Genomic DNA, 54,895 nt, shown 5'->3' on the forward strand with positions numbered 1-54,895 from the left:
CGGCGTGCTGCGCGGCCACGAGGGCTCCCCGCTCGTCGTCGGCAACATGATGTACGTCCACACCCCCTTCCCGAACATCGTCTACGCCCTCGACCTCGACAAGGAAGGCGTGATCGTCTGGAAGTACGAGCCGAAGCAGGACCCGTCGGTCATCCCGGTCATGTGCTGTGACACGGTCAACCGTGGTCTCGCCTACGCCGATGGCAACATCATCCTGCACCAGGCCGACACCACCGTCGTCTCGCTCGACGCCAAGTCCGGCAAGGTGAACTGGTCCGTCGTCAACGGCGACCCCAAGAAGGGTGAGACCAACACCGCCACCGTTCTGCCCGTGAAGGACAAGATCATCGTCGGCATCTCCGGCGGCGAGTTCGGCGTGCAGTGCCACGTCACGGCCTACGATGCCAAGACCGGCAAGAAGGCCTGGCGCGGTTACTCCGTCGGTCCCGACGACCAGCTGATCGTCGATCCCGAGAAGACCACCTCGCTCGGCAAGCCGGTCGGCAAGGATTCCTCGCTGAAGAGCTGGGAAGGCGACCAGTGGAAGACCGGCGGCGGCTGCACCTGGGGCTGGTTCTCCTACGATCCGAAGCTGGACCTCGTTTACTACGGCTCGGGCAACCCCTCGACCTGGAACCCCAAGCAGCGTCCGGGCGACAACAAGTGGTCCATGACCATCTGGGCACGTAACCCGGATACCGGCATGACCAAGTGGGTCTACCAGATGACCCCGCACGACGAGTGGGACTACGACGGCATCAACGAGATGATCCTCACGGATCAGAAGGTCGACGGCAAGGATCGTCCGCTCCTCACCCACTTCGACCGTAACGGCTTCGGCTACACCCTCGATCGCGCCACCGGCGAGCTCCTGGTCGCCGAGAAGTTCGATCCGGTGGTGAACTGGGCCTCCAAGGTCGACATGGACAAGGGCTCGAAGACCTACGGTCGTCCGCTCGTCCAGGCCAAGTACTCCACCGAGCAGAACGGTGAGGATACCAACTCCAAGGGTATCTGCCCCGCCGCTCTCGGCACCAAGGACCAGCAGCCTGCGGCGTTCTCGCCGAAGACCCAGCTGTTCTACGTGCCCACCAACCACGTCTGCATGGACTACGAGCCGTTCCGGGTGTCCTACACCCCCGGTCAGCCCTACGTCGGCGCGACGCTGGCCATGTACCCGGCCCCCAACAGCCACGGCGGCATGGGCAACTTCATCGCCTGGGACAACATCGCGGGTAAGATCAAGTGGTCGAACTCCGAGCAGTTCTCGGTCTGGTCTGGCGCTCTTGCCACCGCCGGTGACGTGGTGTTCTACGGCACCCTCGAGGGCTACCTGAAGGCCGTCGACGCCAAGACCGGCAAGGAGCTCTACAAGTTCAAGACCCCGTCGGGCATCATCGGCAACGTGATGACCTACCAGCACAAGGGCAAGCAGTTCGTCGGCATCCTGTCGGGTGTCGGTGGCTGGGCTGGCATCGGCCTCGCGGCCGGCCTGACCGACCCGAACGCCGGTCTCGGCGCGGTGGGTGGCTACGCCGCCCTCTCGAACTACACCAACCTCGGCGGTCAGCTGACCGTGTTCGCGCTCCCGAACTAATCGGTCGCACGAAGCTTTGAAGGTTAGGGTGCCGGCGCGGGTTTCCGCGCCGGCACCTTTATGATTAGGTCATTATCAAGAACAATTCGAACATCGGTCGAACGGGCCGATGGATGCTCCTGGGAGAAACGTCGTTGCAGTACCAAAGCAAAGCCGCCATCCGTCCGCTCGTGGCCGCCCTCGTTCTCGCGCTCGCATCCACTGCCGCCGTCCAGGCGCAGGACGCCAAGCCGGCTGATGCCAAGACCACGAACGCCAAGACCGCGGACGCCAAGACCGCGGACGCCAAGCCCACCGATGCGGCCCTGGTCAACCAACTCGATCCCAATGCGCCCGAGAAGGACGCCAAGCTGCTCGACAAGTATCAGGCGGTAAAGGTCGAGGACGGCAAGTATTTCGACAAGGACGGCGCTCCGACCTATCACATCAGCAACGATGGCAAGAAGTTCGACTGGTACGCCTATTCCGGCTACCGCCGCTATCACGCCGAGTGCCACGTCTGCCACGGCCCCGACGCCATGGGCTCGACCTACGCGCCCGCCCTCAAGGACTCGCTCAAGCGCCTGTCGTACGAGGAGTTCATCGGCGTCATCGCCGGCGGCAAACAGGATGTCAGCGCGTCCGGCACCAACGTCATGCCTGCCTTCGGCGACAACAAGAACGTCATGTGCTACGCCGACGATCTCTACACCTACCTGAAGGCCCGTGCCTCCGGCGCCATGCCGCGCGTCCGCCCGACGGACAAGGAAGAGAAGCCCGAGGCCGCCAAGAAGGCCGAGAAGGAGTGCCTGGGCGGCTGATGACCCGCACAGGCTCGACCACCGGCCTCGTCCTCGCGCTCCTGCTCGCCGCAGCAGGGGCGCGACCCGCGTTGGCGCAATCGCTGCCCGACCTCGTCACCACGGACACCCTTCGGGTCTGTGGCGATCCGGGCAACATGCCGTTCTCCCAGCGCAAGGAGGACGGGTTCGAGAACCGCATCGCGGCGATCATCGCCGAGGAGCTGAAGGTCAAGGTCCGCTACTACTGGCTGACGCAGGGACCCGGCTTCGTGCGCAACACCCTGGGCACCGGCCTGTGCGACCTCATCATGGGGTCGGCGTCCGGCGGCGAACTCGTGCAACACACCAACCCGTACTATCGCTCGGCCTATACGCTGGTCACCCGAAAGGGCGACCTCGACGGGGTGACGCGCCTCGACGATGCGCGCCTCAAGGGCAAGGCCATCGGCGTCATCGGCGGCACGCCCCCGGTGAACCGCATGGGTGAACTCGGCCTCGTCAGCACCATGAAGGCCTACGCGCCCTACCAGCTCGACCCGGCGCGCAAACACCAGACCATCGCGGCCGAGGTGATCGCGGATCTCGCCGAGAAGCGGATCGACGCGGCGATCCTGTGGGGGCCGGCCGCCGGCTGGCTGGCGAAACAGAGCGGCGTGCCCATGGCGGTGGTGCCGCTGCTGGAAGAGCCCGACCGGCCACCGCTCACCTTCCGCATCGCCCTCGGCGTGCGGATGGAGGAGAACGACTGGAAGCGCAGCCTCAACACCATCCTGCGCAAGCGTCGCACCGACATCGAGAAGGTCCTGCGGGACTTCGACGTGCCGCTGCTGGAGGAAGAGGGCAACAAGCTCCTCGCCCCGGCATCCCCTTGAGATGACGGACGCACGTCCGCCCCGGACCCGGCGATGGTGGCTCGCCGCCGCCGTCGTGGGTCTCGGGACGGTCGCCGTCGTCGCAGACCGGCAGCAATGGACTCGCGTCGAGCCGGACCTCGTGCCGGTCTCGGACCGGGCCGACGCCGTCCTCGTCGAGAAGGCCGCGCGGCGCCTGACCCTCCTGCGGGAGGGACGGGTGCTCGCCACTTATCCGGTCTCCCTCGGCTTCGCGCCCGTCGGCCAGAAGGCCCGCGAGGGCGATGGGCGCACGCCGGAGGGGCTCTATGCGATCGCGTATCGCAACCCGCGCAGCGTCGCCTACCTGTCGCTCAAGGTGTCCTATCCGACGCCGGAGCAGGCGGCCGTGGCGGCGGCGGAGGGCCGGGAGCCCGGCGGCGATATCATGATCCACGGCCTGCTCAACGGCTTCTCGTGGTTCGGCCCCCTGCACCGCTTCGTCGACTGGACCAACGGCTGCGTCGGCGTGACCAATGGCGAGATGGTGGACATCTACGCCCGGGTCGATGTCGGCACGCCCGTTGAGATCCGTCCCTGATCAGACCGGCTCGATGCCCGCGGTGTCGAGCTTGGCGAGCGCCTGCGCCACGGTCTCGGGGCCGATGACCAGGTCGGGGGCGATCTCGGCCAGCGGCACGAGCACGAAGGCGCGCTCGCGGACGAACCGGTGCGGCAGGACCAAGCGGGCGTCGTCGATGGTGGCGCCGGCATAGTGCAGCACGTCGATGTCGATGACCCGCGGCCCCCAGCGGCGCTCGCGCACCCGGCCCATGGCGGTCTCGATGGCGAGGCCCGCCTCCAAGAGGTCGTGCGGCGACAGGCTCGTCTCCAGCCCCAGGGCCGCGTTGAGGAACCAGTCCTGATCGGTGTCGCCCCAGGGCGGGGTGCGGTAATCGGCCGAGCGCGCGGTGATGCGGATGCCCGGCGTCACGGCGAGGCGCGCCACCGCCTCGGCGAGGGTCGCGGCCTTGTCGCCGATGTTGGAGCCGAGGCCGAGATAGGCGGCGTTCACGACGCGTCTCCGGCCCGGTGGCGGACGATCTCGATGGCGACGCCCTCGATCACCGCCGGTACCGGCGCGCTCGGCTTTTCGACCCGCACGCTCACGGACCGGATGGGTTCGTGCGCCGACAGGATCTCGGCCGCGATGGCCTCGGCCAGGGCCTCGATGAGGGCGAAGCGCCGCTGGGTCGCGATCCGGATGACGATTTCGGTGAGGTCCGCGTAGCTCACCGTGTGGGCGACCTCGTCGGAGCGGCCCGCCGGCGCCAGGTCGAGGCGGCATTCGAGGGAGATGTAGAAGCGCTGGCCGAGGCGCGCCTCCTCCTCGAGGAGCCCGTGATAGGCGAAGACCGCGATGCGCTGGACGAGGATGCGGTCGCCGGGATGGGACAGGGTCATCGCTCCGGCCTCATCACGGCATCCACCACCCGGAGGGCATCGACATGGGGCGCGACGTCGTGGACGCGCACGATCCCGGCGCCGAGGGTCGCGGCCAGCACGTGGCTCGCCAGCGAGCCGAACAGGCGGTCGACGGGCTTCGTCTCGGTGTTGTGCAGGCGCCCCAGCAGGGACTTTCGCGAGACGCCGACGAGGACGGGAAAGCCGAGGGCGACGATCTCGGGCAGCCGCCGCAGGGCGTCCAGGTGCTGCTCCCAGCTCTTGCCGAAGCCGATGCCCGGATCGAGGACGATGTCGGCGTCGCGGATGCCGGCCTGCCGAGCGATGGCGAGGGAGCGCTCGAAGAAGCGCAGCATGTCGGCGACGATGTCGATCCCGGGCTCGATGGTCTCGCGGTTGTGCATCACCATCACGGGCGCGCCGTGATCGGCGGCGACGTGGGCGATGTCGGGCTCGCGCTGCAGGCCCCAGACGTCGTTGACGATGCGCGCACCCGCCTCCAGGGCGACGCGGGCGGTGGCGGCCTTGTAGGTGTCGACGGAGATCGGCACGGGCAGGCGGGACGCGAGGTCGCGGATCACCGGCAGGATGCGGGCCTGCTCCTCCTCGGCCGAGACGGGGGTATGCCCCGGCCGGGTCGATTCCCCGCCGATGTCGATCAGCGCTGCCCCCTCGGCCACCAGGGTCTCGGCCTGGGCGCGGGCGGGCCCGGGATCGGCGAAGCGCCCCCCGTCGGAGAACGAATCCGGCGTGACGTTTAGGATGCCCATCACGAGCACGCGTTGCCCGAGATCGGGCAGCAGGGTCTGCAGCTTCGAGGGAGGAGGGGGCACGGGGGCTCTGTCGGATGGGATGACGGTTCGGACTGCTTTGGCGCGATTACGCCCGGGGAGCAACGCCTGCCCGGCCGGTCTGCGTCGCCGTCAAGGCCCGGGGACGAGGAGGCGGGACACCTCGGCCGCGAGATCGCCGGATTCGAAGGGCTTGCGCAGCACCGGCAGGTCGGCCGGGATCGGGATCGCCTCGGCGTGACCCGTGAGGATGAGCACCGGCACGCCGGCCCATCGCGCGCGCACGATGGCGGCGAGTTCGACGCCGGTCATGCCCGGCATGGCCAGATCCGCCACCACGAGGTCGAAGCGGTCCCGTTCCAGCAGGGTCACGGCCGAGGGCCCGTCCGACGCCTCGCTCTCAGCGTAGCCGAAGGTGGCGAGGAACGAGGCCGTCACGTGACGCACCTCGGGGTCGTCGTCCACCACGAGGATGCGGGCGGCCTGGACGGGCGCCGCCGGGGCCGGCTCGGGTGCGGCCTCCCCCACGATCTCGGCCTCGGTGCGGGGCAGCAGCAGTTCGACGCGGGTGCCCTCGCCGACCTCGCTGGCGATGCGCAGGCGCCCAGCCGATTGCTGGGCGAGGCCGAACACCATGGCGAGGCCGAGCCCCGTGCCCTGGCCGACGGCCTTGGTGGTGAAGAACGGCTCGCACACCCGTTGCAGGATCGCCGGCGGGATGCCGGTGCCGGTGTCCGCAACCTCGATGGCGGCGTAGTCGCCATCCGGCAGGTCGGGATCGTCCCGCAGGGCCAAAATCCGGGTCGAGACGGTGATGCTCCCCCCCTCCGGCATGGCGTCGCGGCTGTTGATGCACAGGTTGAGCACCGCGAGTTCGAGCTGATCGGGATCGACCCGGGCGGCAGGTGCGGCCGGGTCGAGCCGCAGGGTCAGCCCCACGAGGCCGCCGAGGCTCCCCCCCAGCAACTCGCCCATGCCGGCGATGACGTGGTTGAGGTCGACGGCCCGGGGCCGGAGGTCGCGCGAGCGGCTGAAGCCGAGGAGACGCTTCGTCAGGGTCGCCCCGCGCTGGGCCGCCTGCGTCGCGTTGGTGACGAGGCGCAGCACGCGGGGCTGGTCCGCGATCTTGGGGGTCGCGAGTTCGAGGCTGCCGAGAATCGCCGTGAGGAGGTTGTTGAAGTCGTGGGCGATGCCGCCCGCGAGGGTGCCCAGCGCCTGCATCTTGTCCGACTGGCGCAGGCGCGCTTCGAGAAGCCGGTGCTCGGTCACGTCGCGCTCGATGGTGGCGAGATGCACCACCGCGCCCGAGGCGCCGCGGATCGGCACCCGGGCGACGTGGCTCCAGCGCTCCGCCCCCTCCGGCCCCTCGGTGATCTCGGTCTCCGTCGGCCGGCCCGCCGCGATGGCCTGGGCGTCGGCCTCCGCCGCCCCGTCGGTTTCGGTGCCGGCGTGGTCCGTGCTCGCGGGGTCGTCCCGGAGCGCCGCCTCCGTGCGCCCGAGGCACTCGGCGGTCGTTCGCCCGAGGCGCTCGGCCTTGCGGGCATTGAGGCGGACGAACCGGCCCTGTCCGTCCTTGAACGAGATCGCATCCTCGGAGTGATCCAGGAGGCCCATGAGCAGGGCGCGCTCCGTGGCGAGTTCGCGCCCGAGGCGGTGGCGCTCGTAGGCCTGGCGCACGGCGCCGCGCAGGAGATCGGCGTCCCAGGGCTTGGTGGCGTAGCCGGTGATGCCGCCCTGGTTGAGGGCACTGATGACGGCGCTCATGTCGGCGTAGCCCGTGAGCAGGATCGCCTGGGCGTCGTGCAGGCCGCGGGCCTGGGCCAGCATGGCGTCGCCGGTCATCCCCGGCATGCGCTGGTCCGACACGATGACGGCGATGTCGGGCTCGGCCGCCAGGATCTCCAGGGCCTCGGCCGGACGGCTGGTGGTCAGGACCCGGTACTCGTCCTCGAACAGGTCCTCGAGGGCGATGAGGATGTCGGGTTCGTCGTCGACGGCGAGGATCGTAGCTTTGGACATGCTCACCGCGCCTGCCGGGGGATGCCGATGATGAAACAGGCTCCGCCGCCCGGGGCGGCCTCGACCGTGAGCGTGCCGCTATGCGCCTGTACCACCGAGTAGGCAATCGCGAGACCGAGGCCGGTGCCCGCGCCGACAGGTTTCGTCGTGAAGAACGGCTCGAAGATCCGCTCGCGCAATGGTTCGGGAATGCCCGGCCCGGTATCCGAGATGCGGATCTCGTCGATCTCGTCGGTACTGGCGGTGAGGATCGTGATGGTGCCGGCCTCCGGCATGGCATCGGCGGCGTTGCCGAGGATGTTCATCACCACCTGGTTGAGGAGCGCCGGGGTGCAGTGGATTTCCGGCCGGCCGGAAAAGTCGCGCACCACCCCGATCCGGTCGCCGAGCTTGTGCTGGATCAGGGCCAGCACCGTCTCGATGGCGTCGGGCACGTTGACGAGGGCGCGCTCGCCCTCGTCGAGGCGCGAGAATTTTCTCAGATTCAGGACGAGGTCCTGGATCCGGGTCAGGCCCATCCGCATGGCGCCGACGCGGTCGCCGCACTTCTTCAGGAGGCGCGGGGCGTCGGCGGGGGCGGGGTCCGCGACGACCTCGTTCAGCAGGCGCTCCACGGTGCCCTGGTGGGCGAGGATGAAGGCAAGCGGGTTGTTGATCTCGTGGGCGATGCCGGCGACGAGTTCGCCCAGCGAGGCCATCTTGGCGGCCTGCACCAGCTTGGCCTGGGCATCCGTGAGCTTGCGGTTGGCGGTGGCGAGATCCGAATTCGCCTGCTCCAGGGCACCCGCGAGGGCGGCGCGGGCCTCCGCCGCCTCGGCCTCGGCCCGGGCCCGTTCCAGGGCGCGTTCGCGGGCGCCGAACTCGCCGGCGATGCGACGGTTGTCCTCCTCCAGGAGCTTGCGCCGCACCAGGCTGCGCACCCGCATCACCAGCACGTCGCCGTCGACCTTGGACACCACGTCGTCGGCACCGGCCGCGAAGGCCTGGACGAGGAAATCCTTGGCCGGCGTGCTGCCCGCGATGCCGACCACGTGGAAGGTGGGCGTGCCGGCCTCGCGGGCGGCGATGTCGGCGGCCCGGCGGGCGTCGACGGCCCGGCAGAGGCCGAGGCCGTCATAGGCGGTGCCGAGGAGATCGATGGTGACGCAGTCGAAGGCAGCGCCGTCGGCGTCGAGGGCGGCGAGGGTGGCCTCGGCGGTGTCGGCGACGCTGACGAGATGGCCCTCGTGGGCCAGCAGCCCGGCGAGGAAGGTGCGGTAGGTGGCGCTTCCGTCGACGACGAGGACGCGCCCGCGCCGGAACCCCGAGGCGCCGGGCGCCTCCGAGCCGCCGCCCAGGCGCTCGCGCAGGAGGGCGCGGATGCGCAGGATCAGGATGTCGCGGTCGGCGGATTTGGCCACGTAGGCGTCGGCGCCGCTCTCCAGGCCCTGGCGCTCGCCGTCGCGCGCCCCCGTCAGCATGAGAAGCGGGAGGGCGCGGGTGCGCAGGGACAGGCGGAGCTGGCGGGCGAACTCGTCGCCGTTCATGCCGGGCAGGTGGTGGTCGGCCACCACGAGGTCGGGCAGGCGGGTGTTGAGGTGGTCGAGGGCCGCTTCCGCCGTGGCGCAGCGCTCGACGGAGAAGCCGTGCCCTTCGAGCAGCAGCCGCAATTCGAGGGCCTGGGTCTCGGAATCCTCGACGAGCAGAAGGCGGGCCGGCTCGCTCACGGCATGCCCCCCCCAGCGACGATCCTGGCGAGATGGGAAGCCACCCGGTCCAGCGGCAGCACCGTGCCGGCGCCTCCCATGCGGATCGCGGCGGCCGGCATGCCGAACACAACCGCGGTGCTCTCGTCCTCCGCGATGGTGGCGCCCCCGGCACGGCGCATGTCGAGGAGCCCAACGGCGCCGTCCTCGCCCATGCCGGTCAGCAGCACGCCGACCCCGCGCGGACCGGCATGGCGGGCGAGGGAGCGGAACAGGGCGGTGGCGGCCGGGCGCTGCCCGCCCACGGGGTCGGCGTCGGTCAGGCGCAGGCCCCCGCCGGGCGCCAGTTCGAGGTGGCGGTCGCCGGGCGCGACGTAGACCCGGCCGGGGGCCGCGCGCTCGCCGTCGCGCGCCACGGCGACGGGCAGGGCGACGACGCCGTTCAGCCAGGCGGCGAAGCCTTCCATGAAGGCCGCACCCATGTGCTGGACCACGAGGACCGGCAGGGGGAAATCTTCGGGCAGCGCCCCGATGACCCGGGCGAGGGCCGGAGGGCCGCCCGTGGACGCCGCGATGGCGACCACGCTCGGTGCCTCGGACGCGATGGCGGGGATCAGGGCACGCAGGTCGCGGGGCCGGCCCGCCCATTCCGCACCGATGGGCCGGCGGCGGATCACCGGCACGGCGGCCATGATGCGCAGCTGCGTGCAGATCTCCGTGGCCACGGTCTCGTAGCCCGCATGGGTGGTGGCCACCGGCTTCTCCACCACCGAGAGGGCGCCGGCCCGCAGGGCGTTCATGGAGATGCGCAGGGACGAATCCTCGATGGCGTCGGCCACCACCACGATGGGCGTCGGCCGCTCGGCCATGATCCGGCGGGTGGTCTCCAGGCCGTCGATGCCCGGCAGGCGGATGTCCATGGAAATGACGTCGGGCCGGGCGGACGCGAGGGTGGCGAGCGCCTCCTCGCCCGAGGCGACGGCGGCCACGACCTCGAGGCGCGGATCGCGCCCGACGATGTGGATGAGGAGCTGGCGCACGACGAGGGAATCCTCGACGAGCATCACCCGCACGCGGGGCGCGTCGGGGGTCGCGGGTCCGGTCACAGCAATTGCCCGATGGTCTCGAGGAGACGGCGCTGGTCGAAGCTCTGCTTGGTCAGGTAGGCGTCGGCCCCAAGGTCGAGGCCGCGCGCCACGTCCTCGGGATCGCCCCGCGAGGTCATCAGGATGACCGGCAGGCGCGCGACGGATTCCTCCGCCCGGATGGCCTTCAGCAGGCCGAACCCGTCGAGGCGCGGCATCTCGACATCGGCCAGCACCAGCCGGATGGGCTCGATCCCGGCGCGCAGGCGCTCGATGGCGTCCTGCCCGTCGACGCAGACGACGACGCGGTAACCGGCCGCTTCCAAGATGCCCTTCTCCAGGGTGCGGGTGGTGATGGAATCGTCGACGACCAGGATGGTCGCCGGGGTGGCGGCGATGTTGTTCGCGAGGTTGTTCGAACGTGAGGCCGAACCGATCGTTCCGCGCTCCGCCCCGGGGAGGAGCGCGGCATCCGGTCCGGCCTGAAATCCGGCCTCCGCCGCCCGGGCGACGAGGCCGTCCGGTTCGAGGACGAGGACGGGGCGGTCGCCCAGGATCACCGTGCCGGAGACGAGGCGCGGGTCGGCGCCGATGGGCGGCGCCGGCAGGACGAGGTGGGTGCGGACCTCGCGCAGGGTCTCGACGACGAGGACCACGCGCCGCCCCCCGGCCCGCAGGACGACGGCGGCCCCCGCCTCGGGCGGCCGGCCGCCGGGACGACCGAGCAGATCGGCCAGCGCCAGGACCGGCAGGGTGGCGCCTGCGCCGCCCTCCGACACGACCCGGAGGACCGGCCGGCCCATGGCCCGGTCGAGGTCGCGCGGATCGAACCGGATCACCCGCTCCACGGCGGCGCTCGGCACGGCGTAGGTCGCCTGCCCCGCCTCGACGAGGAGCATCGCGCGCCGCGCCGCCTGCAGGGGCAGGGTCATGGCGAGCTCCGTGCCCCAGGGCGCCCGGGGACTCAGGCGGACCTGGCCGCCGAGGCGGCGGACGGCGTCGGCCACCACGGACAGGCCGATGCCGCGCCCCGACAGGGTGTCGACCTCGGCCGCCGTCGAGAGCCCCGCCTCGAACACCAGGGCGAGGAGTGCCTCGGGATCGTCCTCCGTCGCCGCCAGCCCCCGCCGCCGCGCGGCCTCGGCGATGGCGCGCAGATCCGGCCCGCGCCCGTCGTCGTGGACCGTGACGACGAGGCGCCCGGTCCGGACGGCGACGTCGAGGCCGATGGCGAGGGCCGGCGGCTTGCCGCTGCGGGCGCGCGCCTCCGGGGCTTCGGCCCCGTGGCTCAGGGCGTTGCGCAGGGCATGCAGCACCGGGTCCTTGAGGGCCTGGAGCATCGAGCGCTCCACCGGAAGATCGAGGCCGGTGGTCTGGACGGCGATCTCCTGCCCGCCCTCGCGGGCGAGTTCGCGCAGGGCGCGGGGAAACCCGCCGAACACCGTCTCGGCCGGCATCAGGGCGAGGCGCTCGGCGTGCTCGGCCACCCGGGCCGCGGCCGCCTCGACGGCGGAGGCGACGGTGAGGCGCACCCGCGACAGGTGGGCGGCCTCGCGGGCCAGGGCGAGCAGACCGGTCTCGAGGTCGCGCAGGGACGTCGCGGCCGTCGCCGTCCCGCGCAACCGCTCGGCCATGAGGCCGAGGTCGCCCGCCCGCCGGGTCAATCGGGCGAGCCCCTCGGCCAGGACCACCTCGCCCCCGAGGGCACTCGCGAGCTCGTGACTCGCCCGGGTCAGGGCATCGATGGCCTCGGCCGGGACGCGCAGCAGCGCGCCGGCCTCGGGCGCCGGCTCGGGCGCGGTCGGCGCAGGGGCGGCGGGTGGAACGGCCGGCGGCGCTTCGGCCGACCGGAGCGCCGGATCCGGCGCGGCTGCCACGGGGGATCCGGGGTCGAGGCAGCGGTCGAGGGCCTGCAGCGCATCGTCCGGCATCGGCGCGCCGACCCCGTCGGTAAGGCCGCCGACATAGGCCTCGATCCGGTCGAGCGCGAGCTGGACCGCGGCCTCCGCCCCCCGGTCGAGGGTGCCGCCGCCTTCGACGATGCGGTCGAACAGGGTCTCCAACCGATGGGCCACGGCCTCCACCGCCGGCAGGTCGACGGCCCGCGACGCCCCCTTCAGGCTGTGCGCCCGGCGGAACACGTCGTTCCAGTCGCGGGACTCCGCCGCCCCGGCCAGGGCCGCGCGGATGGCGTCGATATGCTCGCGATGTTCGACCTCGAAGGCCGCGAGGAGGAGTTGGCGAATGTCCATCCGGTTCGGCTCGCCGCTCAGGCCCGCTTCCGCAGGTGCGAACGCACGTGCGGAAGCGGGCCCGGGCCCTTCGGGAAGCGGATTCGTTTCATGGCCTCGGCCTCCCGCGTCTCAGAGTGCCTCACAAAACTCCCGGTCATCATCGGTTCTCGCCTCGAATACGGCGTTGCAGCGGGAGTTTTGTGAGAGACACTCAGTGCCGGTAGCGCTCGGCCAGGGTCATCAGGGCCTGGGCCAACTCGGTGAGATTGGCCGAGGCGGCCTCGACCTCGCGGGTGCCGGCCGCCGTCTGCTGGCTCGCCTGGCGGATGTTCTGGAGGGCGCCCATCACCTGCTCGATGCCGAGCTGCTGCTGGTTGGTCGAGGCGACGATCTGCTGGAAGGTCTGGACGCTCTCCTCGACCCTCGCGGTGATCTCCTCGATGGTCCGCTGGGTGGTGTCCGAGCGGGCCTTGCCGGCGGCGGCGCGCTTGACCGCCTCCTCGGTCAGCATCACCGAGGTGTTGATGCCGCGCTGGATCTCGCCCAGGATCGTGCGGACCTGCCCCGTCGCCGCCTTGGCCTGATCGGCGAGCAGCTTCATCTCCGAGGCGACGACGGCGAAGCTCCGCCCGCTGTCGCCCGCCGCCGCCGCCTCGATGGCGGCGTTCAGCGCCAGGAGATGGGTGCGCTCCGAGATGTCGTTGACGGTGGTGATGATGTCGCCGATGGCCTGGGTCTTCTCGGACAGGGCGACGATGTTGCCCGCCACCGCCTCGGCCTGCTCGCGGATCGCCTCCATGGCCTTGGCGGTGTCGGCCACCGCGCGCAGGCCCGCCCGCGAGGTCTGGGCGGTGGATTGCGCCGTGGCGATGACCTCGCCGGCGCGCTTGCCGATCTGGGCGCCCGAATGGGTGATCTCGTCGACGGTGGCGGCGGTCTCCTGGACGGCGGCGAACTGCTCCTCGACGGAGGCCGCCTGCTCCTGGGCCGAGGCGCGGATCTCCGCCGCCGCCGCGTTGAGATCCGCAGTCGCGGCGCGGTTGGTGCGCGCCAGATCGGCGAGCCCCGCCACCATGCCGTTGAGGGTGCGCCCGAGCCGGGCGATCTCGTCGTCGCCCTTCGTCGCCAGGGTGCCGGACAGGTCGCCGCCGCCGACGCGTTCGGCGAATTGCATCACGTCCTCCAAGGGCTTGACCACGCCCCGCCGGATGAGGGCGGTGATGAGAATGCTGAGCAGCACGCTGGTGGCCAGGGTCAGGATGACGGACCACAGGCTGCGGTCGTAGATTTCCGCGGCGCGCTGCTGGCCGGCGGCGATCCCGGCGTCGAGGGCCTCGCGGGTGCGCTCGATGTCGGCCAGGAGCACCTCCTGCATCCGGTTGATCGGCTCGTTGCGCGCCTCGATGGCCTCGGCGTCCCTGGCCGCGATGGCGGTGAATTGCGGCTCGCTGACCGCGCGCAACTGCCGGAAGTCGCCGGCCGCCGCCTCGGCGGTCTCGGCGAGTTTCTTCCAGGCCGCGGCGCGCGCCGGAGCCGGCGCCGTGGCGGAATACCCGTTGGCCGTCCGGACCACCTCGCCGAAGAGCGCATCGGCCTCCTGGCCCATGCGCCGCCAGGTCTCGACGATCTGGATCAGCTCCGCCTCCGGGCGGTTGCGCATGAGCGCCGCCATCACGGCGTTGCGCCGCAAGAGCCCCATGTCGCGGGCCTTGTTGCCGAGGTCGTCGAGCTGGCGCGCCACCGTCAGGTCCCGCTTGACGATGGTGTTCATGTTGTCGCGCACGGCGCTGATCTGGTCGAGGGCGTAGAGGCCCAGCGCCACGATCACCACGGTGATGGCGACGAAGCCGAGGAGGATGCGTTTTCCGATGGAGATCGACACAGGCTGGCTCAAGGCTCCACGAAACCGACGCACACCGGGCAGGTGGCGCCGGAGTGCCTTCCGGAACGCCCGATCACCGTCGGCTCTCGTTCCGAGCGCGACGGTGCGGCGGGCGTTCTCCGAGGGACACTCAGGACAGGTAGCGCCTGAGGAGGCGCGGCAGATCGACGGCGACGAAGCCGTCGCCCCCATGGGTTCCCGCCGGGGCATAGCCCGAAACCGCCCCGGGACCCAATCCCGCGACGGCCGGATCGAGGAGGCTTTCGGTGGCGTTCGGAAGGTCCGGGTCGGACGGCGCGATGGCGACGACGCCTTCCACCCGGTCCACGGCCAGGGCCACGGCCGCCGCACCACCGCGCAGGACCACGATATGACCGGCTCCGGGCTCGGCGGCACCGGGGCGTCCCAGCGCACGCGCAAGCCCGAGCAGGCTCACCACCCGGCCCGACAGGGCGACGACGCCGAGGAGGGCATCGGGCGCGTCCGGCACCGCCGTGACGGGGCGAGCGGGCAGGACCTGGGCGACCTGGGCGAGGGGCAGGCCGTAGCGATCCTCGCCGCACGCGCACACGAGGAACGAGCGCAGGGTCACCCGCTGCCCCGCGGCCCGATCCCGTCCCGCGAGGGCGCGCGTGCGGGCCTCCCGCAGGGCCCGTCGGCGGGCGGCTTCGGCGGCTCCGTTCATGGGGTGGCGTTGATGGCGGACGTTCTTGGGATGGCCTTCATTCGGCAAGATCCTCCAGGGTGGAACGCGCAAGGGCCGCGCTCTGCGCCAGTTCCCGCGGGCCGATCCCGTCCGCTTCGGCCAGATGCGCCACGGCCGGCAGGGTCTCGCCGAGGCGGATGGCATTGTCGAGGAACCGGCAGCCCTCCGCCGGCCGCGTCATGGCGATCAGAAGCAGGCCGAGCTGATAATGCGCCATGACGAAGCCGGGATCGAGGTAGAGAGCCCGTCGCAGCGCCGCTTCGGCCTCCGCGTCGCGCCCGAGGGTCCGGGCGAGGAGCCCATCGTAATAGTGCAGGACCGCCGCCATCGGAGCGGCACGAAGGGCCGCCCGGACCCTGCGCCAAGCCTGGCCGGTCTCGCCGGCATCGCTCAGGGTGCGGATCCGAGTGAGATCGTCGTCGAGGGTCTCCGGTGGAGCGGTGTCGTTCCGAGGACGGGCGTCCCGCCCCGCCCCGTCCGCATCTGCCCCCACCTCCAGCGTCCCACCGGTCGGGCAGACCGGCAACGGGTCCGCCACGCTCCGAAGATCGGTTGCGCTCGCCCCTTCGCCGATCCAGGGAAGGGTGGGTTCCCACGGGGCGGAGGGGACGGGCGGCTGCACCATCACCGGCTCGCCGGCCCCCCGGGGGCGGTAGGCCACGGTGCCGGGCAGGTTCACCGGTTCGAGGGTCTGGGCGAAGGCGGGATTGGGCTCGGCGTGGCCGATGAGAAGCCAACCGTCCGGCAGCAGGCGCCGCCCGAGACCGCGCACGATCCCCAGCACGATTTCGGCCTCGAAGTAGATCAGCACGTTGCGGCACAGGATCAGATCGAAGTCGGCGAGGTGCGGCGGCGCGGTGCCGTCGACGAGCTCCATCAGGTTGCGGCGCTCGAAGCGGACCATCCTGCGGTAGTCGGTGCGCAGGGTGTAGGTTCCCTCCCGGCCCGGACCGGGCAGGACCGGACCGGACGTGAAGTAGCGCAGCCGCTCCTCGGGCGGCAGGGTTCGAAGGGCCCAGCGGCCGTAGAGGCCGGCCCGCGCCGTCGCCAGGGCCGCGGTGCTGATGTCGCTGCCGGTGATGGCGATGCGCCAATCGGGCAGGGCGGGCCCGAGGAGCTCGTGGAGGAGAATCGCGAGGGAATACGGCTCGGCCCCCGTCGAGCAGCCGGCGCTCCAGATCTTCAGGGAACGCTCATGCGCCCGCGCCGCGATCAGGCCGGGCAGAATGGTGCCGCGCAGGGCGGCGAACTGCTCGGCGTAGCGGAAGAAGAAGGTCTCGCCGATGGTGATCTCGGCCTCGAGGGCCGCCCATTCGGCCTCGCCCAGGGCCCTGTCGTTCAACAGAGCCGCGTAGGCGGCGCAGTCGGGCAGGCCGTTGGCCTTGAACCGCTTGCGCAGGCGATCCAGCAGGAGGTCGTCCTTGTCGGCGTAGTAGTGGTGGCCGGTTCGCGCGATGATCCGAGCCTTGAGGGCCGGGAAGGCCGGGTCGGATTGCGGGCCGAACCGGTCGGGCCGCTTCATGCAGGGATCCGCCCGAATGCGGCGAGGCGTCCGGCCGCGGCGCGGGTGAGGTCGTCCAGGCGCTGGCGCTCTTCGGCGGTGAGCAGACGGGCCAGGTCCAGGACATGCACCATGCGGTCGCCGAGGGTGATCTCGGCCGTGACGCAGCCGTTGAGGGTGCGGGTCTCGGCCACGGGCTGGATCGCCGTGCTCGGAACGACGACGAGATCCTCGACCCGATCCACCAGGAAGGCCGCGGTCGCGTCCGCCGCGAGGACGAGGTGGCTATAGGGGTCGTCCGCTTCCGCGCCGTCCCGGGCCGGGAGGCCGAGGAGACGGGCGAGATCGACCACCGGCACAGGCACGCCGCCGAGGTCGAGGAAGCCCGCCAGTGGACCGCCCGTCGCCGGGGGTGCATGCAGGTCCGGCAGAGGCAGCACCTCGCGCACGGAGGTCCGCACCAGGGCGCAGGGACTTCCGGCGACGTCGAGGAGGAGCAGGGCCGTTGTGGTCGACAGGGAATTTTCCGATGATGGCATCGCGGGCGGGGCGAGGTTCGACGCGCTGGCATTCAGCACGTCTCAGATAGGACGGCCAGGGCCGGGCGGGCAAACACTTCAGGCCCAAGGTCGTGTGTTTTCGAGGTCCCCATGCCCCCGAACGCCACCGGCCTGGAGCCGCGCTCTTTTCCGCCGAACCGGCATCCACTTCGGCGGAGAGCGCCCTAGATGGATCGTGCGTCGGACGGGGACGCGCTCCCACACAGGACAGGATCTCGCATGCGACGGTTGACGCGCCTCACCCTCATGGTGACCCTCGCCCTCGGCCCCCGCGTCGCCTTCGCGGAGACGCCTGGTGCGGATTGGCTCACGCCGGCACAGACCAAGCAGGCCCTGAAGGCCGCCGGCTATTCGGAGATCATCAAACTAGAAGCCGACGATGGCCATTGGGACGGCGAGGGCATCAAGAACGGGCGCCGGATGAAGTTCGATGCCGATCCGAGGACCGGCGCCGTCCTGGGCGAAGTTCCCGCCGAGTAGATCCGCGTTGACCCTGAGGGGCGGATCGGCTACGACACGCGACACGAAATTCGATCCGCCGGTTTGGCGGGTGAAGAGATCAGACGGTCATTCCGATGCGTGCCATCCTCATCGTAACGAAAGCGCCACCGACGGGGCGGTCCTGATACCAGGGACCGCGATCCGGATGGTGGCGCATGCAGGGTCCTTCGGGGCCCTTTTTTGTTGCCGCGACGAGAGACGACACGGATTTCAGAACAGAGTTCGAGGAGCAGGACGATGGGCGGCGAGGTCATGACTGGGGCCGAAATGGTCATCCGGGCGTTTCAGGATCAGGGTGTCGACACCCTGTTCGGATATCCCGGCGGCGCGGTGCTGCCGATCTACGACGCGCTCTACCATCAGGACACCCTGAAGCACGTTCTCGTGCGCCACGAGCAGGGCGCGGTCCACGCGGCGGAAGGTTACGCACGCTCGTCCGGCAAGGTCGGGTGCGTCCTCGTCACCTCGGGACCGGGCGCCACCAACATCATCACCGGCCTCACCGACGCCCTGCTCGACTCGATCCCGCTGGTCTGCATCACCGGACAGGTGCCGACGCACCTCATCGGCACCGATGCGTTCCAGGAGTGCGACACGGTTGGCATCACGCGCCACTGCACGAAGCACAACTATCTGGTCAAATCCATCGCCGACCTGCCGCGCATCCTGCACGAAGCGTTCTACGTCGCCTCGCACGGGCGGCCGGGCCCCGTCGTCGTCGATCTGCCGAAGGACATCCAGTTCGCCAGCGGACTCTACGAGCGTCCGACCCAGAACGGCCACAAGACCTACAAGCCGGCGTTCAAGGGTGACGCAGGCCAGATCCAGGCGGCCGTCGAGCTGATGGCGAACGCGCGCCGGCCGATCCTCTATACCGGCGGCGGCGTCATCAACGCCGGCCCGCACGCCTCGACCCTGCTGCGCGAACTCGCGGCCGAGACCGGATTTCCCGTGACCTCGACCCTGATGGGTCTCGGTGCCTTCCCGGCCTCGGACGAGAACTTCCTCGGCATGCTCGGCATGCACGGGACCTACGAGGCCAACCTCGCCATGCACGAGTGCGACGTGATGGTCTGCGTCGGTGCCCGCTTCGACGACCGGATCACCGGGCGCCTGGATGCGTTCTCGCCGTTCTCCAAGAAGATCCACATCGACATCGATGCCTCCTCGATCAACAAGGTCGTCAAAGTCGATGTCGGGATCGTCGGCGATTGCGGCTCGGTGCTGGAAGACATGCTCGCCGCCTGGAAGGCCCTGCCGACCCGGCCGGACCCGGAGCGCTTCGACGCCTGGATGGGCAAGATCCGCACCTGGAAGGCGCGCGACTGCCTCGCCTACTGGCCGTCGGGCACGATCATCAAGCCGCAATACGCTGTCCAGCGCCTCTACGAGGCCTGCAAGGGCCGCGAGACCTACGTCACCACCGAGGTCGGCCAGCACCAGATGTGGGCGGCGCAGTACTTCAAGTTCGAGGAGCCGAACCGCTGGATGACCTCGGGCGGCCTTGGCACCATGGGCTACGGCCTGCCCGCCGCCATCGGGACGCAGCTCGCCCATCCGGACGGGCTCGTCATCGACATCGCCGGCGAGGCGTCGATCCTGATGAACATCCAGGAGATGTCCACGGCGGTGCAGTATCGCCTGCCGGTCAAGATCTTCATCCTGAACAACGAGTACATGGGCATGGTGCGCCAGTGGCAGGAGCTGCTGCACGGCTCGCGCTACTCGCAGAGCTACTCCGAGAGCCTGCCGGACTTCGTCAAGCTGGCGGAAGCCTACGGGGCCAAGGGCATCCGCTGCGAGAAGCCCGGCGACCTCGACGCGGCGATCCAGGAGATGCTGGACTACGACGGCCCGGTGATCTTCGACTGCGTCGTCGACAAGAAGGAAAACTGCTTCCCCATGATCCCGTCGGGCAAGGCGCACAACGAGATGATCCTGTCGGATTACCTCGGTGAGACCGGCGCCGAGATCGGCGACATCATCTCGGAAGAGGGCAAGATGCTGGTCTGACCCGCATCCCGCCGGGCGTCTCCCGTGCCCCGTTCCCTAGCGCGGGACGCCGAGGCGGCGCGCGTTGGACAGGCGGCTGCGCCAGCCCGGCGCGGCCGGACGCGGAGCCGGCCGGTCGGACCGAGAGGTGAACGCCGCTCGCTTGGCCGGGGCGAGTCCTTCGCATTTGCGAAGCAGCGCGAAGAACTCGATCTCGCCGGGCTGCGTCGGCGTGAACTCGGCGAAGGCGAACGGCACCAGACCGATGGCGATCACCTCGCCGAGGACGGACACGAAGCTGTCGGGGGTGAAGACACTGCAATGCACATCGATCGTGCCGCCCGCCTCGTGGATACGCCGCGCATGCTCCAGGCCGGCCTCGGGCCCGTGTCCCGTGAACAGGGGGAAGCGGGTCTCGCGTCCCGCCCAGACGGCCTTGGCATCCACCTGCACCGCGCGGGAAAAATGCTCGTAGACCTGGGCCGGGCTCGGGCCCGTGGGGCGGGTGAGGGAGGCGCCGACGAGGTCGCCGACGGTGGTGAGCGTGCGGCCGCGATCGAAGGTGAAGCGCATATCCGGGACGGCCAGAAACAGGAGGCCATCCTCGTGCAGGGCCTCGGCGCAATCCCTCAGCCAACCGACGGGGTCGGGCAGATGCTCGATGACGTGCGAGGCGACGATGTAGTCCACGGGACCACGGTCTCCGAGGGCTTGGGCGAGGGTCTGGCGGTCGAGGACGAGATCGACCTCCACCAGGGCGCCGCGGGCCCGCGGGCCGGCGGCGGCATGGCCGGCGTATTTCCGGGCGAGGTCGTCCGTCGAAAGATGGTCGGCGTAGAGGATGTCGCCGTCGCCGCGGTGCACGAGGGGCCGGTCGAGGGGACCGAGTTCGACGCCGGTCCGGCCGTGGGGCCTCACGGCGGCGAGCGTGCGCTGGCGACTGTCCATGGCGGCGCGGTATCATGACGTCTGGAACGGGTCCAGCATGGACCCGGATGGGCGAAGAAGCGAAGAGTTGGAACTGGGGCAAGCCATGAATGCGATGAACACCCACTACCCCGACGCCGGCCGGGTCGAGCCCATCAACCGGCACACCCTCGCGGTCATCGTCGACAACGAGCCCGGCGTGCTCGCCCGCATCTCGGGCATGTTCTCGGGTCGCGGCTACAACATCGAGAGCCTGACCGTCTCGGAGACCGAGGTCGCGCGCCACATCTCGCGCATCACCATCGTCACCACGGGCACCGATGCGGTGATCCAGCAGATCAAGTCACAGCTCGACCGCCTCGTCCCCGTGCACCGCGTGGTCGACCTGACGCTTCAGGGCCAGTCCCTCGAGCGCGAACTCTGCCTCGTGAAGGTGGCCGGGACCGGCGAGCACCGCACGGAATCCCTGACCCTCGCGGCCGCCTTCGGGGCCAAGACCCTCGACGCGACCCTGAATTCCTTCGTGTTCGAGGTCACCGGCACCACCGAGGAAATCGACCGCTTCATTGGCCTGATGACGGTGATCGGGCTCGTCGAGATTTCGCGCACGGGCATCGCCGCCATGGGACGTGGGTCGGAGGCGATGTGAGGCTTTTCTCTCGACGGTGGTACTGTCCTGCCTCCGGAGGAAGGGGCTCTCGTCATGAAGGCCAAGCTCAACCGGACAGGGGATGAGTTCGTGATCCGGATTCCCGCGAAGGTGGGTCGCGAGAACGGATTGAGCGATGGGCAGATCGTAGAGATCAGCCCACGCGGCCGTGTCCCCACACTCGACGAGATGTTGGCGGAGATGGATCGTCTCGGCCCGAATAATCGGCCGGAGCTCGTTGATTGGGGGCCGGACGTCGGCACGGAGATCATCCATGACGATTGGAGCCGCTGAGGCGGCCCTGCCGGATGCCCGGGATCTCGTCTGGGTTGACCTGTGCCCGACTCTGGGCCGCGAGCAATCCGGTGTGCGGCCGGCGCTCTTTCTCACCAACCGGGGCTTCCACCAGCGAAACGCCACCGCGATCATCTGTGCGGCGACGTCGAATGTGGCTCCCTGGCCGACCAAAGTCATCCTGCCGGACGGACTCGCCGTGAGCGGCGCCGTGTTGTGCGATCAGATCCGTCGCGTGGATCGCACGATGCGTGGCTTCCGACCGATAGGGAAAGTCCCCGCGGATGTCCTGAAGGATGTCCGAGGCACAGTCGCAAACCTTCTTGGTCTGCACCTCGATCTCTGAATGCGTGGAAACGAAGATCGGCATGACCACCCTATACTACGCCCCCGGCGCCTGCTCGCTGGCCTCGCACATCGCCCTGGAGGAGACCGGCACGCCGTTCGAGACCGTTCGGCTCGATCTGGCCAAGGGCGATCAGCGTGCGGCGGAGTACCTCGCCGTCAACGAGCGCGGGCGCGTGCCGGCTCTCGTGCAAGGGGGCTTGCAGGAGGGCTGGGTGCTGACCGAGAACACGGCGATCCTGCGCCACGTCGCGCGCCTCCATCCGGAGGCGGGCCTATGGCCGGAGGATTCGCGCGATCAGGCACGCGCCGACGAGTGGCTCGCATGGCTCTCGACGAACCATCACATCGCCTATGCCCATGTCCGGCGGCCGGAGCGCTACACCGCCGACGAGGACGCGTTTCCGGCCATCGCGGCCAAGGGCGCGGATACCTGCGGCGACCTCTTCACCATGACGGACGTTCGGCTCGCCAACGGCGGCTGGGCCTTGGGGCACCGCTACAGCGTGGTCGATCCCTACCTGCTGCTGTTCTGGACCTGGGGCCGTGGCCCGGCCCTCGGCTTCGACATGGCGGAGCGCTTTCCCCACTGGACGGCGCATGCCCGCGCCATGGCGGCGCGCCCCGCCGTGCGGGCCGTCTTTGCCCGCGAAGGTCTGCGCCTGCCCGCGTAAAGAGCTGCGCCTGCCCGCGTAAGGCCCGTAGAACGCCGCTCGGATGACGATTCCCCTTTCGTCAAGGGAATCGTCTCGCTAAAAGCTGCCCGGATCGCACGGCCGCGCGGATGCTGTTTCAGATGAGGGCGCCGGAGCGCACTCATGCTCAATCGAGAGAAAAGAGAAGGTACCGCCATGCGGGTCTATTACGATCGTGACGCCGACCTGAACCTGATCAAGGGCAAGAAGGTCGTCATCGTCGGCTACGGCAGCCAGGGCCATGCCCACGCGCTCAACCTGCGCGATTCCGGCGTGCAGGGCATCGTCATCGCGCTGCGCGAGGGCTCGGCCACCGCCAAGAAGGCGGAGCACGAGGGCTTCACGGTGATGAACGTCGCCGATGCCGCCAAACAGGCCGACGTCGTCATGATGCTCACTCCCGACGAGTTGCAGGGCGACATCTACAAGGAGTCCCTGGAGCCGAACATGAAGCAGGGCGCCGCCCTCCTGTTCGCCCACGGCCTCAACGTGCACTTCAACCTCATCGAGCCGCGCAAGGACCTCGACGTGCTCATGGTCGCCCCGAAGGGCCCCGGCCACACCGTGCGCGGCGAGTACCTCAAGGGCGGCGGCGTGCCGACCCTGATCGCCATCGCGCAGGACGCCTCGGGCAACGCCCACGACCTCGGCCTGTCCTACGCCTCGGCCAATGGCGGCGGCCGCGCCGGCATCATCGAGACCACCTTCAAGGAAGAGTGCGAGACCGACCTGTTCGGCGAGCAGGCCGTGCTCTGCGGCGGCCTCGTCGAGCTGATCAAGGCCGGCTTCGAGACCCTGGTCGAGGGCGGCTACGCCCCCGAGATGGCCTATTTCGAGTGCCTCCACGAAGTGAAGCTCATCGTCGACCTCATCTACGAGGGCGGCATCGCCAACATGAACTACTCGATCTCGAACACCGCCGAGTACGGCGAGTACGTCACCGGCCCGCGCATCGTGACGCCGGAGACCAAGGCCGAGATGAAGCGCGTCCTCAACGACATCCAGTCGGGCAAGTTCACCCGCGACTGGATGCTGGAGAACAAGGTCGGCCAGACCTCGTTCAAGGCCACCCGCGCCAAGCTCGCCGCCCACCCCATCGAGGAAGTCGGCGCCAAGCTGCGCGGCATGATGCCGTGGATTTCCGAGAAGGCCCTCGTCGACAAGGCCAAGAACTGATTCTTTTCGGGATGGCGCAGCCGTGCTCTGCTCGGCTGCGCCCCAAGGATGAAGCCGGCGTCGCGACAGCGGCGCCGGCTTTTTCATACGCGAACCGCAGCCCGCAGCGCGCTCACGTGGGCGCGACCGGGACGCCCCGCCTGTTGTACTCGGGCAGGTTATTCGCGATCATGCTCCGCAACGGTCGCCCGACTTGAGAGCGGCCGACACACGGAGGACACCCATGGCATCGCTCTACTACGACGCGCATCGCGCGCTTCAGGAAGAGTACAACACCGTCAAGCTCGCCGAGCGCCTCGACACCGGCTGGGTGCATGACGGGATCGGCAAGGACGAGGCCGCCTTCATCAACAGCCGGGACATGTTCTTCCTGTCCACCGTCGATCCGGACGGCATGCCCACCGTTTCCTACAAGGGCGGCAGCCCTGGCTTCGTGAAGGTGCTGGACGACAACACCCTCGTCTTCCCGGGCTTCGACGGAAACGGCATGTGGTACTCGATGGGCAACATCGAGGGTCAGTCCAAGGTCGGCCTGCTGTTCATCGACTTCGAGACCCCGCATCGGGTCCGCGTCCAGGGTCATGCCCGGATGCTGCGCGACGATCCCCTGATGGCCGAGTACACCGAGGCCAAGTATCTCGTGCGGGTCGAGGTCACCAAGGCGTGGGTCAACTGCCCGCGCTACATCCACAAGTACCAGAAGGTGGCACAGAACAAGTACGTGCCGACGCCCGACAAGGAGACGCCGCTGGCCCTCTGGAAGCGCCTCGACATGGTGGCCGACGTGATCCCCGAGGAAGACAAGGCGCGCGTCGCCAAGGAAGGCCAGATCGAGCTGCCGGAATACGAAGCCCGGGTGGCGCGCGGCGAGAGCTGAACCATTCAGGAGAACGCCCCGTGGACCGACCGGTAGCAGTCCACGGGGCGTATCGGGGGGCAGGCTCGCGTTAATGCCCGGGACGGCGGCGATCCTTCCCCATGGATGGCGTCGGGTCCGGGCGTTCCTGCCGTGTGGATCGTCAGGCGCCGCCGCGGTAGCAGCGGATCTCGGCCTCGGCCTGCGCCCGGCGGAGCTCGGCGACCTTGTCGTCGAAAACCTTGGTCGACTTGAACTCGTTGGCGCGCTGACCGATGCCCTGACGCATGGACAGCACGGTGCTGGCCTGGACGTAACGGTCGTAGGGCAGGATCGACGCCAGGGCATCGAGGGAGCACGAGCAGCGCGACAGGGATTCGCGGGACTGCCCGTTCGCCGCCATGCAGCCGAAGATGTAATCGGCCCGGGTCTCGGTCGGATAGTCGTTCTCCAACTCCGCCGCCTGCAACGGACCGGCGAGGCCGGCGACGAGAAGGGCGGGGAGGGCGAGACGCTCAACCAGCGTTCGGAACATAGGCCAGGTTCTCTTCCAGGAGTTCGCCACCCTCGGCGTTCTTCGACTGCGCCTCGATGGAGACGAGTTCGCCGGGTACGGAATCGGACGTCACGAAAGTATAGCGGATGTTCTCCATCCCGCGCATGCGCTCCTTCATCCGATCGTCCAGAAAGGGCTGCGTCTCGATGCGCCAAGCGGACACCGTCCGCCCCTTGTAGTCGATGGTGGTCGGCGTCACCGTCGCGTTGTCGCGAAGCCCCTTGCGGATGGCATTCTTGATGTAGCGGGGGTTGGCCGAAAGCACCCGTGCCATGTCGATGAGGTGATGCTCCAGGAACAGGGTCATCACGGGGTTGCCCGGCATGTTCTCGAACGGGCCGGCGGGAAAGCGGTTGGCACCCGAGAACATCTCGACCCGGATATCACGGCTGTCCGCGCTCTTTCCGGCCTCGACGCCCAGCTTGATCGTATCGTCCAGGGGCGGCCCGAACGGGCCCTTCGAGATCCCGCTGCGGCGGATGTAGCCGTAGGTGAGCTTCGTGCCGGGGGGCACGTTCTGCATCTGCGGCCGCTCGAACAGCAGGTCGGAGGCGTTCGGAGCGCCCGTGCTGGCCTTGGCGACGGCCGGAGCCTCGGTCGGGGGCGTGCTCTGGGCCAGGGCGGCAGTGGCCGTCAGCATCAGCAGTGCGGCAAGGGTCGCAGACTTCAAAGGGACACGTCCTCGTTGAGCGGCGTACGCACGTTGGGCTGCACGTTACTGCCGATGGTCCGGTAGGTGTAGTCGGGCGGGGTCTCGGCCGCCTCTTCCGTGGCGAGATCCCGCACCTTGGCGTGGAGCGGCGAGAGCGAGCAGGCCGGATCGGTGGCGGCGGCGTCGCCGGCGAGCGCCAACGCCTGGCAGCGGCAGCCGCCCCAATCCTTCTCGCGCCGGTCGCACGAGCGACAGGGCTCCTGCATCCAATCCGTGCCGCGATAGGCGGTGAAGGCCGGCGAGTTCGCCCAGATGTCGCCGAGCGAGTGGTCGGTGACGTACCAGAACTCGAGCTGCTTGATGGTCTCGGCGGCGTGGCAGGGCAGCACCTTGCCGGCCGGCGTCACGTTCATGAGCTTGCGTCCCCAGCCGCCGGCGCAGGCCTTGGGGTACTTCGCGTAGTAGTCCGGCACCACGAGGTCGATGACGAGCTGGCCCTTGAGGCGCTCGCGCGCCGCCTCGACGATGCGGATCGAGCGATCGACCTCGGCCTTGTTCGGCATCAGAGCGGCGCGGTTGACGTAGGCCCAGCCGTAATACTGGGTGTGGGCCACCTCCAGGCGCTTGGCCCCGAGCTTCACGGCGAGATCGATGAAGCCCTCGACCTCGTGGATGTTGCCGCGATGGATGACGGAATTGAGCGTCAGCGGCAGGCCGAGCTGGGTCACCCGCTCGGCGAACGCCATTTTCTGCGGCTGCGCGTTCTTCAACCCGCCGATTTTTTCTGCATTGGCCGCATCGACCCCTTGCACCGACAGCTGCACGTGGTCGAGGCCGACGTCGTAGAGGGCGTCGAGCTTGGCCAGGGCTCCGCCGACGCCGGACGTGATGAGGTTCGAGTACAGGCCGAGCTTCGCGCAGGTCTGAGTGATCTCGACGATGTCGTTGCGGGCCGTCGGCTCGCCGCCGGAGAGGTGGACGTGGAGCACGCCCAAAGCCGCCGCCTCCGTCAACACCCGCTGCCAGGTTGCCGTATCGAGTTCGCCCGAGCGCCGGTCGAGTTCGAGCGGGTTCGAGCAATATGGACAGCGCAGGGGGCAGCGATGCGTCAGTTCGGCCAGGAGCCCGACGGGCGCCGGCAGGACGGGGGCGGTCGGCGTGATCGCGTTCATCGCTCAAGAACCCGTTTGGTGGCGAGGTCGTTCAGCATGACGAGGATATCGGCCTCGATCACCGCGCGGTCGGCGGTGAATTTCTCCGCCAGCAGGCCGGCGATGTCGCGCACGGTGCGGGTCCCATCGACGAATTCGAGCACCGCCACGGCGTTGGCATCGAGGTCGAAGGTGCGCTCGGGGGCGAGCAGCACGTGCTCGCCGCGCACGGTGTCGTGGCGCAGGCGCACGCCGCGCGGCAGGCGCGGCACGTCGTGCGGACCCAGCGTGCCGGTACCGGCCGCCTGCGCGGTCACGGTCTCGGGGACGAGACCGGTGCCGGGGGTCCAGGCGTCGGGCGGGGTGAGGCCTGGGGCGACATAGGCGAAATACAGGGCGTCGAGCTGCGTCCACAGCACGTTGCACTTGAAGGTGAGCGCCGCCATCGCCTGGCGTTGAAGCTCCGGCGTGGTGGCGTGCTTCTGAACGTAGTCGAGGGCGAAATCCGCGTCGCGGGGCGCCTGGGTGAGGCGCTTGTCGAAGTAGGCCAGGGTGTCCTTGGTGATGAAGTCGTAGTTCTTCAGCATCCCGGCGACGCGCTCGGAAATGATGGTCGGCGAGAACATCTCGGTGAGCGAGGAGGCGATGGCCTCCAGCAGCGAGCGCTCCTTCACGAAGTGGACGTAGGCGTCCACGGAGAACCGGGTCGCCGAGAGGATGCCTTCGGTCGATTCCACATAGGCTCGCGAAAAACCGACGCCCTCGGCGAGCTTAAGCCAACGCTCGATGCCGCCGTCACCGGGCGCATCACCGTCGTGATCAACGATGCGCTGGCGCCAGATCCGGCGAAGACTCGCATCCTCCATCCGCGCCAGCACGGCCGCGTCCTTGATGGGGATCATGGCTTGGTAATAGTAGCGGTTGAGCGCCCAGGCGCGGACCTGATCCTTGTTCAACTCGCCGTCGTGCAGCAGGCGGTGGAACGGATGCAGGTTGTGGTAGCGCTTCGCGCCGATGTCGCGCAGGGCCGCCGCGAGTTCCTCGGGGCTCAGGAGGCGCTGGGTCTCATCGGCGACGGGCGTAGGGAAAGGCGCGGTCATGGGCGTTGTCCGGCTCCAACGGTGGGCGTTTCCTGGGCGCATCTTCTAGATGGTGTCGTGATCCCTGTCAGGCCAACGACACCACGAACGCAATTATATTGCGCACCACATAGGTGCTGGGGCAGTAAATTGCCAGCGTGTCCCACCCGACAATCGGTGCGACCGGGTCCGGTGCAGGCCGCCGCGGGCCGTCAGAGGGACAGGCTCAGACCGTCATGGGCCACGGTCCAGCCCTCGGCTTCGACGGATGCGCGCTCGGCCGAATCCTCGACCAGTACCGGGTTGGTGTTGTTGATGTGCACGAAGACGCGGCGGCCGATCTCGATGTCGGCGAGCGCCGCGATGGAGCCGTTCTCGCCCGTCATCGGCACATGGCCCATGCGCCATCCGGTCTTGGTGCCGACGCCGGCGCGGATCATGTCGTCGTCGAGCAGAACGGTGCCGTCGAACAACAGGGCCTCGACGCCCGTGATCTGGGCCTTGAGGCGGTCGGTGACGCGGGCGCAGCCGGGAATGTAGGCGAGCCGCTTGCCCCCCGCCTCGATCATCGCGCCGACGGTGGTCTCGGTCTCGGCGCCGAGGTCCACGGTCTCCCCCTCGAGCCAGAGGGGCACCTTGCCGGGCACGGAGAACAGGGTGACGGTGAGCCCGGGCACCGGCTCGAAGGCCGCATCGAGGCCGATGGATTCGCGCGCGACGACCCCGTCGGCCATCACGTCGAACACCCGGTTGGCGTTCACCGAATCGAGGATGCCGGCCGTCCCGTAGAGGGTGAAGGGCTGGCCCTCGCGCAGGGTCAGCAGGCCGGCGACGTGATCGACGTCGCCGTTGGTGAGCAGCACGGCATGGATCGGCGAGTGGCGCAGCCCCTCGCGCGGGTGCAGCACCGGAGTGTCGAACAGTTGCTGGCGGATATCGGGGGAGGCGTTCACCAGGAGCCAGCGATCCCCATCGGGGGACACAGCGATGCTCGACTGGGTCCGCGGCCTCACGCGGGTGGAATCCTCGCGGGCGAGGGAGCAGATGGGGCAGCGGCAATTCCACTGGGGAAGGCCGCCGCCCGCGGCGGAGCCGAGGATCACGACATGCATGGCTGAACCGACGCTGTCCCGCTCCTCAGGCTCGCTCCGACAACCTTAGTTGAAGGTATCGATCTCAGCCGACTCGTAGCTCGTGACTTCCATGCCAACGCAGATCTCGGAAACGACGGGGGCAGCCCAGGTCATGGTGTTTCTCCAGAGTTTCTTTTGAACAGCAGCGCCCCGATCGACCTTAAGAAGATCGTAAGACACTGACGGCGCAGTGGTTTCTGTCGCGGGAGCTATATCGACAATTCCGCCCGGCAGGGCAAGCGTTAAATTGCCGGTTTCTCCCGCTATCCTCTCAGAAAGCGCTTACGCGGCGCGCCCTCAGTGCCGGAAATCCTGTCCCTTGAGGTCCAGCATGAAGCCGCGTCCGCGGACCGTCACGATGACCGGGCCGCCCAAGCGAACGAAGTCCGACAGCTTGGTGCGCAGGTAACCCACGTAGACATCGACGACATTCAGCGACAGGCCACCCTGGCCCGCCCAGAGCTTGTCGAAGATGTCGCCGCGCGACACCGGCTGGTTGGCCTTGTCCATGAGGAGCGCCAGGAGCTCGGCCTCGCGCGGGGTGAGGCGCGCCGTCGCATCCGCGAAGCCGACCTGCCGGATGTTGAGGTCGAGGACGAGGCGGCCGGCGGTGACGATGGTGCGGGGCTCGTCGGATTCCTTGCGGCGCAGGAGATGCGTCTGCAGGCGGGCGAGGAGCTCGTCGAACACGAACGGCTTGACGATGTAGTCGTCGGCGCCCAGCGCCAGGCCTTCGGCGCGGTCGCGGACCTCGTCGCGGGCAGACAGGAACAGGATCGGACCGGGGTAGCCGCCTTCGCGGAGCGAGCGGCAGACATCGTGGCCCGAGCCGTCCGGCAGGGTGATGTCGAGGACGACGGCCTCCGGCGCCGAGTCGCGCGCCGCGATGAGGGCATCGTCGACGCAGCCGGCGACCCCCACGGAGAACCCTTCCGCCTCGAGGCCACGCGCGAGCATGGCGCGAATGTCGCTGTCATCCTCGACGATCAAGACCCGCGTCATGCCGTGGTTTCCTTCTCTGTCCGATGGGAGGCCGACGCTGCTTCGTCGGAAACGGGAAGTGCGAGGGCGACCTGCGCCCCGCGATCCTGAGGCCCGGCCCCCAAGCGGATCGCACCATCATGCCGCTCCACGACCCAGCGCGCCAGGGCCAGGCCGATGCCGAACCCGCTCTCGCCGGACGGGCTTTCGCGACGGAAGCGCTCGAACAGGGCGTCGCCCGTCTCCGGAAAGCCGGGGCCGTCATCCGTGACGGTGACGGTCGCCACGCCGTCGAGGGAAACCGAAAGCGCGAGGGTGACGCGGGTCAGGCCGCGGGCATGCCGCAGCGCGTTGTCGACCAGGCTTTCCAGAACCTGACGGAGCCATTCCCGGTCGGCCAGGAGAACCGCATCGGTGGCGATGGGTTCCAGGACGAGGCCGACGCGGCGGCGGGCCGCCTCGGAGGCCATGCCCTCGACGGCGTCGGCGAGGATCGCCGAGGCGAGGACCGGCCGCCGGTCGAGCTCGATCTGACCGGATTCCGAACGGGCCACCCGGAGCAGATCCTCGACCCGGCGCTGAAGCCGCAGGGCACGCTTGCGGATGGTGGAGAACACCGGCGCGTAGTCGATGCCGGGGCGTCCGGCCGATCGGGCAGCGATGTCGCATTCGCCCAGGATCACGGTGAGCGGCGTACGCAGCTCGTGGCTGACATCGGCGAAGAACCGCCGGCGCGAACGGTCCACGGCCTCCAGGCGCGCGTTGGCGGCGCGCAGGTCCGTGGTGCGGGCCGCGACCGTATCCTCCAGGGCGGCCCGGTCGGCGGCGAGGCGTCCCTCGCGCCGGGCGAGCCGGGCGGCCATGCGGTTGAAGTTCGCGACGAGCAGGCCGAGCTCGTCCCGGGTCGCCACGGACAGGCGGGTGTCGAGTTCGCCCCGGCCGACGGCGCTCGCCGCCTGACGCACCGCCGCGATGCGCGCGAGCGTCGGGCGCGTCACCGCCCGGTACAGTCCGAACACGATGGCCAGCGCCGCCGCCACCGCCGCCAGGGACGCCACCCGCAGGGTCGCGGACAGGTCGCGCGCGGCATCCGACCCCGCGATCATCGAACGGCGCTCCACTTCGATGAGGAAGGAGAGGGGCTGGCCGGTCATGGCGCCGAAGCCGTTGAGGGCGCCGCGGATCGCGCCCTTGCGCTGCTCGTCCTCGGACCGGCGCAAGATCTGGGCGACCTGCCGGTCGAGGACGGCACGAGCCGAGCGGAGCTGCGCCAGGGGGCGCGAACGGGCGGCGTACTGCGTCCGGTCGAGGGGATCGTCGCTGACCGCGATGCTGCGTCCCAGGGCCTCGTCGACGGCGACCAGGGCGCGATCGACGTTAGTGCGGGCAACCGACAGGCCTTCCGGCTGCGCGTCCGGATTGCTCACCGCCTCCAGGGCGGCGAGACCGTACTGGGTCATGCGGCCCGACAATTCGACCAGGAGTTCGAGACGCCCCTGTGCCGCCAGGGTCCGGTCGATGGTGCGCTCCGCCGCCCCGATCGACCACAGCACGCCGAGGGCCGCCAGGACGACGAGCAGGGCCGTGCTGCCGAGGAGCAGGGCGAACCGAACCTTCAGCGAGCGCATTGTTCGGCCAATTCTTGCCACTTCCTCCCATGCACGACAGATGATCCGCAGATCATCGTCGCGCATGGCGGATGTCTAGGCGCAGAAAGCCAGTTTTCGCAAGTGCAGCGGCTCAGCCGGCGAGGGACGGGGTTCGCGACGCGATCACAGATCGCGCGGAACGGTCCCCCGTACGGCGCAGCGCCAGCGGTTCACCTGCCATTCCGGATGCTCCGCCTGCCATTTGGCCAGCGCGCTCTGGGAGTTGCGCAGACACACGGCTGGGCTGCGGGCCTCGAACGAGAGATCGATCCGGTCCTCGCGGCAACGTGTCGGCTCGGACAGGAGACAGATCGAGAGCAGGATGAGCATCGGCTGCGCCTTAGAATGCGTCGGACTGGACGCGCGGGCCAGCACGATGATGCTTCCCGGCGGGACGGAAAGGTCGCCCGCACGGGAGATTTACGCAATATAGTAGCCCTCGTTCCGGGGCTGAACGACTGTCGCAGCCGCCGTCAGGCGGCCGATACCCAGAGCTCCCCCTTGCCCAGGGTCGCGAGATCGCCCGAGTACCGGGTGAGCGCCCCGGCGGCGAGGTCGGCGTGGGCCGGGCTCAGGGGCCGCAGCGACCGGGCGAGGAGGCGCAGGAACACGAGGTCGTGGGTCCCGGTCTCGACGAAGCTTGGGCTGAGGGCACCGACGCCGCCCGTGAGGATCGTGCCGCGGCGCATGCCGAAGCCCGGGTGGTCGCCCACGGAGGTCGCCGCGATGGTGCCGGCGATCATCCGCGAGCCCGCATGGGCCCCGGCCGCCCCGACGAGGATGAGGCCGCGCCGCATGCGGTCTCCGAGGTGATCCCCCGCCGCGCCCTTGATGATCAGGGTGGCGCCGTCGAGACCGGCCTTGGCGGCGTAGACCGCCCCGCCGGCATGGTCGCCCGCATCGCCCTCGATGGTGATGGTGCCGCCGGTGGCCCCCGACCCCGCGAACGGACCGGCCGAGCCGGTGACCGTGACAGTGCCGTTCCGCATGCCCGCGCCGAGGCGCTGGCCGACATCGCCGACCACCCGGATGCTGCCGCCGTCCAGCGAAGCGCCGACCCGGTCGAGGCGCGACGAGCCGCCTTCGATGACGAGATCCTCGGAGCCGTCGAGGCTGATGGTGAAGCAGTCGCCGAGGGTCAGGCCCCGGCGACTGGTGCCGACGGGGAGCTTCGCCGCCTCGGTCTCGCTGAGTCCGCTGAGGGAGAGGGGGGTGACGTGCAGGAAGTCGAGCCGCTCCGGCGGCTCCTGGCGCAGGGTGAGGGTGCTCATGCCGCTCCAGCCTCGCTCGCCGGCTCCTTCGAGAGCAGGTCCTTCAGGTGGTAGTGATGGCGGCCGAGATTGCCGCCGTAATTGCCGGCCGTGACCGCCACGAGCCCGTGGGCCGCGCCGGCCTCGGTGGCCGCATGCAGGGCCGCGCGCATGGATTCGGCGACCCCGTGCGAGGTCAGGGCGTCGATGACGATCTCCAGCACCACGCCGACGTCAGCCCCGAGTTCGGTGCCGGCCCGACCCTTCAGGGTCGGGCAATAGGCGTCGTTGGTCGAGGCCATCATGCCCTTGGTCCGCGCGCCGACCTTCGAGCCCGAGCGGACGATGCCGCCGGGGAAGGGCAGGATCGCGCCCGAGACCGTGCGGGCGGCATCGACGGCGATCTCGGCGACCTTCAGGGTCTCGGCATGATTGCGGCCGAGGAACAGCAGGTTGCCGCCGCCGACCGCCCCGTCCACGGCGCGGACGAAGTCCTCGCACAGGAACTCGCCGTCCATGACCGGGATGCGCCAGTAGCGGCGCGACTGGCCGGTGATGGGATCGGGCAGGCGCTTGGCCACGGCGAACCCGTCGCCGAAGTAGCGGATGGCGCCGCCGAGTTTTATTTTCGTGGGGCCGTCGACGCCGGCGTAGCAGGCGGTGCCCGGGCAGGTGAGGATGCACTGGCCGACGCGCTTGAGGAGCTGGTCCTTCAGGCCGTTCGGTTCGAAGCCGAACAGCAGGACGCGCACGCCGGGGCGCCCGTCCGGCGTCTCCTCGGGCGACAGTTCGCAATCGATGCCGGCCTCGGCGCCACAGCCGATCACGGACGTGGCGAACCCCGTCATGGTGACGGCGGCGATCATCGCCCACTTCGCCGTATCGTTGGTGATGATGATCGCCGTGCCGGCGACGTCGAACGCCTCGGCGAAGGTGTCGATCACCGGGATCCCGTTGAGGGTGAGTTCCGTCATGTCAGCCACCGGTCCTCACGCGACGCCCATCCTTCAAGCCGGACATGTCCTTCAAGCCAGACATGCGACCTCCTCGAACACGTCCGCCTTCGGGAAGGCCTCGTCCGGCACCTCGAAGGAGCTCAGGCCCGCGCCGAAGCGGTCCTGCAGGTAGGTCTCCGAGCGGGCGACCATGGCCTTGTCGGACTCGACGGTGAGTTCGAGGGTGTGCCCGGAGGTCCAGGCCACGACCTCGCCGTCCTCGACGATGGTCACCCCGTCCTTGAGCACGTACTTCGCCCGGGCGAACATCGCCGTGCGATCCCGATCGTCGCGATAGATGGCGACGTCGGCCCGCGCGCCCTCGCGCAGGTGGCCGCGATCCATCAGCCCGAGGAGCTTGGCCGGGCCCGAGCGGGTGAGCTGCGCGATCTCGGAGAAGCTGTACTCGCGCTCGATGGCGCACAGGCCCGAGCGCTCGCCGATGACTTTATGGAGGCCGGCGATCTCGCGGTCGCGCTTCTCCTTGTCCATCAGCAAATGGATGATGTGCGGGTAATCCGTGAACGGACCGCCATTGGGATGGTCCGTCGTCAGGATCGTGCGCTCCGGCTCCTTGGAGAGCAGCATGAGCTCCAGGCCGATGGCCCATTGCAGGGAGCTGACGGCGCCGCGCGGCTTGTAGAGGAACGGCACGACGCCGCCGCCTTCCGCGTCCCCCGCCGTGAGGATCCATTTCTTCGGATTGGCACCCTTGCGGCCCGCGAACTGGCGCAGGATGTCGAGCGAGATGGTCACGGTCTGGCCGAAGGCGACTTGGCCGACGTCGAAGGTGGCGTTGGGGTGCTTCTCCATCGCCTCGGTGATGCGCTCGGCCGCCGAACGGAACCCGCCGGTGGCCGGATTCTCGGGATCGGCGACGCCGTAGGCGTAGAACTGGGCGTGCGCGAAGTGGATGCGCCGGCCTTCCGCCGCCTCGAGGGTGTCCACGAACGACTCGTCGGCGCCCGGAATGCCGAGGTTGTTGCAATGGACGTGCAACGGGTGCGGCACGCCGATTTCTTCGACCGCATCGAGCAGGGCCGTCATGATCTTGCGGGTGGACAGGCCGTAGACGGGAATCTCCTCGTCGAGGCTGAGCTTCAGCATCCCGTCCTTGAAGGCCGAGGCGCCGCCCGCGTTGATGCACTTGACGCCCAGTCCCCGCGAGGTGGCGACCGCAAGCGCGACGAGGTCGCGCACCGCCGCCTTGCCCTCGCGCTGGCGCAGGAGCTGGAGCAGGTGGTCGTCGTTGCCCATCACCGTGAGGGCGCCGCGATCGAGCAGCGGAATGTCGGCGAGTTCGAGCTGGGTCGAGAGGGCGCTCGCCGGCGGCATCGCCGGCTCGACCGCGATGGTGTAGCCCATCCGCGCATAGTTCGCGCCGATCCAGGCGGCAGAGCCGCCCGCATGCGCGAAGGGATGGCCCTCGGGGGCCGCCTCGCTGGTGTAGAGCTCCGGCAGGAGCAGGCGGCTCATCACCACGTTGCCGCCGGCTATGTGCGAATGGACCTCGACGCCGCCGGCCATCACCACGCAACCCGTGGCGTCGATGGTCTGGTCGGGCGTGCGCTCGGAGGCGGCGACGACCCGGCCGTTCTCGATCCAGACGTCGCCGACGGCGTCGCGTCCGGCCGTCGGATCGACGACCCGTCCCCCCTGGATGCGGATCAGCATGAGGCGGCCTTCATCTCTACGAGTCGGTCCTGGATGGCGCCGAGCACGCCGGCGGCCGTCAGTTCGGCCGACGGGCCCGTGGGCGGCGCGTACGTGACGGTGGCCCGGCGGTCGTTCCACAGGGCACCGCCGGCGCTCTCGCCCGGCACGCCGACGGCGATGACGATCTCGGCGGCGTCGCCCGTGGCCTCGGGGCTGCCCTCGCCGACGATGGCGATGGCGGGCAGGGTGCCCAGCCAGTCCGGCCGGGGCGCCGGGAGAGAGGCGAGCCACAGGGCGGCATCGGCCTCGCCGGCGGCGATCTGGCGGGCGCTGTCGAAGCGCCAGGGATCGTGCTCGGGCACGTGGCGGCCGAACCCGACGCGGGGGGCCTGGCCAGTGGTCCAGGCGGCGAGCTGGAGGAGGGCACGGCCCTGGAACGGGTCGGAGACGGGCAGGGCGAAGAAGCGCGTGACCTCGTTGAGGTCCTTGACCATGCCCTGGAGCATCTCGACGCCGAGTTCGCCGAGCTCGGCCGCGTCGTACAGGACGACGCCGTACTGTGCGGCGGCGAGACGCTTGGCGAGATCGCCATAGGCGGTCTCACCCGCGAGATGCCCCTTCAGGTAAGCGCGCAGATGCGCGACGGAGACCGCGAGACCACCGGCCTCGGCCGGATAGGCCACGTGCCGGGTCGCGCCGTTGCCCGGACCGCCCAGCGACAGGAGGGTGCGCTCGGCCCCGGCGGCGCGTCCCCGCGTCGGCGCGGATTTAGCAAGCTCCCCGACGATGGGCCGGTCCCACGGCGCGTTGCCGACGATGAGGACAGCATCCGCCCGGCCCGTGGTCTCGGCCGGTGTGGTCAGCATCCCGCCGGTCCGGCTCAGGGAGCCCAGTTCGGCGTAGAGGCTCGTGCCCGCCACGGGATCGACGGAAGCGCCGATGGCATCGGCGAGATGATAGGCCGCCCGCACGGCGCTCAGCTCGGCACAGAGGCCCGCCACGATGGGCGTGCGCGCCGCAGCGAGGAGGGTCGCGGCGGCTTCCACCGCTGCGTCCGCATCCGTCGCACCACCCTTCACCCAGGCCGCCATACTTTGCACCTTGGAAAATCGAGAGCCCGGCACACACCACGAAAACAGGGGTCGCGCACGGCGGGACTGAGCCAGTCCAGAACGATCGGGCGGCACGTTTGCATCGGGGCGACGCCCCAAGCAAGTCCCGGGGCCGACGCCGAACCGATTGAGGCTGGAATTTTTTGGCTTGCCCGAGCTTTGACTTGCCCCAGCACCGAAACTTCCGACGGACTCCGCGCGATGCAGGCCGGAGGATGGATGCGCTCGCGGCGCTTGCGAGGCGTCCGCGCTCCGTGGGAGAAGCCCGCTGCCGGGCAATCCGCTCCGCAGCGACGCGATTGACCGAGCCGTATGATGCGGCCCGCAGGATCGAGAGGGATCGACGTGACACAGATCCCGGATGGGGCAGGGGACGGGGCAGGGGACGACGTGGCGACGCGGGGCGTGCGGGTGCACGCGCCGGGCCGCCTGCATTTCGGCTTCCTCGACCTGCACGGCGGGCTCGGCCGGCGCTTCGGCAGCCTCGGCCTCGCCCTCGACGCCCCGGCCGTCACCCTCACGGCGCGCGCAGCGACCAGCCTGACGGTGACGGGCCCAGAAGCCGCGCGGGCGCACGGCTACGCCCTGGCGGCGGCCGGCCATCTCGGGATCGAGGGCCACGCGGCACTGACCGTCGAGGAGACGATGCCCGCCCATGCGGGCTTCGGTTCCGGCACGCAGCTGGCGCTGGCCGTCGCGGCGGCCCTGGCCCGCCTCGCCCGCCGGGCCTTCGCGCCGGAGGCCTTCGCCGACGCCCTCGACCGGGGCAACCGCTCCGGCGTCGGCCTGGCGGCGTTCACGCAAGGGGGATTCATCGTCGACGGGGGCCGCGACGGCCTCGGCACGCCCCCACCCGTGATCGCGCGGCTCGACTATCCGGAGGCGTGGCGCGTCGTCCTCATCCTCGACACCGGCATGACCGGCGTCCACGGTGCCCACGAGACCGAGGCCTTTCGCGATCTGCCGCGCTTTCCCGAGGCTCAGGCCGCCGAAATCTGCCGCCTCGTCCTCATGCAGGTGCTGCCCGCCGCCGCCACCGCCGAGCCCGAAGGATTCGGCGCCGGCATCACCCGGATCCAGCGCCTCATCGGCGACCATTTCGCCCCCCACCAGGGGGGGCGCTACGCCAGCCCCGCCGTGGCCGAGGCGCTCTCCGCCGTCGCGGCGCAGGGGATCAGCGGCTATGGGCAGAGTTCGTGGGGGCCGACGGGCTTCGCCCTGGTGCCGTCGGAGGACGTGGCGCGAAGGCTGGTCGCGTCCCTGGAGCGGCCCGGCCCCCTGCGCTTCCTCATCGCGCGCGGCCGCAACACCGGCGCCACGGTGACGCCGCTTTAAGGCGGGCGGCCTACTCCGATCCTTGACCGGCGTCGCATCGACCGGCTTTGACATTTCACCACCCCGGCGCACGCTCGGGGCAAGTCTTCTGGAACTGACTGCGACCGCACGGAGGGAAACCCGCCATGGCCCGCTCGATCCTGCATATGATCACGCCCCTCAAGCACATGAGCCCGTTCGACGTGAACATGGCCGTCGATGCCGGGTTCGAGACCATCGCGACCTACACGGGCGCGAGCCTGCCCGACGTCACGTCCCTAGTGCAGGATTCGATCTTTTCGCGCTCGCCCCAGGACGGGACGCGCACGGGCATCTTCATCGCCGGCAAGAACGCCGAGGAGGCCCTCGACATGGTCGACCGGGCCAAGAAGGCCCTGGTGCCGCCGTTCGCCAACCACATCTTCGCCGACCCGGCCGGCTCCTTTACCACTGGGGCGGCCATGGTCGCCGAGGTGACCCGCGCCCTGAAGGCGAAGTTCGACACGGAGCTCGCCGGCAAGCGCATCGTGATCTTCGGCGGGGCCGGCGTCGTCGCCTACGTGGCGGCGGTGATCGGGGCGCTCAACGGGGCCGAGACCACCATCGTCGGCCATGACGGCGAGGAGCGCGTCAGCAAGATCGCCCATACCATGCGCTGGCGCTTCGGCGTCGAGGTCGGGTCCGTGGACGGGTCCACCGTGGAGGCCCGGCGCGCCGCCATCACGAAGGCCGACGTGATCCTCTCGGCCGGCCCCGCCGGGGTCTCGATCCTCACGGCGGAGGATCTCGAATCCGCGCCGAACCTCCTCGTGGCCTCCGACGTCAACGCCGTCCCCCCGGCCGGCATCGCCGGGATCGACGTCAACGCCGTCGACGTGCCCCTGCCGGTGGGCAAGGGCGTCGGCATCGGCGCGCTGGCGGTGGGCAACGTGAAGTACCAGACCCAGTCGCGCCTGTTCCGCCGCATGCTCGAGGCCAAGGAGCCCCTCTGCCTCGATTTTCGCGATGCCTACACGGTGGCCGTCGAGGTCGCGGGCTAACCGGTTCGGCCCGTCCCTATCGGCGAGGCGCGCGCCCTGTCCGGTCCCGCAGGCGCTGCGACGGGCGACACGCTCCTCGTCGCCGCCCAATCCGGTCGTGCCCTGGCTCAGGCGGCGCGACGGGCGGGGTTTCGCCCGCTGGTCCTCGACCTGTTCGGCGACGACGACACCCTCGACCTCGCCGAGCACCACCGCCGCGCCTCGGGCCGGTTCGGCGACGGGCGCCTCGGTGGCGCGGGCGTGCTCGCGGACCTCGACGCCCTGTCCGCCCTGGCCGACCGGCCACCGGTCGGGCTCGTCCTCGGCAGCGGTTTCGAGGGTACGCCCGATCTCATGGCCGCCCTCGCGGCGCGCTTCCGCCTCCTCGGCGCAGCACCCGACACGGTCACGCGCCTCAAGGACCCGCTCGGCTTCGCGGGCCTGTGCGCCCATCTCGGCGTGCCCCATCCCGCCGTCACCCGCGATCCCGTGCCCGACCGGGCCGGATGGCTCCTGAAGCGGGCCGGCGGCTCGGGCGGCACCCATATCCGGGCGGCGACCGCCGGGCCGGCGCCACCCGGCGCCTATTTCCAGGCCCGCGTACCGGGCCGGGCCCATGCCCTGGCCTTCCTGGCGGACGGCCGGAACATCGCAATCGTCGGCATAACCGAACAGTGGAGCGCGCCGTCGCCCCTGCGCCCGTTCCGCTATGCCGGTGCCGTGGAGCGTGCGCGCCACGAGGGGCCGGCCCTCGCCCCGCGCATGGTCGACCGGATCGCCGAGGCGGTCGAACGCATCGTCTCGGAAACCGGGCTGCGGGGCCTCGCCAGCGCCGACCTGCTCGTGTCCGGCGAACACTGGTGGCTCACCGAGATCAACCCGCGCCCCGGCGCCACCCTCGACGTCCTCGACCGGCGCCCGACGCCGCTGCTCGCCCATCACATCGCGGCGAGCCTCGGCCGCCTGCCTGCCGTGGAGGAAGCGCCGGTGGATGCGGCGGCCACGGAAATCTGTTACGCGGCCACCGGCTACGCGCCGATGCCGCCGCTCGACTGGCCGGATTTCGTGCGCGATCGCCCAAGATCCGGCAGCACGGTGGCGCGCGACGCGCCCCTGTGTACCCTGTTCGCAACGGGGACGGACTCGGCCGCCACGAGAGAGATGTTGCGAGGCCGGGCTGCCCGATTGCGGACCCTGCTCGATCTGACGGAGGAACACCCATGACCACGCGTCCGACCGCGCCCAAAAGCCCCTATCCGAGCGTCAATGCGCTCACCGCTCCCCTGGTCGAGCGCCTCGTCGCCGATGCCGGCCTGCTGCGCCTCGCCGTGACCACGCAGGACGGCGCCCGCATGGTCGATGCCGGCGCCTCCGTGCGCGGCTCCATCGAGGCCGGACGCCGCATCGCCGAGATCTGCCTCGGTGGCCTCGGCACCGTCACCATCGCGCCGTCCGGCCCCGTCGCGGCCTGGCCCTACTCCGTGGTGGTGCACTCGTCCGATCCGGTCATCGCCTGCCTCGGCAGCCAGTATGCGGGCTGGTCGCTCGCCGACGAGACCGGGGATTCCGGCTTCTTCGCCCTCGGCTCCGGCCCAGGCCGCGCCGTCGCCGTGGTGGAGGACCTCTACGCCGAGCTCGGCTACAAGGACACCGCCACCCAGACCGCCCTGGTGCTCGAAGCCGCCGGCGGCCCGCCGGCCTCCGTGATCGCCAAGGTGGCCGAGGCCACGGGCCTCAGCCCGGCGCAGCTCACCTTCATCTACGCCCCGACCCAGAGTCTCGCGGGCGCGACCCAGGTGGTCGCCCGCGTCCTCGAAGTGGCCCTGCACAAGGCCCACACCGTCGGGTTCGACCTGCACAAGATCGTCGACGGCCTCGGCTCGGCGCCGCTGTCGCCCCAGCACCCGGACTTCATCCAGGCCATGGGCCGCACCAACGACGCCATCATCTACGGCGGCCGGGTTCACCTCTACGTCGAGGCCGACGAGGCGGACGCCCGCCAACTCGCCGAGCAGCTGCCGTCGACCACCTCGGCCGACCACGGCGCGCCCTTCGCCGACATCTTCGGCCGGGTGAACGGCGATTTCTACAAGATCGACGGGGCCCTGTTCAGCCCGGCCGAGGTCATCGTCACCTCCGTCACCACGGGCAAGAGTTTTCGCGGCGGCCGGCTGATGCCGGAGCTGGTGGAAGCCTCGTTCGGCTGACGTGGATCACGGGGGCAGGGCGCCTGCCCCCTCTCCCCGCCGGGCGGGGAGAGGGCCGCATGGACCCCGGCGGCCAGCGACGCCGCCAGCCGAAGCGAGGGTGAGGGGGTGTCTCCGGACGAGACTCCTTCGCCGACGCCCCCTCACCCTCGGCTGCCGCCTCGCCGTGACGACGACAGGATCGGCACGGCCCTCTCCCCGCAAGCGGGGCGAGGGGACTGCGCGGCAGCCCGGCCGGATCAATCCGGATATCGTGTGAGAACAAGACAATGCGGATCGGGCTCGCGGCCGACAACGGCAATTGGCACAAGGCGCGCTTGAAGGCCGCCCTGGAGCATCTCGGTGCGGAGCCGGTGCTGTTCTCCCTGGCCGACGTCGCCATTCGGACGGGCGGACGGGAGCCCCTGCGGGTGCCGGGTTTTCCCGACGCCCTGCCGGACGGCGTCCTGCTGCGGACCGTGGCCGGCGGCACCTTCGAGGCCACCACCATGCGGCTGGGCGTGCTCCACGCCCTCGTCGCCTCGGGCACCACCGTGTGGAACTCGCCCGCTTCCATCGAGCGCTCCGTCGACAAGGCGATGACGAGCCTGCTCATCGACCGCGCCGGCCTGCCGACGCCCGACACCTTCGTGGTCTCCAAGCGCGCGGCGGCGGCCGAGATCGTGGCCCGCGAGGCCGGTCCCGGCCGGCCCCTGGTGCTGAAGCCCCTGTTCGGCTCGCAAGGGGAGGGGCTTCAGCTCATCGAGACCCCCGACGATCTGCCGGGCGAGGATGCGGTGTCCCGGGTCTACTATCTCCAGCGCTACGTCGCCCGCAGCGACGGGCTGTGGCGCGACTACCGGGTGTTCGTTTGCGAGGGCCGCGCCATCGCGGCGATGATCCGCGAGGGCGACGGCTGGATCACCAATGTCCACCGCGGGGGTCGGCCGCTGCCCTGGACCATGCCGCCCGCGGCGGCCGAGCTCGCCGAGCGTGCCGCGGCGGCGGTGGGGGTCGACTACACCGGAATCGATCTCGTGGAGGACGGGGAGGGCGGCTTCCTCGTCCTCGAGGTCAACTCGATGCCGGCCTGGTCGGGCCTGCAGAAGGTCGTCGAGGTCGACATCGCGCTCGCGGTCGCGCGCGGCTTCCTCGCCGCCGTGCGGACGGCGCGGCCCCCGCGCCTCGTCTCGGCCCTGGGATGAGGGCTCCGGGAATAGAGCCGCGCGCATGACCCGCCTCACGGCCATCGGCGAAGCCTACCGGGCGAGCTGCCTCGCCGAGCTCGACGCCCTGAAACCCGGCAACGTCCATGCCTTCGCCGACGGCCATCGCATGGCCACCCGCGATTTCGTCATCAGTGCCGAGGTCTCGGCCCCGCATCTGGCACGAACCGGCACGCGGGTGGGACCACGGGTCCGCACCGCCATGGAGGCGACCCTGGCGGCGGTGGGCCAGAACACCAATCTGGGAATCCTGCTCCTCTGCGCGCCCCTGGCGCTGGCGGCCGAGGCCGGCACGCCGCTGCGCGCCGCCCTGGCCGGGGTGCTCGACGGCCTCGACGGACGGGACGCGGAGGAAGTCTACGCCGCCATCCGGCTGGCCAATCCCGGCGGCCTCGGCACGGCCGAGCGCCACGACGTGACCGGCACCGGGACCCCCCCCGCCCTGCTGACGGGCATGGCGGAGGCGGCCCCGCGCGACGCCATCGCCCGCGCGTACGTCACCGGGTTCGCCGATCTCTTCGACATCGGCCTGCCGGCCCTGGCGGCGGCGCGGGCACGGGGGCTGTCGGCGCCGTGGACCACGACGGCCGTCTTCCTCGCCTACCTCGCCGGCGTGCCGGACAGTCACGTGACGCGCAAGCACGGGCTGCCCGTCGCCGAGGCCCTGCGCGCGGAGGCCGTGGATCTCCTCGACCTCGATCTCGCGGTCCTGCCCGTGGACGCCCTGATGGCGAAGGACCGAGCCTGGAAGGCGGCCGGACTCAACCCCGGCACCAGCGCCGATTTCACCGTGGCGACCCTGTTCCTCGATCATCTGCTCGTCTGACCTGCGCCGACGAAACACTGACTGCGGATTCACCATCGTCAGCGTTTGTTCCGGCCCAGATCAAATAATTTGCCGGAAACCACGCTTCGCGCAGGGTTGTTCCGGGCAAACGCCCAGAGTAGGGTCCGCGCCGCGATCCGGGCTAACCGGTCCGCCCTTTCGGGGGCTGGACGCCGTGAACAAGGATAGCTTTCGGCCGCGCTCGTCTTCGAGGGCGGTCACGTCTTTTCAAGACTCCTGGGAGAAACCCCACATGGCGAAGATCAACAAGGTTCTGGTCGGCGAGGCTCTCGTCGGCGATGGCAACGAGGTCGCCCACATCGATCTCATCATCGGACCGCGCGGTTCGCCGGCCGAGACGGCTTTCTGCAACGGCCTCGTGAACAACAAGCACGGCTTCACCAGCCTGCTCGCGGTCATCGCGCCGAACCTGCCCTGCAAGCCGAACACCCTGATGTTCAACAAGGTCACCATCAACGACGCCCGTCAGGCCGTCCAGATGTTCGGCCCCGCCCAGCACGGCGTCGCCAAGGCCGTGCAGGACGCCGTCGCCGAGGGTATCATCCCCGCCGACGAGGCCGACGACCTGTTCATCCTGGTCGGCGTGTTCATTCACTGGGAAGCGGCCGACGACGCCAAGATCCAGAAGTACAACTACGACGCCGTCAAGCTGTCCATCCAGCGCGCCGTCAAGGGCGAGCCCACCGCCGCTCAGGCCACCGAGCAGCGCAACTCGGCTTCGCACCCCTTCGCGTCGAACGCTTAGATTGGGGGCAGTCCTGGGCAGAGTGAGCCTCCGCCCGCACCGCGGGGCCTGATCCAGCGACTGGCATCCATCTTCCTCGGACGATGAACTCTTCGGATGGGGCGGCTTCGGCCGCCCCTTCTTTTTGCACTACGCCCCGAGCGAACCATCGTGGATCGCGGAGGCGACGAGGGCGCCGGCGACGCCGATCCCCGCCAGGGCCGCCACATCCGCCGGGCCGCGTACGCCCCCCGCCGCATAGAGGCGGGTCGCCGGGCTCGAAGCCCGCAGGGCGGCAAGCCGGTCAAGATCCGGCCCGGCCCCGGCACCGACCCGGCCCAGGGTCATCACGATCACGTCGCGCGGCCAGTGGGCCGGTTCGTCGTGAAGCGCATCCGGCCCGAGCCGCTCGCTCCCCCGCGTGTCGAGGGAGAACACGGCCCGCCCGCCGAGCGCCCGCACCAAGCCGGCATCCGTCTGGCTCTCGCTGCCGATCACCGGCCGCCCGAGGCCGGCGGTGAGAAACGCGTCCACCCCGGCGGCGTGCGAAAAGCCCGCATCGACCCAGAGCCGCGCATCCGGGCAGGCACACCGGATCGCCTCCAGGCTCTCCCGGTCGGGCGGGGTGCCGTCGATGATCGCATCGAGGTCGGCGACGTAGAGGCGGGTCGCTCGCACCGCTGCCATGAGTCCGCGCGCCACGGCCCCGGGCGACGATTCCTTTGCCAACGGCGTCACGATCGGGGCATAGGAGGCGCGCTCGCCGGCCCGTGCCCGCACCACCTGCCCGTGGCGCAGGTCGATCACCGGAATGATCTCGAATCCGTCCGCCATCCCGCTCTCCGTTCCCAGGCCCGCCTCCGTGTCAGCAGCATCCGCCCCCGCACAAACGCCCGTCATCGGCTGGGATCTCGGCGGGGTCCATGTCAAGGCGGCCCTCGTGTGCGGCGGCCGGGTCGAGACCGTGGTGCAGGCGCCGTGCCGCCTGTGGCGCGGCCTGCCGGCCCTCGACGAGACGTTCGCCCAGCTCCCCGACTGGGCGCGGGCTCCCGCCGACCACGTCGTCACCATGACGGGCGAACTCACCGACTGTTTTTCCGATCGGGCCGACGGCGTGGCGCAACTCGCCGGCTGGGCCGCCGCCCATCTCAAAGGGTCCGTACGGATCTACGGCGGCCGCGCCGGTCTCCTCGCGCCGGAATACGCCCGCATGGCCGCCGCCGACATCGCGTCGGCCAACTGGCACGCCACGGCCGCCCTGGTCGGCCGGCACCACGCCCACGCGCTCCTCGTGGATATCGGCTCCACCACCGCCGACCTGATCCCCGTCGTCGGGGGGACGCCGGCGGCATCGGGCTACAGCGATGCCGAGCGCCTGGAGACGGGCGAACTCGTCTACACGGGGGTGGTGCGCTCCCACCTCATCGCGCTCTGCGACCATGCCCCGTTCCGGGGCCGACGCACCCGGCTCATGGCCGAGACCTTCGCCACGATGGCGGATGTCTACCGCATCACCGGCGACCTGCCCGACGACGCCGATCAGCAGCAGAGCGCCGACGGCAAGGGCAAATCCCTGGCCGAGAGCGAGATCCGGCTCGCCCGCATCATCGGCCGCGACCACGGCGAGGGCGATCCCGCGGACTGGCGGGCGCTCGCCGCCTACTTCGCGGAGGCGCAGCTGCGCCCGCTCCACGATGCGGCGGCGCTGCTGCTGTCGCGCAGCGACCTGCCGGCGGACGCCCCCCTGGTGGTCTGCGGCGCCGGGCGGTTCGTCGCCGAGCGTCTGGCGACCCGCCTCGGCCGTCCGGCCGTGGCGCTCACCGACCTCATCGCCGACCGGCTTCCCGCGACGGGGGCCGATTGGGCCTCCACCTGCGGCCCGGCCGTGGCCGTGGCCCTCCTCGTCCGATAACGCCTCACCCCCGGAGATCCCCATGAGCGCCACCCACCGCCTCGCCCGCATCCTCGCCGCCCGTTCAGCCGAGGACATCGAACTCGCCTTCGCGACGCAGGACGGCCAGACCCTCAAGGTCCTGGCGACGCCCGATCAGATCGATCGGCTCGTGGACGAACTCGAGGACATCCTGAATTCGCCGACGGGTCCGGAGGCCGACGAGCCGCCGGCCGTCGCGTAGCGGCGCGTCAGCGCCCCGTGCGCACCCGGGTCCAGGCCCGGGTGACGAAGCGCTGGGTCCGGTCGTCCCAGGCGGTGTTGACGAACAGGCGCTGCAGGGTGGCGTCGTCCGGGTAGATGCCGGGATTGCCCAGGATCTCCGCCTTGACGAACTTCTTCGCGGCCGCGTTGCCGCTGGCATAGGAGACGAAGTTGGTGTTGGCCGCCGCCACCTCGGGCCGCATCATGTAGTCGATGAAGGCGTGGGCCTCCGCCGCATGGGGGGCGTCCTTGGGGATCGCGAACGCGTCGAACCACATGAGCGACCCCTCGCGCGGCACGTAATAGGCGATTTCGACGTCGTTCTTGGCCTCTTCGGCGCGCTTCTTGGCCTGCATCACGTCGCCGGAATAGCCCACCGCGAAGCACAGGTCGCCGTTGGCGAGGCCGTTGATGTATTCCGACGAGTGGAACTTGCGCACGGCGCCGCGCACCTTGAACAGGGCGTCGGTGACCTGGGTGATGTCGTCCCAGCGCCGGGTGTCGGGCTTGAGGCCGTAGGCCGGCAGCAGGCTCGGGATCAGATCCTCGGGCGAATCGAGGAGCATGACCCCGCAATCCTTGAGCTTGTTCAGCAGGCCGCCGTTGAGGACGAGATTCCAGGTGTTGAGGGGCTGGGCCGCACCGAGGCGTTCGCGCACGAGGCCGAGATTCACCCCGATCCCAGTGGTGCCCCACATGTAGTCGACGGCGTAGGCGTTGCCGGGATCGTAGGCGGCGAGCCGTCCCGTGATCTCGGGCCAGGCGTGGACGAGGTTCGGGATCTTGGCCTTGTCGAGGGGCTGGAACACCCCCGCCCGGATCAGGCGCTGCAGGAACGGGCCCGACGGCACCACGAGGTCGTATCCGGAGCGGCCGGCCAGCAGCTTGGTCTCGAGAATCTCGTTGTTGTCGTAGGTGTCGTACACGACCTTGATGCCCGTCTCCTTCGTGAAGGCATCGAGCATCTTCGGGTCGATGTAGTCCGACCAGTTGTAGATGTTGATCACGCGCTCGGGGGGTGCGGTCTGCGCGCGCGCAGGACCGCCCCAGCCCGCCGCCAGGGCCATCAGCGTCCCGGCGACGAGGCTGCGGCGGGTGCGCGCGCGGATCACGCGGCGGCCTTGACGGCGACGACGACGATCTCGACGAGGTATTCGGGGCCGGCGAGGCGGGCTTCCACCGTGGCACGGGCCGGCTTGTCGTCGGGCGAGACCCAGGGCTCCCAGGCCGCGTTCATCTCCGCGAAGGTCGCGATGTCGGAGAGGTAGATCGTCGCCTGCAGGATGCGGCTCTTGTCGCTGCCGGCCAGCGCCAGGAGCCGGTCGATGTTGGAAAGGATCTCCTGGGTCTGCGCGGTGACGCCGGCGCCGACAGTGGTGTTGGCCGTCTGGCCGGCGAGATACACCATGTCGCCGTAGGTGACCGCCTGGCTCATGCGCGGGCCGGATTCGAAGCGCTGGATCGTCATGCTGAGCGAGATGCCTTGGCTGCCGGCCCATCCATCGCGGGCCACGGGCCTGCGTTGTGCCGCGTCCCGGGGGCGACCGTAAAGGGGGCGACGGCCTCCGCACGGTCGCGTTGCGACAATCTTGCCACTCCCGGCGCAACCAGTGCTGCGGTGCGGCGTTTCATGATCACAGAACGGCCAAGTCTGGGCGTCGGCGTATCGAGGATCACACCATGGGTATCATCTGGACCATCATCATCGGCTTCGTCGCCGGTGTCGTCGCGAAGTTCATCATGCCGGGCGACAAGGAGCCCGCAGGCTTCATCATGACGACGATCCTCGGCATCGTCGGCGCCTTCGTCGCCACCTTCCTCGGCCAAGCGCTGGGCTGGTACGGCCCGAACCAGGGCGCAGGGTTCATCGGCGCCGTCGTCGGTGCCATCGTGGTGCTCGCCATCTACGGCTTCATCGCCGGCCGCCGCACCACCAACACGTTCTGATATCCGATCCTTCCGGGCCGGAACGTGGAAGGGGCGCCCTCGGGCGCCCCTTTTTTCGTTCAGGCCGTGTGGCTCAGCTGCTTGACCGGGCAATGGCCCGTGGCCCCACGGATGGCGAGGCCGGCGCCGATGATGAGGGCGGCGAGACTCAGGAACTTGTTCGGGCGCGGCTGGGCCGCGGCGGCGGCGATGCCGAGGCCGAGGACAACGGACACGGCCCGCTCGGTGGTGGTCAGGTTGGCTTCACCTTCGAAGAGGCTCGGGATCATCGGATCGGACATTCTGGAATGTGCTCCTGCGACGTGCTCATGGTGCGTCGCGAGGCGAACGCCGTGTGAGGGCTGGCGTTCCGCGCGAAGCGAATCGCCGTGCCCCGCCCACCCCCGGGCAGGACGGCACACCTCCGCGACGGCGCACACCTCCGCGACGGCGATTGTCTCACGCATGCGGCGGTCGGATCACACGCCTTGATTGCGTCGACCTTGTCGAATTCCCGCCCTACGCCCACAACGTCTCCGCCGCCGGAGAACGCGGCAGGGGAGCCATTTCGATGAAGATCCTGGGCTCGTCCGTGGCGGTGCTGTGCGCCGCGGGCGTCGGCGCGTGCGGAAGCATCACGCGTGGCACCACCGAGAAGATGGCCTTCCTTCCGAGCCTTCGGGGGCGGCGATGACCACCACCAAGGGCTATGCCTGCCCGGCGACCCCATGCTCCCTCGACGTGGAGCGTTCGGACGAGTTCGACGTCACCTTCCTCAAGCCGGGTTACCGGCCGGCGATGGTCCCCGTGCGGACCAAGGTGGCAGGCGCCGGAGCCGCCGGCATGGCCGGCAACCTCCTGGCCGGCGGCCTCATCGGCGTCGGTGTCGATGCCTATACGGGCGCGGCCATGGTCCATACGCCCAACCCCGTCAGCGCGACGCTGGTGCCCGACGCCCTTCCGAGCGCGGAGCGGGTCCGCCGCAGGCGCAGGCAGCCGGGAGTCTGATCCGGGATCGGCCGGCGCAGACGAAAAAGGGCGCGGCTCCCGCTGAAGCCGCGCCCTTCGTTCGGTGACCGGATGCGCCGTGGCGCACCCGGGCGACGCTCGTTTACGCGTCCTGGCGCGGGGCGCGGGCGCGGTCCTGCTCGGCGTTGCGCTCGGCCTTGAGCTTCTCGGTGAGGTCCTCGCCGGTCTCCTGGTCGACGACCTTCATGGACAGGCGGATCTTGCCGCGATCGTCCGCGCCGAGGAACTTGACCTTCACCTTCTGGCCGTCCTTGACCACGTCGGTCACCTTGGCGACTCGGCTAGCGGCGAGCTCCGAGATGTGGACGAGGCCGTCCTTGGCGCCGAAGAAGTTCACGAAGGCGCCGAACTCCATGCACTTCACGACGGTGCCGTCGTAGATCATGCCGACCTCGGCTTCCGCCACGATCGACCGGATCCAGTTGTAGGCCGCCTTGATGGCCTTGCCGTCGGCGGAGGCGATCTTCACCGTACCGGTGTCGTCGATGTTGATCTTGGCGCCGGTCTTCTCGACGATCTCGCGGATCACCTTGCCGCCGGTGCCGATCACTTCCCGGATCTTGTCGGTGGGGATCTGCATGGTCTCGATGCGCGGCGCGTACTCGCCGAGCTCGGGACGGGCATCGGTCAGGGCCTTGGACATCTCGCCCAGGATGTGGACGCGGCCTTCCTGCGCCTGATGCAGGGCGACCTTCATGATCTCCTCGGTGATGCCCGCGATCTTGATGTCCATCTGCAGCGAGGTGATGCCGGCTTCCGTGCCCGCCACCTTGAAGTCCATGTCGCCCAAGTGATCCTCGTCGCCGAGGATGTCGGACAGCACGGCGTAGCGCTCACCCTCGAGGATGAGGCCCATGGCGATGCCCGCCACCGGACGGCGGAGCGGCACGCCGGCATCCATCAGCGACAGCGAGGCGCCGCAGACGGAGGCCATGGAGGACGAGCCGTTGGACTCGGTGATCTCGGACACGACGCGGATCGTGTACGGGAACTCGTGGGCCGGGGGCAGGATCGGGTGGATGGCGCGCCAGGCGAGCTTGCCGTGGCCGATCTCGCGGCGGCCCGGGGAGCCCATGCGGCCGGTCTCGCCCACCGAGTAGGGAGGGAAGTTGTAGTGCAGCAGGAAGGTCTCCTTGTAGGTGCCTTCCAGCGCGTCGATGAACTGCTCGTCCTCGCCGGTGCCGAGGGTGGCGACCACGAGGGCCTGGGTCTCGCCGCGGGTGAACAGCGACGAACCGTGGGCGCGGGGCAGCACGCCGACCTGGGACTCGATGGGGCGCACGGTGCGCACGTCGCGTCCGTCGATGCGCGAGCCGGTGTCGAGGATGTTCCAGCGCACGACCTTCGACTGCGCTTCCTTGAACGCGGCCTTGACCTTCTCGGGCGCGAACTTCTGCTCGCCGTCCGCCGGGCACAGGGCGGCGATCACCTTCGCCTTCACGGCGTCGACGGCAGCGTAGCGCTCCTGCTTGATGGTGTTCTTGTAGGCCTCGCGCAGCTCGGCCTCGCAGACGCCGAGCACGGCGGCCTCGACATCGCCGTTCTCGGGCGCGGAGAAGTTGCGCGGCTCCTTGGCGGCCTTCTCGGCAAGGCGCACGATGGCCTCGATGACCGGCTGGAAGTGCTTGTGGCCGAACATCACGGCGCCGAGCAGAACCTCTTCGCTCAGCTCCTTGGCCTCGGACTCGACCATCAGGACGGCGTCGGTGGTGCCGGCGACGACGAGGTCGAGGGAGGAGGCCTCGAGATCGGCCACCAGGGGGTTCAGGCTGTACTGGCCGTTGGCGTAGCCGACGCGGGCGGCGCCGATGGGGCCCATGAACGGCACGCCCGAGAGCGTGAGCGCCGCGGACGCCGCCACCATGGCGAGGATGTCGGGATCGTTCTCGAGGTCGTGGGTCAGGACGGTGACCACCACCTGGGTGTCGTTGCGCCAGCCCTCGACGAAGAGGGGGCGGATCGGGCGGTCGATGAGGCGGGAGACCAGGGTCTCCTTCTCGGAGGGCCGGCCCTCGCGCTTGAAGTAGCCGCCGGGAATGCGGCCGGCGGCGTAGGCACGCTCCTGGTAGTTCACGGTGAGCGGCAGGAAGTCGATACCGGCCTTGGGCTCCTTGCCCGAAACGACGGTGGCGAGCACCGAGGTCTCGCCGTACGTTGCCATCACGGCGCCGTCGGCCTGGCGGGCGACCTTGCCCGTCTCGAGGACGAGCTTGCGGTCGCCCCACATCAGCTCTTCGCGTTGTACGTCGAACATTCTTTTGTCCTTGCCATCATGCGGTCGGGCGGACCCGGCGCCGCCAGGGGCAAGATGGCGAGGGGCTTTCTCGGTGTCCGAAAAGCCCCTCGCGATCCTGTCCCCGGCCGGCACGCCTTCAAGTCACCCGGGTTTCGGGGGGCCGGACCCATTCCGGCATCCCGATCTATGGAAACGCGGCCCCGGGCCGGGCCCGGAACCGCGTGGAGAACGCCGGCTTAGCGGCGGATGCCGAGTCGCTCGATGAGGCTGCGGTAGCGGGCCTCGTCCTTGCCCTTAACGTAGTCGAGCAGCGAGCGGCGCTGCGAAACCATCTTCAGGAGGCCGCGGCGGGAATGGTTGTCCTTGCCGTGGGTCTTGAAGTGGCCGGTGAGGTTGGTGATCCGCTCGGTGAGGATCGCCACCTGGACCTCCGGAGATCCGGTGTCCTTGCCGCCGTTCGCGTATTCCTTGATGAGCGCGGTCTTGCGCTCTGCCGTGATCGACATCGCTATCCCTTTCGGTGGGTTTTTCGGATCGTGCGGGCCCCGGCGAACCAGGGGGCCGCGAACACTTGCGGGAGGCCGGTGCCGGGATGTCGTCCAGCACGGTCAGTCCACAAGCAGCTTGTGCCCCGGCCCCGTTCACACGGGTCGAAGCGCGCGCAACATACACGAAAGCGCAGGCCGTGCCACCCCTCGCCATACCCCCTGGATTCCCGACCCTGGCAGGCCACCCCGTGCAGGATGCCATCGTGGCCGCGTCGGGGTTGCGTCGCGCCGTTCCGGCGAGGGGATTCGGCCGCCTGCGCGATGAATACCGAACGAGGATGCCGCCCCCAATCCCCTCATGGGAACCGCCCGTCAACAAGCCCGTTGACTGCCAGATTGGATCTGTTCTAATTCTCAACTGCGGGCAGCGACGCTGCCGATTTCGATCAGGAGCGACGGTCATGGCGAACGCCAAGTGTGAGAGCTGCAAGTTCTTCGACGAGCACAAGGTCAATGGCGCGGCCGCGGCCGCCGACGAGGGCCTGTGCCGGTTCAACCCCCCGGTGAGCCAGCCGGAGCCGCAGGGTCACGGCCTGTGGCCGGTGGTGGGCGCCGCCGATTGGTGCGGTCACTTCACCCCCGAGATGAGCGCGGCCGAGTAATACCTGACCTTGATGAGCCTGACTCATCGAGGTCTGTCCGCGCGACGGCGCGGCGGCGGTCGTCCGCCGGACCTCAGTGAGACCGACCTATGGGTCGGTCTCACTGAGAATTGGTATAAGCGACCGACTCGGTACGAGAACGAAGAAGGGCCAGCCGCGAGGCTGGCCCTTCTTCGTTGGCGCGCCTCAGGCCGCGCGTCGGCCGAGGCTCCGGATATCCTGCGCGAGGGCGTCGACCCGTTCGGGGTCGGAATCCCAGGCGAACATGAACCGGGCGCCCCCGCCGATGAAGGTGTAGAAGCGCCAGCCCCTGTCGCGCAGCGCCTCCAAACGGTCGGCGGGCGCCCTGAGAAACACCGCGTTGGCCTCGACGGGGAACATCGCGGACCAGTCGGGCAGGCCGGACACCGCGGCGGCCAACCGCTGGGCGCAGGCATTGGCGTGCCGGGCATGGACGAGCCAGGCGCCGCCTTCGAGCATCCCGACCCAGGGCGCTGACAGGAACCGCATCTTCGAGGCGAGCTGCCCCGCCTGCTTGCAGCGATAACCGAAATCCTCGGCCATCACCGGATCGAAGAACAGGATTGCCTCACCGGCGGCCATGCCGTTCTTGGTGCCGCCGAAGCACAGGAGATCGACGCCCGCCCGCCAGGTCATGTCGGCCGGTGCGCAGCCGAGGCTCGCGCAGGCGTTGGAGAAGCGCGCCCCATCCATGTGGAGGCGCAGGCCGAGATCCCGGCAGGTGGCCGACAGGGCGCGGATCTCGGGAAGCGTATAGACCTGCCCCGTCTCGGTGGGCTGCGTGATGGTCACCACCCGGACCTTCGGGAAGTGGATGTCCGAGCGGCCGGTGGCGAGCGCACGCACGGCGGCCGGGGTGAGCTTGCCGTTCTCCGTGGGGGCGACGAGAAGCTTCGAGCCGTTCGAGAAGAATTCCGGCGCCCCGCACTCGTCGGTCTCGACATGGGCCGAGGCCGCGCAGATGACGCTGTGATACGACTGGCACAGGGAGGCCAGCGCCAGGGCGTTGGCGGCGGTGCCGTTGAAGGCGAAGAACACCTGGGCATCAGGCTTGTCGAACAGGGTCCGAAACGCGTCCGCCGCGCGGGCCGTCCAGGGGTCCTCGCCATAGGCCGGCATCGAACCGGCATTGGCGGCCTGCGTCGCCGCCCAGGCTTCCGGGCAGATGCCAGCGTAGTTGTCGCTCGCGAATTGCTGGGGCGACGCGGAGGGTGGATCGAGGGGCATCGCTGGATTCGCCTATCGTCGTTGAGGCCGCAGGGTGAGCGGGACGACGACGTGTGGCGAAACCCGTTTGTTGCCGGTCCGGCCACATCCCCTCCCGGATCGGGAGAGCGCCACCTTGCCCGGGAGCAGGTTGGCGTCAGGCGTCGGCCCGACTCTTGATGCGGATCGGAATTTAACAGAGCCGCGACCGCCCCACAACCTGGGCGGGACCTTCCGGCCTGCCCTCGGCCGAACAGCAGAACGGGCCCCGCAGGACCCGTTCGATCGTCTCGTGTTGGTTGCGCTGCCCGGGTGACCGGGCGGACGCCTCAGATGGAGCGGCGGTTCGGCGCACCGGAATAGCGGCGACGGAGGTACGACACGAGCTTGGGCAGGAGGAAAGCGACGAGCAGCTTGCGCATGGGAACTCCGGGTTGGCCGCGCGGGCGCGGCATTTCGCAGGACCAATGCGCGTGAGACGGCTCCCGTTCCGTGGTTCGAGCCTAAAGCTCCAGGGTCAGGGTCACCGGCGCATGGTCGGAGGGACGTTCCCACCCACGCGCGTGCCGAGCCACGGTGAGATCGCGCACGGTTCCGGCGAGGTCGGGCGAGACCCAGGCGTGGTCGAGGCGCCGCCCCTTGTTCGCCGCGGCCCAATCGGGCGAGCGATAGCTCCACCACGTGTAGATCTTCTCGGGCTCGGGCACGAGCAGGCGGGCCGTGTCGATCCAGCCCGCCTCGCCCCGCAGGGTCTCGAACGCTTCCGTCTCGATGGGTGTGTGACTCACCACGTCGAGGAGTTGCTTGTGCGACCACACGTCGTGTTCGAGGGGGGCGACGTTGAGGTCGCCGACCAGGATCGCCGGACCGGACGGGCGCCGCCCGCCCCAGGCCCGCAGTTCGGCGAGGAAATCGAGCTTGTGGGCGAATTTTGGATTGAGGGCCCGGTCGGGCACGTCGCCGCCGGCCGGCACGTAGAAATCGTGCAGGACGATTCCCGCGGCCTTGCCGGCCTCCGGCCCCAGCGCCGCCGAGATGTGGCGCGCATCCGCGCGGTCGCAGAAGGCCATG

Annotated in this window: 56 protein-coding genes, 1 pseudogene and 1 riboswitch (2 of these 58 only partly in view); of the genes and pseudogenes, 24 read left to right on the plus strand and 33 right to left on the minus strand. The window is 69.9% G+C overall.

Annotated elements, in window-relative coordinates; translation table 11 throughout:
- The 4 genes from xoxF1 to ASF25_RS13435 all read left to right on the plus strand — a co-directional run.
- Window positions 1-1,597, plus strand: partial view of a lanthanide-dependent methanol dehydrogenase XoxF1 gene (gene xoxF1 / locus ASF25_RS13420; protein ID WP_056175264.1) — the 3' portion only. It extends 206 nt beyond the left edge of the window; only the last 1,597 of its 1,803 coding nucleotides appear in the window; its start codon lies off the left edge, out of view; its stop codon occupies window positions 1,595-1,597.
- Window positions 1,598-1,710: 113 nt separating this feature from the next.
- Window positions 1,711-2,397 (plus strand): c-type cytochrome, methanol metabolism-related, encoded by a 687-nt coding sequence (locus tag ASF25_RS13425; protein WP_200927299.1) that lies wholly within the window; start codon window positions 1,711-1,713, stop codon window positions 2,395-2,397.
- Entirely contained in the window at window positions 2,397-3,251 is an 855-nt protein-coding gene (xoxJ, locus tag ASF25_RS13430; RefSeq protein WP_056305146.1) for a rare earth element methanol dehydrogenase accessory protein XoxJ, read from the plus strand. Before ASF25_RS13425 ends, xoxJ begins: the two co-directional genes overlap by 1 nt.
- A 1-nt stretch (window position 3,252) precedes the next feature.
- Window positions 3,253-3,810: a L,D-transpeptidase family protein gene (locus ASF25_RS13435; RefSeq protein WP_056305148.1), complete on the plus strand. Its 558-nt coding sequence runs from the start codon at window positions 3,253-3,255 to the stop codon at window positions 3,808-3,810.
- Here ASF25_RS13435 and folK read toward each other — a convergent pair whose 3' ends face one another.
- The 11 genes from folK to ASF25_RS13490 all read right to left on the minus strand — a co-directional run bounded on the left by folK (window position 3,811) and on the right by ASF25_RS13490 (window position 17,115).
- Window positions 3,811-4,284 carry a 2-amino-4-hydroxy-6-hydroxymethyldihydropteridine diphosphokinase gene (gene folK / locus ASF25_RS13440; protein WP_056305150.1) on the minus strand — a complete coding sequence of 158 codons (474 nt, stop codon included), beginning with the start codon at window positions 4,282-4,284 and terminating at the stop codon, window positions 3,811-3,813.
- The gene (gene folB, locus ASF25_RS13445) at window positions 4,281-4,673 is read right to left on the minus strand and encodes a dihydroneopterin aldolase (RefSeq protein ID WP_056305152.1); all 393 of its coding nucleotides are present in this window, start codon (window positions 4,671-4,673) and stop codon (window positions 4,281-4,283) included. The genes folK and folB overlap by 4 nt, the downstream gene beginning before the upstream one ends.
- The gene (folP, locus tag ASF25_RS13450) at window positions 4,670-5,443 is read right to left on the minus strand and encodes a dihydropteroate synthase (protein WP_200927302.1); all 774 of its coding nucleotides are present in this window, start codon (window positions 5,441-5,443) and stop codon (window positions 4,670-4,672) included. The genes folB and folP overlap by 4 nt, the downstream gene beginning before the upstream one ends.
- Before the next feature lie 153 nt (window positions 5,444-5,596).
- Complete coding sequence (locus ASF25_RS13455; RefSeq protein WP_056261440.1) at window positions 5,597-7,483, minus strand: response regulator; 1,887 nt, start codon at window positions 7,481-7,483, stop codon at window positions 5,597-5,599.
- A gap of 2 nt (window positions 7,484-7,485) precedes the next feature.
- Entirely contained in the window at window positions 7,486-9,189 is a 1,704-nt protein-coding gene (locus ASF25_RS13460) for a response regulator (protein ID WP_056175245.1), read from the minus strand.
- Window positions 9,186-10,232, minus strand: coding sequence for a chemotaxis-specific protein-glutamate methyltransferase CheB (gene cheB, locus ASF25_RS13465; RefSeq protein ID WP_056175643.1), 1,047 nt, complete (start codon window positions 10,230-10,232; stop codon window positions 9,186-9,188). The genes ASF25_RS13460 and cheB overlap by 4 nt, the downstream gene beginning before the upstream one ends.
- Window positions 10,233-10,270: 38 nt before the next feature.
- Window positions 10,271-12,505, minus strand: coding sequence for a response regulator (locus ASF25_RS13470; RefSeq protein ID WP_056305153.1), 2,235 nt, complete (start codon window positions 12,503-12,505; stop codon window positions 10,271-10,273).
- A gap of 193 nt (window positions 12,506-12,698) precedes the next feature.
- Window positions 12,699-14,369 carry a methyl-accepting chemotaxis protein gene (locus ASF25_RS13475; RefSeq protein WP_056305155.1) on the minus strand — a complete coding sequence of 557 codons (1,671 nt, stop codon included), beginning with the start codon at window positions 14,367-14,369 and terminating at the stop codon, window positions 12,699-12,701.
- A gap of 130 nt (window positions 14,370-14,499) precedes the next feature.
- Window positions 14,500-15,054: a chemotaxis protein CheW gene (locus ASF25_RS13480; RefSeq protein WP_056305157.1), complete on the minus strand. Its 555-nt coding sequence runs from the start codon at window positions 15,052-15,054 to the stop codon at window positions 14,500-14,502.
- Between the two features lie 37 nt (window positions 15,055-15,091).
- The gene (locus ASF25_RS13485; RefSeq protein WP_056305159.1) at window positions 15,092-16,597 is read right to left on the minus strand and encodes a protein-glutamate O-methyltransferase CheR; all 1,506 of its coding nucleotides are present in this window, start codon (window positions 16,595-16,597) and stop codon (window positions 15,092-15,094) included.
- Window positions 16,594-17,115 carry a chemotaxis protein CheW gene (locus tag ASF25_RS13490; protein WP_056261426.1) on the minus strand — a complete coding sequence of 174 codons (522 nt, stop codon included), beginning with the start codon at window positions 17,113-17,115 and terminating at the stop codon, window positions 16,594-16,596. The genes ASF25_RS13485 and ASF25_RS13490 overlap by 4 nt, the downstream gene beginning before the upstream one ends.
- Window positions 17,116-17,355: 240 nt before the next feature.
- Here ASF25_RS13490 and ASF25_RS13495 point away from each other — a divergent pair, with 240 nt between their 5' ends.
- Window positions 17,356-17,616 carry a PepSY domain-containing protein gene (locus ASF25_RS13495; protein WP_056261423.1) on the plus strand — a complete coding sequence of 87 codons (261 nt, stop codon included), beginning with the start codon at window positions 17,356-17,358 and terminating at the stop codon, window positions 17,614-17,616.
- A gap of 258 nt (window positions 17,617-17,874) precedes the next feature.
- On the plus strand, window positions 17,875-19,650 hold the full coding sequence (locus tag ASF25_RS13500) for an acetolactate synthase 3 large subunit (protein WP_056305161.1): 1,776 nt from the start codon (window positions 17,875-17,877) through the stop codon (window positions 19,648-19,650).
- 36 nt (window positions 19,651-19,686) lie between these two features.
- Here ASF25_RS13500 and ASF25_RS13505 read toward each other — a convergent pair whose 3' ends face one another.
- Window positions 19,687-20,577: a methyltransferase domain-containing protein gene (locus ASF25_RS13505; RefSeq protein WP_056305163.1), complete on the minus strand. Its 891-nt coding sequence runs from the start codon at window positions 20,575-20,577 to the stop codon at window positions 19,687-19,689.
- 85 nt (window positions 20,578-20,662) lie between these two features.
- On the opposite strand from ASF25_RS13505, the gene ilvN reads away from it, so the two are divergent.
- From ilvN to ASF25_RS13535, 6 genes are all read left to right on the plus strand, one after another.
- Window positions 20,663-21,205 (plus strand): acetolactate synthase small subunit, encoded by a 543-nt coding sequence (gene ilvN, locus ASF25_RS13510; protein ID WP_056175221.1) that lies wholly within the window; start codon window positions 20,663-20,665, stop codon window positions 21,203-21,205.
- 54 nt (window positions 21,206-21,259) lie between these two features.
- Complete coding sequence (locus tag ASF25_RS13515) at window positions 21,260-21,499, plus strand: hypothetical protein (protein WP_056305164.1); 240 nt, start codon at window positions 21,260-21,262, stop codon at window positions 21,497-21,499.
- Window positions 21,480-21,845: a type II toxin-antitoxin system PemK/MazF family toxin gene (locus ASF25_RS13520; RefSeq protein ID WP_056305166.1), complete on the plus strand. Its 366-nt coding sequence runs from the start codon at window positions 21,480-21,482 to the stop codon at window positions 21,843-21,845. Before ASF25_RS13515 ends, ASF25_RS13520 begins: the two co-directional genes overlap by 20 nt.
- Before the next feature lie 22 nt (window positions 21,846-21,867).
- Window positions 21,868-22,518 (plus strand): glutathione S-transferase N-terminal domain-containing protein, encoded by a 651-nt coding sequence (locus ASF25_RS13525; RefSeq protein WP_056305278.1) that lies wholly within the window; start codon window positions 21,868-21,870, stop codon window positions 22,516-22,518.
- Between the two features lie 177 nt (window positions 22,519-22,695).
- Complete coding sequence (gene ilvC / locus ASF25_RS13530; RefSeq protein ID WP_056175215.1) at window positions 22,696-23,715, plus strand: ketol-acid reductoisomerase; 1,020 nt, start codon at window positions 22,696-22,698, stop codon at window positions 23,713-23,715.
- A gap of 223 nt (window positions 23,716-23,938) precedes the next feature.
- Window positions 23,939-24,592, plus strand: coding sequence for a pyridoxamine 5'-phosphate oxidase family protein (locus ASF25_RS13535; protein ID WP_056175212.1), 654 nt, complete (start codon window positions 23,939-23,941; stop codon window positions 24,590-24,592).
- A 142-nt stretch (window positions 24,593-24,734) separates the two neighbouring features.
- On the opposite strand, the gene ASF25_RS13540 is transcribed toward ASF25_RS13535, so the two are convergent.
- The 13 genes from ASF25_RS13540 to ASF25_RS13600 all read right to left on the minus strand — a co-directional run bounded on the left by ASF25_RS13540 (window position 24,735) and on the right by ASF25_RS13600 (window position 36,764).
- Window positions 24,735-25,106: a hypothetical protein gene (locus ASF25_RS13540; RefSeq protein ID WP_056305168.1), complete on the minus strand. Its 372-nt coding sequence runs from the start codon at window positions 25,104-25,106 to the stop codon at window positions 24,735-24,737.
- Entirely contained in the window at window positions 25,087-25,767 is a 681-nt protein-coding gene (locus ASF25_RS13545) for a hypothetical protein (RefSeq protein WP_056305169.1), read from the minus strand. Before ASF25_RS13545 ends, ASF25_RS13540 begins: the two co-directional genes overlap by 20 nt.
- A gap of 26 nt (window positions 25,768-25,793) precedes the next feature.
- Window positions 25,794-26,951, minus strand: a complete 1,158-nt coding sequence (pqqE, locus tag ASF25_RS13550; protein ID WP_056175203.1) for a pyrroloquinoline quinone biosynthesis protein PqqE — start codon at window positions 26,949-26,951, stop codon at window positions 25,794-25,796.
- The gene (pqqC, locus tag ASF25_RS13555) at window positions 26,948-28,030 is read right to left on the minus strand and encodes a pyrroloquinoline-quinone synthase PqqC (RefSeq protein ID WP_056175199.1); all 1,083 of its coding nucleotides are present in this window, start codon (window positions 28,028-28,030) and stop codon (window positions 26,948-26,950) included. The genes pqqE and pqqC overlap by 4 nt, the downstream gene beginning before the upstream one ends.
- Before the next feature lie 191 nt (window positions 28,031-28,221).
- Window positions 28,222-29,121: a pyrroloquinoline quinone biosynthesis protein PqqB gene (gene pqqB, locus ASF25_RS13560; protein ID WP_056305171.1), complete on the minus strand. Its 900-nt coding sequence runs from the start codon at window positions 29,119-29,121 to the stop codon at window positions 28,222-28,224.
- A 45-nt stretch (window positions 29,122-29,166) separates the two neighbouring features.
- Window positions 29,167-29,256 carry a pyrroloquinoline quinone precursor peptide PqqA gene (gene pqqA, locus ASF25_RS13565; protein ID WP_018043604.1) on the minus strand — a complete coding sequence of 30 codons (90 nt, stop codon included), beginning with the start codon at window positions 29,254-29,256 and terminating at the stop codon, window positions 29,167-29,169.
- 183 nt (window positions 29,257-29,439) lie between these two features.
- Complete coding sequence (locus tag ASF25_RS13570) at window positions 29,440-30,144, minus strand: response regulator transcription factor (protein ID WP_056095386.1); 705 nt, start codon at window positions 30,142-30,144, stop codon at window positions 29,440-29,442.
- A complete protein-coding gene (locus ASF25_RS13575; protein WP_056175193.1) occupies window positions 30,141-31,751 on the minus strand; it encodes a HAMP domain-containing sensor histidine kinase in 1,611 nt (536 codons plus the stop codon). The genes ASF25_RS13570 and ASF25_RS13575 overlap by 4 nt, the downstream gene beginning before the upstream one ends.
- 144 nt (window positions 31,752-31,895) lie before the next feature.
- Window positions 31,896-32,102, minus strand: a complete 207-nt coding sequence (locus ASF25_RS13580; protein ID WP_056175636.1) for a hypothetical protein — start codon at window positions 32,100-32,102, stop codon at window positions 31,896-31,898.
- A gap of 143 nt (window positions 32,103-32,245) precedes the next feature.
- Window positions 32,246-33,043 (minus strand): formylmethanofuran dehydrogenase subunit C, encoded by a 798-nt coding sequence (locus tag ASF25_RS13585; protein ID WP_056305174.1) that lies wholly within the window; start codon window positions 33,041-33,043, stop codon window positions 32,246-32,248.
- On the minus strand, window positions 33,040-33,996 hold the full coding sequence (fhcD, locus tag ASF25_RS13590; protein WP_056305176.1) for a formylmethanofuran--tetrahydromethanopterin N-formyltransferase: 957 nt from the start codon (window positions 33,994-33,996) through the stop codon (window positions 33,040-33,042). Before fhcD ends, ASF25_RS13585 begins: the two co-directional genes overlap by 4 nt.
- Window positions 33,997-34,047: 51 nt before the next feature.
- Complete coding sequence (locus ASF25_RS13595) at window positions 34,048-35,691, minus strand: formylmethanofuran dehydrogenase subunit A (protein ID WP_056305177.1); 1,644 nt, start codon at window positions 35,689-35,691, stop codon at window positions 34,048-34,050.
- The gene (locus ASF25_RS13600; RefSeq protein ID WP_056305179.1) at window positions 35,685-36,764 is read right to left on the minus strand and encodes a hypothetical protein; all 1,080 of its coding nucleotides are present in this window, start codon (window positions 36,762-36,764) and stop codon (window positions 35,685-35,687) included. Before ASF25_RS13600 ends, ASF25_RS13595 begins: the two co-directional genes overlap by 7 nt.
- 366 nt (window positions 36,765-37,130) lie before the next feature.
- Between ASF25_RS13600 and ASF25_RS13605 the strand changes: the two genes are divergently transcribed.
- From ASF25_RS13605 to fae, 7 genes are all read left to right on the plus strand, one after another.
- On the plus strand, window positions 37,131-38,120 hold the full coding sequence (locus ASF25_RS13605) for a beta-ribofuranosylaminobenzene 5'-phosphate synthase family protein (protein WP_056305180.1): 990 nt from the start codon (window positions 37,131-37,133) through the stop codon (window positions 38,118-38,120).
- 125 nt (window positions 38,121-38,245) lie between these two features.
- Window positions 38,246-39,139, plus strand: coding sequence for an NAD(P)-dependent methylenetetrahydromethanopterin dehydrogenase (locus ASF25_RS13610; RefSeq protein WP_056175176.1), 894 nt, complete (start codon window positions 38,246-38,248; stop codon window positions 39,137-39,139).
- A gap of 102 nt (window positions 39,140-39,241) precedes the next feature.
- On the plus strand, window positions 39,242-40,342 hold the full coding sequence (locus ASF25_RS13615) for an ATP-grasp domain-containing protein (protein WP_244473016.1): 1,101 nt from the start codon (window positions 39,242-39,244) through the stop codon (window positions 40,340-40,342).
- Window positions 40,339-41,325 (plus strand): methenyltetrahydromethanopterin cyclohydrolase, encoded by a 987-nt coding sequence (gene mch / locus ASF25_RS13620; protein ID WP_056175171.1) that lies wholly within the window; start codon window positions 40,339-40,341, stop codon window positions 41,323-41,325. Before ASF25_RS13615 ends, mch begins: the two co-directional genes overlap by 4 nt.
- 269 nt (window positions 41,326-41,594) lie before the next feature.
- Window positions 41,595-42,509, plus strand: coding sequence for a RimK family alpha-L-glutamate ligase (locus ASF25_RS13625; protein ID WP_056175168.1), 915 nt, complete (start codon window positions 41,595-41,597; stop codon window positions 42,507-42,509).
- A 25-nt stretch (window positions 42,510-42,534) separates the two neighbouring features.
- Complete coding sequence (locus ASF25_RS13630; RefSeq protein ID WP_056305184.1) at window positions 42,535-43,356, plus strand: triphosphoribosyl-dephospho-CoA synthase; 822 nt, start codon at window positions 42,535-42,537, stop codon at window positions 43,354-43,356.
- A 253-nt stretch (window positions 43,357-43,609) separates the two neighbouring features.
- Complete coding sequence (fae, locus tag ASF25_RS13635) at window positions 43,610-44,122, plus strand: formaldehyde-activating enzyme (RefSeq protein ID WP_056175161.1); 513 nt, start codon at window positions 43,610-43,612, stop codon at window positions 44,120-44,122.
- A 129-nt stretch (window positions 44,123-44,251) separates the two neighbouring features.
- Here fae and ASF25_RS13640 read toward each other — a convergent pair whose 3' ends face one another.
- A complete protein-coding gene (locus tag ASF25_RS13640) occupies window positions 44,252-44,935 on the minus strand; it encodes a HisA/HisF-related TIM barrel protein (protein WP_056261378.1) in 684 nt (227 codons plus the stop codon).
- A gap of 28 nt (window positions 44,936-44,963) precedes the next feature.
- Between ASF25_RS13640 and ASF25_RS13645 the strand changes: the two genes are divergently transcribed.
- Window positions 44,964-46,013: a hydantoinase/oxoprolinase family protein gene (locus tag ASF25_RS13645; protein ID WP_056305281.1), complete on the plus strand. Its 1,050-nt coding sequence runs from the start codon at window positions 44,964-44,966 to the stop codon at window positions 46,011-46,013.
- Between the two features lie 22 nt (window positions 46,014-46,035).
- A complete protein-coding gene (locus ASF25_RS13650) occupies window positions 46,036-46,236 on the plus strand; it encodes a hypothetical protein (protein ID WP_056305187.1) in 201 nt (66 codons plus the stop codon).
- A 7-nt stretch (window positions 46,237-46,243) separates the two neighbouring features.
- Here ASF25_RS13650 and ASF25_RS13655 read toward each other — a convergent pair whose 3' ends face one another.
- Together ASF25_RS13655 and ASF25_RS13660 are read right to left on the minus strand one after the other, a co-directional pair.
- Complete coding sequence (locus ASF25_RS13655; RefSeq protein ID WP_056175633.1) at window positions 46,244-47,323, minus strand: polyamine ABC transporter substrate-binding protein; 1,080 nt, start codon at window positions 47,321-47,323, stop codon at window positions 46,244-46,246.
- A 41-nt stretch (window positions 47,324-47,364) separates the two neighbouring features.
- Window positions 47,365-47,724, minus strand: coding sequence for a RidA family protein (locus ASF25_RS13660; RefSeq protein ID WP_056175150.1), 360 nt, complete (start codon window positions 47,722-47,724; stop codon window positions 47,365-47,367).
- A 212-nt stretch (window positions 47,725-47,936) separates the two neighbouring features.
- Between ASF25_RS13660 and ASF25_RS13665 the strand changes: the two genes are divergently transcribed.
- The gene (locus tag ASF25_RS13665; RefSeq protein ID WP_056175147.1) at window positions 47,937-48,203 is read left to right on the plus strand and encodes a GlsB/YeaQ/YmgE family stress response membrane protein; all 267 of its coding nucleotides are present in this window, start codon (window positions 47,937-47,939) and stop codon (window positions 48,201-48,203) included.
- Between the two features lie 59 nt (window positions 48,204-48,262).
- On the opposite strand, the gene ASF25_RS13670 is transcribed toward ASF25_RS13665, so the two are convergent.
- Window positions 48,263-48,484, minus strand: a complete 222-nt coding sequence (locus tag ASF25_RS13670) for a DUF2892 domain-containing protein (protein WP_056175146.1) — start codon at window positions 48,482-48,484, stop codon at window positions 48,263-48,265.
- Between the two features lie 269 nt (window positions 48,485-48,753).
- Between ASF25_RS13670 and ASF25_RS13675 the strand changes: the two are divergent.
- Window positions 48,754-49,190: pseudogene (locus tag ASF25_RS13675) on the plus strand (translation initiation factor 2).
- Between the two features lie 103 nt (window positions 49,191-49,293).
- On the opposite strand, the gene pnp reads toward ASF25_RS13675, so the two are convergent.
- Window positions 49,294-51,465, minus strand: a complete 2,172-nt coding sequence (pnp, locus tag ASF25_RS13680; RefSeq protein WP_056305189.1) for a polyribonucleotide nucleotidyltransferase — start codon at window positions 51,463-51,465, stop codon at window positions 49,294-49,296.
- Between the two features lie 218 nt (window positions 51,466-51,683).
- Window positions 51,684-51,953, minus strand: coding sequence for a 30S ribosomal protein S15 (gene rpsO / locus ASF25_RS13685; protein ID WP_056175138.1), 270 nt, complete (start codon window positions 51,951-51,953; stop codon window positions 51,684-51,686).
- A 443-nt stretch (window positions 51,954-52,396) separates the two neighbouring features.
- Between rpsO and ASF25_RS13690 the strand changes: the two genes are divergently transcribed.
- Entirely contained in the window at window positions 52,397-52,597 is a 201-nt protein-coding gene (locus ASF25_RS13690; RefSeq protein WP_056175135.1) for a hypothetical protein, read from the plus strand.
- 186 nt (window positions 52,598-52,783) lie between these two features.
- Here the strand turns inward: ASF25_RS13690 and ASF25_RS13695 are convergent, their stop codons facing one another.
- Together ASF25_RS13695 and ASF25_RS13700 are read right to left on the minus strand one after the other, a co-directional pair.
- Entirely contained in the window at window positions 52,784-53,845 is a 1,062-nt protein-coding gene (locus tag ASF25_RS13695) for a low specificity L-threonine aldolase (protein ID WP_056305191.1), read from the minus strand.
- Window positions 53,846-53,901: 56 nt separating this feature from the next.
- Window positions 53,902-54,012, minus strand: a riboswitch (SAM-I-IV-variant riboswitch).
- Window positions 54,013-54,327: 315 nt separating this feature from the next.
- Window positions 54,328-54,895 carry the 3' portion of an exodeoxyribonuclease III gene (locus ASF25_RS13700; protein ID WP_056175127.1) on the minus strand. Its footprint extends 242 nt past the window's final position, so the window shows 568 of its 810 coding nt (coding positions 243-810); its start codon lies off the right edge, out of view; its stop codon occupies window positions 54,328-54,330.

The sequence above is a fragment of the Methylobacterium sp. Leaf100 genome, from assembly GCF_001422845.1.
Lineage (GTDB): Bacteria > Pseudomonadota > Alphaproteobacteria > Rhizobiales > Beijerinckiaceae > Methylobacterium.

Excerpts from the sequence above, each read along its gene's own strand:
- ilvN (WP_056175221.1), top strand. The coding sequence starts at position 20,663 with ATGAATGCGATGAACACCCACTACCCCGACGCCGGCCGGGTCGAGCCC.
- ASF25_RS13640 (WP_056261378.1), bottom strand. The coding sequence starts at position 44,935 with ATGGCGGACGGATTCGAGATCATTCCGGTGATCGACCTGCGCCACGGG.
- pnp (WP_056305189.1), bottom strand. The coding sequence starts at position 51,465 with ATGTTCGACGTACAACGCGAAGAGCTGATGTGGGGCGACCGCAAGCTC.
- ASF25_RS13545 (WP_056305169.1), bottom strand. The coding sequence starts at position 25,767 with ATGCTGACGGCCACTGCCGCCCTGGCCCAGAGCACGCCCCCGACCGAG.
- ilvC (WP_056175215.1), top strand. The coding sequence starts at position 22,696 with ATGCGGGTCTATTACGATCGTGACGCCGACCTGAACCTGATCAAGGGC.
- ASF25_RS13660 (WP_056175150.1), bottom strand. The coding sequence starts at position 47,724 with ATGACGATCCAGCGCTTCGAATCCGGCCCGCGCATGAGCCAGGCGGTC.
- ASF25_RS13695 (WP_056305191.1), bottom strand. The coding sequence starts at position 53,845 with ATGCCCCTCGATCCACCCTCCGCGTCGCCCCAGCAATTCGCGAGCGAC.
- ASF25_RS13535 (WP_056175212.1), top strand. The coding sequence starts at position 23,939 with ATGGCATCGCTCTACTACGACGCGCATCGCGCGCTTCAGGAAGAGTAC.
- ASF25_RS13455 (WP_056261440.1), bottom strand. The coding sequence starts at position 7,483 with ATGTCCAAAGCTACGATCCTCGCCGTCGACGACGAACCCGACATCCTC.
- pqqC (WP_056175199.1), bottom strand. The coding sequence starts at position 28,030 with ATGACCGCGCCTTTCCCTACGCCCGTCGCCGATGAGACCCAGCGCCTC.
- folP (WP_200927302.1), bottom strand. The coding sequence starts at position 5,443 with ATGGGCATCCTAAACGTCACGCCGGATTCGTTCTCCGACGGGGGGCGC.
- ASF25_RS13580 (WP_056175636.1), bottom strand. The coding sequence starts at position 32,102 with ATGCTCATCCTGCTCTCGATCTGTCTCCTGTCCGAGCCGACACGTTGC.
- ASF25_RS13485 (WP_056305159.1), bottom strand. The coding sequence starts at position 16,597 with ATGAAGCGGCCCGACCGGTTCGGCCCGCAATCCGACCCGGCCTTCCCG.
- ASF25_RS13540 (WP_056305168.1), bottom strand. The coding sequence starts at position 25,106 with ATGTTCCGAACGCTGGTTGAGCGTCTCGCCCTCCCCGCCCTTCTCGTC.
- ASF25_RS13570 (WP_056095386.1), bottom strand. The coding sequence starts at position 30,144 with ATGACGCGGGTCTTGATCGTCGAGGATGACAGCGACATTCGCGCCATG.
- ASF25_RS13650 (WP_056305187.1), top strand. The coding sequence starts at position 46,036 with ATGAGCGCCACCCACCGCCTCGCCCGCATCCTCGCCGCCCGTTCAGCC.
- pqqB (WP_056305171.1), bottom strand. The coding sequence starts at position 29,121 with ATGCATGTCGTGATCCTCGGCTCCGCCGCGGGCGGCGGCCTTCCCCAG.
- ASF25_RS13500 (WP_056305161.1), top strand. The coding sequence starts at position 17,875 with ATGGGCGGCGAGGTCATGACTGGGGCCGAAATGGTCATCCGGGCGTTT.
- ASF25_RS13520 (WP_056305166.1), top strand. The coding sequence starts at position 21,480 with ATGACGATTGGAGCCGCTGAGGCGGCCCTGCCGGATGCCCGGGATCTC.
- ASF25_RS13435 (WP_056305148.1), top strand. The coding sequence starts at position 3,253 with ATGACGGACGCACGTCCGCCCCGGACCCGGCGATGGTGGCTCGCCGCC.
- folB (WP_056305152.1), bottom strand. The coding sequence starts at position 4,673 with ATGACCCTGTCCCATCCCGGCGACCGCATCCTCGTCCAGCGCATCGCG.
- ASF25_RS13505 (WP_056305163.1), bottom strand. The coding sequence starts at position 20,577 with ATGGACAGTCGCCAGCGCACGCTCGCCGCCGTGAGGCCCCACGGCCGG.
- ASF25_RS13690 (WP_056175135.1), top strand. The coding sequence starts at position 52,397 with ATGGCGAACGCCAAGTGTGAGAGCTGCAAGTTCTTCGACGAGCACAAG.
- ASF25_RS13665 (WP_056175147.1), top strand. The coding sequence starts at position 47,937 with ATGGGTATCATCTGGACCATCATCATCGGCTTCGTCGCCGGTGTCGTC.
- ASF25_RS13495 (WP_056261423.1), top strand. The coding sequence starts at position 17,356 with ATGCGACGGTTGACGCGCCTCACCCTCATGGTGACCCTCGCCCTCGGC.
- ASF25_RS13515 (WP_056305164.1), top strand. The coding sequence starts at position 21,260 with ATGAAGGCCAAGCTCAACCGGACAGGGGATGAGTTCGTGATCCGGATT.
- cheB (WP_056175643.1), bottom strand. The coding sequence starts at position 10,232 with ATGCTCGTCGAGGATTCCCTCGTCGTGCGCCAGCTCCTCATCCACATC.
- ASF25_RS13670 (WP_056175146.1), bottom strand. The coding sequence starts at position 48,484 with ATGTCCGATCCGATGATCCCGAGCCTCTTCGAAGGTGAAGCCAACCTG.
- ASF25_RS13625 (WP_056175168.1), top strand. The coding sequence starts at position 41,595 with ATGCGGATCGGGCTCGCGGCCGACAACGGCAATTGGCACAAGGCGCGC.
- ASF25_RS13525 (WP_056305278.1), top strand. The coding sequence starts at position 21,868 with ATGACCACCCTATACTACGCCCCCGGCGCCTGCTCGCTGGCCTCGCAC.
- mch (WP_056175171.1), top strand. The coding sequence starts at position 40,339 with ATGACCACGCGTCCGACCGCGCCCAAAAGCCCCTATCCGAGCGTCAAT.
- ASF25_RS13610 (WP_056175176.1), top strand. The coding sequence starts at position 38,246 with ATGGCCCGCTCGATCCTGCATATGATCACGCCCCTCAAGCACATGAGC.
- pqqE (WP_056175203.1), bottom strand. The coding sequence starts at position 26,951 with ATGAACGCGATCACGCCGACCGCCCCCGTCCTGCCGGCGCCCGTCGGG.
- ASF25_RS13600 (WP_056305179.1), bottom strand. The coding sequence starts at position 36,764 with ATGGCGGCCTGGGTGAAGGGTGGTGCGACGGATGCGGACGCAGCGGTG.
- ASF25_RS13480 (WP_056305157.1), bottom strand. The coding sequence starts at position 15,054 with ATGAACGGAGCCGCCGAAGCCGCCCGCCGACGGGCCCTGCGGGAGGCC.
- ASF25_RS13490 (WP_056261426.1), bottom strand. The coding sequence starts at position 17,115 with ATGCCATCATCGGAAAATTCCCTGTCGACCACAACGGCCCTGCTCCTC.
- ASF25_RS13425 (WP_200927299.1), top strand. The coding sequence starts at position 1,711 with ATGCTCCTGGGAGAAACGTCGTTGCAGTACCAAAGCAAAGCCGCCATC.
- ASF25_RS13575 (WP_056175193.1), bottom strand. The coding sequence starts at position 31,751 with ATGCGCTCGCTGAAGGTTCGGTTCGCCCTGCTCCTCGGCAGCACGGCC.
- fhcD (WP_056305176.1), bottom strand. The coding sequence starts at position 33,996 with ATGACGGAACTCACCCTCAACGGGATCCCGGTGATCGACACCTTCGCC.
- ASF25_RS13655 (WP_056175633.1), bottom strand. The coding sequence starts at position 47,323 with ATGGCCCTGGCGGCGGGCTGGGGCGGTCCTGCGCGCGCGCAGACCGCA.
- ASF25_RS13470 (WP_056305153.1), bottom strand. The coding sequence starts at position 12,505 with ATGGACATTCGCCAACTCCTCCTCGCGGCCTTCGAGGTCGAACATCGC.
- ASF25_RS13585 (WP_056305174.1), bottom strand. The coding sequence starts at position 33,043 with ATGAGCACCCTCACCCTGCGCCAGGAGCCGCCGGAGCGGCTCGACTTC.
- ASF25_RS13630 (WP_056305184.1), top strand. The coding sequence starts at position 42,535 with ATGACCCGCCTCACGGCCATCGGCGAAGCCTACCGGGCGAGCTGCCTC.
- rpsO (WP_056175138.1), bottom strand. The coding sequence starts at position 51,953 with ATGTCGATCACGGCAGAGCGCAAGACCGCGCTCATCAAGGAATACGCG.
- ASF25_RS13595 (WP_056305177.1), bottom strand. The coding sequence starts at position 35,691 with ATGCTGATCCGCATCCAGGGGGGACGGGTCGTCGATCCGACGGCCGGA.
- fae (WP_056175161.1), top strand. The coding sequence starts at position 43,610 with ATGGCGAAGATCAACAAGGTTCTGGTCGGCGAGGCTCTCGTCGGCGAT.
- pqqA (WP_018043604.1), bottom strand. The coding sequence starts at position 29,256 with ATGACCTGGGCTGCCCCCGTCGTTTCCGAGATCTGCGTTGGCATGGAA.
- xoxJ (WP_056305146.1), top strand. The coding sequence starts at position 2,397 with ATGACCCGCACAGGCTCGACCACCGGCCTCGTCCTCGCGCTCCTGCTC.